The 57,671-nt window shown below is 45.4% G+C and carries 50 protein-coding genes (2 of these 50 cut by a window edge); 22 read left to right on the forward strand and 28 right to left on the reverse strand.

The genetic code is table 11. From position 1 onward, the window contains the following. Together ilvN and KDM90_RS01750 are read right to left on the reverse strand one after the other, a co-directional pair. Nucleotides 1-62: the 5' portion of an acetolactate synthase small subunit gene (gene ilvN, locus KDM90_RS01745; protein WP_212673878.1), read on the reverse strand. 430 nt of this gene lie to the left of the window's left edge; only the first 62 of its 492 coding nucleotides appear in the window; it begins with the start codon at nt 60-62; its stop codon lies beyond the left edge, outside the window. Continuing rightward, on the reverse strand, nt 62-1,837 hold the full coding sequence (locus KDM90_RS01750) for an acetolactate synthase 3 catalytic subunit (RefSeq protein WP_212673879.1): 1,776 nt from the start codon (nt 1,835-1,837) through the stop codon (nt 62-64). Before KDM90_RS01750 ends, ilvN begins: the two co-directional genes overlap by 1 nt. Nucleotides 1,838-2,467: 630 nt before the next feature. Between KDM90_RS01750 and KDM90_RS01755 the strand changes: the two genes are divergently transcribed. The 10 genes from KDM90_RS01755 to KDM90_RS01800 all read left to right on the forward strand — a co-directional run bounded on the left by KDM90_RS01755 (nt 2,468) and on the right by KDM90_RS01800 (nt 9,026). After that, nucleotides 2,468-3,037, forward strand: a complete 570-nt coding sequence (locus KDM90_RS01755) for an RNA polymerase sigma factor (RefSeq protein WP_212673880.1) — start codon at nt 2,468-2,470, stop codon at nt 3,035-3,037. After that, complete coding sequence (locus KDM90_RS01760; protein WP_212673881.1) at nt 3,034-3,465, forward strand: DUF3619 family protein; 432 nt, start codon at nt 3,034-3,036, stop codon at nt 3,463-3,465. The genes KDM90_RS01755 and KDM90_RS01760 overlap by 4 nt, the downstream gene beginning before the upstream one ends. 110 nt (nt 3,466-3,575) lie before the next feature. Then, nucleotides 3,576-4,088 (forward strand): DUF3106 domain-containing protein, encoded by a 513-nt coding sequence (locus KDM90_RS01765; protein WP_212673882.1) that lies wholly within the window; start codon nt 3,576-3,578, stop codon nt 4,086-4,088. A gap of 16 nt (nt 4,089-4,104) precedes the next feature. Continuing rightward, a complete protein-coding gene (locus KDM90_RS01770; RefSeq protein ID WP_329605281.1) occupies nt 4,105-4,626 on the forward strand; it encodes an RDD family protein in 522 nt (173 codons plus the stop codon). 129 nt (nt 4,627-4,755) lie between these two features. Beyond that, nucleotides 4,756-5,430, forward strand: a complete 675-nt coding sequence (locus KDM90_RS01775; RefSeq protein ID WP_212673884.1) for a TetR/AcrR family transcriptional regulator — start codon at nt 4,756-4,758, stop codon at nt 5,428-5,430. A 2-nt stretch (nt 5,431-5,432) separates the two neighbouring features. Beyond that, nucleotides 5,433-6,008, forward strand: coding sequence for an LOG family protein (locus KDM90_RS01780; protein WP_212673885.1), 576 nt, complete (start codon nt 5,433-5,435; stop codon nt 6,006-6,008). A 131-nt stretch (nt 6,009-6,139) separates the two neighbouring features. Then, nucleotides 6,140-6,349 (forward strand): DUF3460 family protein, encoded by a 210-nt coding sequence (locus tag KDM90_RS01785; RefSeq protein WP_212673886.1) that lies wholly within the window; start codon nt 6,140-6,142, stop codon nt 6,347-6,349. Between the two features lie 52 nt (nt 6,350-6,401). Further along, nucleotides 6,402-7,256, forward strand: a complete 855-nt coding sequence (locus KDM90_RS01790; protein ID WP_212673887.1) for a segregation and condensation protein A — start codon at nt 6,402-6,404, stop codon at nt 7,254-7,256. A 33-nt stretch (nt 7,257-7,289) separates the two neighbouring features. After that, nucleotides 7,290-8,129: a pantoate--beta-alanine ligase gene (panC, locus tag KDM90_RS01795; RefSeq protein WP_212673888.1), complete on the forward strand. Its 840-nt coding sequence runs from the start codon at nt 7,290-7,292 to the stop codon at nt 8,127-8,129. Between the two features lie 6 nt (nt 8,130-8,135). Beyond that, nucleotides 8,136-9,026, forward strand: coding sequence for a cobalamin-binding protein (locus tag KDM90_RS01800; protein WP_230409545.1), 891 nt, complete (start codon nt 8,136-8,138; stop codon nt 9,024-9,026). Between the two features lie 144 nt (nt 9,027-9,170). Here the strand turns inward: KDM90_RS01800 and KDM90_RS01805 are convergent, their stop codons facing one another. Continuing rightward, nucleotides 9,171-9,695 carry an FKBP-type peptidyl-prolyl cis-trans isomerase gene (locus KDM90_RS01805; RefSeq protein ID WP_212673889.1) on the reverse strand — a complete coding sequence of 175 codons (525 nt, stop codon included), beginning with the start codon at nt 9,693-9,695 and terminating at the stop codon, nt 9,171-9,173. Between the two features lie 122 nt (nt 9,696-9,817). Here KDM90_RS01805 and KDM90_RS01810 point away from each other — a divergent pair, with 122 nt between their 5' ends. Both KDM90_RS01810 and KDM90_RS01815 read left to right on the forward strand, forming a co-directional pair. After that, a complete protein-coding gene (locus KDM90_RS01810; protein ID WP_212673890.1) occupies nt 9,818-10,954 on the forward strand; it encodes a cupin domain-containing protein in 1,137 nt (378 codons plus the stop codon). Between the two features lie 308 nt (nt 10,955-11,262). After that, nucleotides 11,263-11,502: a hypothetical protein gene (locus tag KDM90_RS01815; RefSeq protein ID WP_212673891.1), complete on the forward strand. Its 240-nt coding sequence runs from the start codon at nt 11,263-11,265 to the stop codon at nt 11,500-11,502. Nucleotides 11,503-11,656: 154 nt separating this feature from the next. On the opposite strand, the gene bamC is transcribed toward KDM90_RS01815, so the two are convergent. The 8 genes from bamC to KDM90_RS01855 all read right to left on the reverse strand — a co-directional run bounded on the left by bamC (nt 11,657) and on the right by KDM90_RS01855 (nt 19,107). After that, complete coding sequence (bamC, locus tag KDM90_RS01820; protein ID WP_212673892.1) at nt 11,657-12,868, reverse strand: outer membrane protein assembly factor BamC; 1,212 nt, start codon at nt 12,866-12,868, stop codon at nt 11,657-11,659. Between the two features lie 107 nt (nt 12,869-12,975). Then, nucleotides 12,976-13,887 (reverse strand): 4-hydroxy-tetrahydrodipicolinate synthase, encoded by a 912-nt coding sequence (gene dapA, locus KDM90_RS01825; RefSeq protein ID WP_230409546.1) that lies wholly within the window; start codon nt 13,885-13,887, stop codon nt 12,976-12,978. 191 nt (nt 13,888-14,078) lie between these two features. Beyond that, complete coding sequence (locus tag KDM90_RS01830; protein ID WP_212673893.1) at nt 14,079-14,621, reverse strand: class I SAM-dependent methyltransferase; 543 nt, start codon at nt 14,619-14,621, stop codon at nt 14,079-14,081. Nucleotides 14,622-14,641: 20 nt separating this feature from the next. Then, nucleotides 14,642-15,304: a site-2 protease family protein gene (locus KDM90_RS01835; protein ID WP_212673894.1), complete on the reverse strand. Its 663-nt coding sequence runs from the start codon at nt 15,302-15,304 to the stop codon at nt 14,642-14,644. Nucleotides 15,305-15,362: 58 nt separating this feature from the next. After that, complete coding sequence (locus KDM90_RS01840; RefSeq protein ID WP_212673895.1) at nt 15,363-15,986, reverse strand: L-threonylcarbamoyladenylate synthase; 624 nt, start codon at nt 15,984-15,986, stop codon at nt 15,363-15,365. A 78-nt stretch (nt 15,987-16,064) separates the two neighbouring features. Then, nucleotides 16,065-16,940: a protease HtpX gene (htpX, locus tag KDM90_RS01845; protein ID WP_212673896.1), complete on the reverse strand. Its 876-nt coding sequence runs from the start codon at nt 16,938-16,940 to the stop codon at nt 16,065-16,067. A gap of 148 nt (nt 16,941-17,088) precedes the next feature. Continuing rightward, nucleotides 17,089-17,937 (reverse strand): 3',5'-nucleoside bisphosphate phosphatase, encoded by an 849-nt coding sequence (locus tag KDM90_RS01850; protein WP_212674463.1) that lies wholly within the window; start codon nt 17,935-17,937, stop codon nt 17,089-17,091. Nucleotides 17,938-18,168: 231 nt separating this feature from the next. Further along, a complete protein-coding gene (locus KDM90_RS01855; protein ID WP_212673897.1) occupies nt 18,169-19,107 on the reverse strand; it encodes a sugar nucleotide-binding protein in 939 nt (312 codons plus the stop codon). A gap of 43 nt (nt 19,108-19,150) precedes the next feature. On the opposite strand from KDM90_RS01855, the gene KDM90_RS01860 reads away from it, so the two are divergent. The 6 genes from KDM90_RS01860 (at nt 19,151) to KDM90_RS01885 (ending at nt 26,856) form a co-directional block, all read left to right on the forward strand. Continuing rightward, a complete protein-coding gene (locus KDM90_RS01860) occupies nt 19,151-20,179 on the forward strand; it encodes a CDP-6-deoxy-delta-3,4-glucoseen reductase (RefSeq protein ID WP_212673898.1) in 1,029 nt (342 codons plus the stop codon). A 391-nt stretch (nt 20,180-20,570) separates the two neighbouring features. Then, complete coding sequence (locus KDM90_RS01865) at nt 20,571-21,788, forward strand: acetylornithine transaminase (RefSeq protein WP_212673899.1); 1,218 nt, start codon at nt 20,571-20,573, stop codon at nt 21,786-21,788. Nucleotides 21,789-21,813: 25 nt separating this feature from the next. Beyond that, entirely contained in the window at nt 21,814-22,731 is a 918-nt protein-coding gene (gene argF / locus KDM90_RS01870) for an ornithine carbamoyltransferase (RefSeq protein WP_212673900.1), read from the forward strand. A 62-nt stretch (nt 22,732-22,793) separates the two neighbouring features. Continuing rightward, nucleotides 22,794-24,023 carry an argininosuccinate synthase gene (locus KDM90_RS01875; protein ID WP_212673901.1) on the forward strand — a complete coding sequence of 410 codons (1,230 nt, stop codon included), beginning with the start codon at nt 22,794-22,796 and terminating at the stop codon, nt 24,021-24,023. Nucleotides 24,024-24,306: 283 nt separating this feature from the next. Next, nucleotides 24,307-24,630: a pyrimidine/purine nucleoside phosphorylase gene (ppnP, locus tag KDM90_RS01880; protein WP_212673902.1), complete on the forward strand. Its 324-nt coding sequence runs from the start codon at nt 24,307-24,309 to the stop codon at nt 24,628-24,630. A 282-nt stretch (nt 24,631-24,912) separates the two neighbouring features. Then, nucleotides 24,913-26,856: a CocE/NonD family hydrolase gene (locus tag KDM90_RS01885; RefSeq protein ID WP_230409547.1), complete on the forward strand. Its 1,944-nt coding sequence runs from the start codon at nt 24,913-24,915 to the stop codon at nt 26,854-26,856. A 244-nt stretch (nt 26,857-27,100) separates the two neighbouring features. Here KDM90_RS01885 and KDM90_RS01890 read toward each other — a convergent pair whose 3' ends face one another. The 4 genes from KDM90_RS01890 to murB form a co-directional block, all read right to left on the reverse strand. Beyond that, nucleotides 27,101-27,385, reverse strand: coding sequence for a hypothetical protein (locus KDM90_RS01890; RefSeq protein ID WP_212673903.1), 285 nt, complete (start codon nt 27,383-27,385; stop codon nt 27,101-27,103). A gap of 254 nt (nt 27,386-27,639) precedes the next feature. Then, nucleotides 27,640-28,323: a 4'-phosphopantetheinyl transferase family protein gene (locus KDM90_RS01895; RefSeq protein ID WP_212673904.1), complete on the reverse strand. Its 684-nt coding sequence runs from the start codon at nt 28,321-28,323 to the stop codon at nt 27,640-27,642. Continuing rightward, nucleotides 28,268-32,269, reverse strand: coding sequence for a Pls/PosA family non-ribosomal peptide synthetase (locus KDM90_RS01900; RefSeq protein ID WP_212673905.1), 4,002 nt, complete (start codon nt 32,267-32,269; stop codon nt 28,268-28,270). The genes KDM90_RS01895 and KDM90_RS01900 overlap by 56 nt, the downstream gene beginning before the upstream one ends. 57 nt (nt 32,270-32,326) lie before the next feature. Continuing rightward, nucleotides 32,327-33,367, reverse strand: coding sequence for a UDP-N-acetylmuramate dehydrogenase (murB, locus tag KDM90_RS01905; RefSeq protein ID WP_212673906.1), 1,041 nt, complete (start codon nt 33,365-33,367; stop codon nt 32,327-32,329). A gap of 184 nt (nt 33,368-33,551) precedes the next feature. On the opposite strand from murB, the gene KDM90_RS01910 reads away from it, so the two are divergent. Both KDM90_RS01910 and KDM90_RS01915 read left to right on the forward strand, forming a co-directional pair. Then, nucleotides 33,552-34,043 (forward strand): YajQ family cyclic di-GMP-binding protein, encoded by a 492-nt coding sequence (locus tag KDM90_RS01910; RefSeq protein ID WP_212673907.1) that lies wholly within the window; start codon nt 33,552-33,554, stop codon nt 34,041-34,043. A 162-nt stretch (nt 34,044-34,205) separates the two neighbouring features. After that, nucleotides 34,206-34,853: a retropepsin-like aspartic protease family protein gene (locus KDM90_RS01915; RefSeq protein ID WP_230409548.1), complete on the forward strand. Its 648-nt coding sequence runs from the start codon at nt 34,206-34,208 to the stop codon at nt 34,851-34,853. Nucleotides 34,854-34,991: 138 nt separating this feature from the next. On the opposite strand, the gene aroG is transcribed toward KDM90_RS01915, so the two are convergent. The 5 genes from aroG to KDM90_RS01940 form a co-directional block, all read right to left on the reverse strand. Then, on the reverse strand, nt 34,992-36,059 hold the full coding sequence (gene aroG / locus KDM90_RS01920; protein WP_230409549.1) for a 3-deoxy-7-phosphoheptulonate synthase AroG: 1,068 nt from the start codon (nt 36,057-36,059) through the stop codon (nt 34,992-34,994). Between the two features lie 349 nt (nt 36,060-36,408). Continuing rightward, the gene (locus KDM90_RS01925; protein WP_212673908.1) at nt 36,409-37,098 is read right to left on the reverse strand and encodes a nitroreductase family protein; all 690 of its coding nucleotides are present in this window, start codon (nt 37,096-37,098) and stop codon (nt 36,409-36,411) included. Nucleotides 37,099-37,287: 189 nt separating this feature from the next. Beyond that, complete coding sequence (tldD, locus tag KDM90_RS01930; protein WP_212673909.1) at nt 37,288-38,748, reverse strand: metalloprotease TldD; 1,461 nt, start codon at nt 38,746-38,748, stop codon at nt 37,288-37,290. A gap of 151 nt (nt 38,749-38,899) precedes the next feature. Next, nucleotides 38,900-39,700 carry a carbon-nitrogen hydrolase family protein gene (locus KDM90_RS01935; RefSeq protein ID WP_212673910.1) on the reverse strand — a complete coding sequence of 267 codons (801 nt, stop codon included), beginning with the start codon at nt 39,698-39,700 and terminating at the stop codon, nt 38,900-38,902. A 22-nt stretch (nt 39,701-39,722) separates the two neighbouring features. Further along, nucleotides 39,723-43,973 carry a YhdP family protein gene (locus KDM90_RS01940; RefSeq protein WP_212673911.1) on the reverse strand — a complete coding sequence of 1,417 codons (4,251 nt, stop codon included), beginning with the start codon at nt 43,971-43,973 and terminating at the stop codon, nt 39,723-39,725. Between the two features lie 236 nt (nt 43,974-44,209). Here KDM90_RS01940 and glnE point away from each other — a divergent pair, with 236 nt between their 5' ends. Further along, the gene (gene glnE / locus KDM90_RS01945; protein WP_268977724.1) at nt 44,210-46,990 is read left to right on the forward strand and encodes a bifunctional [glutamate--ammonia ligase]-adenylyl-L-tyrosine phosphorylase/[glutamate--ammonia-ligase] adenylyltransferase; all 2,781 of its coding nucleotides are present in this window, start codon (nt 44,210-44,212) and stop codon (nt 46,988-46,990) included. Between the two features lie 76 nt (nt 46,991-47,066). Here glnE and pbpG read toward each other — a convergent pair whose 3' ends face one another. The 4 genes from pbpG to KDM90_RS01965 form a co-directional block, all read right to left on the reverse strand. Next, nucleotides 47,067-48,128, reverse strand: coding sequence for a D-alanyl-D-alanine endopeptidase (gene pbpG, locus KDM90_RS01950; RefSeq protein ID WP_230409550.1), 1,062 nt, complete (start codon nt 48,126-48,128; stop codon nt 47,067-47,069). Nucleotides 48,129-48,348: 220 nt separating this feature from the next. Next, entirely contained in the window at nt 48,349-49,044 is a 696-nt protein-coding gene (locus KDM90_RS01955) for a nitroreductase (protein WP_212673913.1), read from the reverse strand. 63 nt (nt 49,045-49,107) lie between these two features. Then, the gene (locus KDM90_RS01960; protein WP_212673914.1) at nt 49,108-51,126 is read right to left on the reverse strand and encodes an ATP-dependent DNA helicase; all 2,019 of its coding nucleotides are present in this window, start codon (nt 51,124-51,126) and stop codon (nt 49,108-49,110) included. An 82-nt stretch (nt 51,127-51,208) separates the two neighbouring features. After that, nucleotides 51,209-51,409, reverse strand: a complete 201-nt coding sequence (locus tag KDM90_RS01965; RefSeq protein ID WP_186889399.1) for a YdcH family protein — start codon at nt 51,407-51,409, stop codon at nt 51,209-51,211. 81 nt (nt 51,410-51,490) lie between these two features. Between KDM90_RS01965 and KDM90_RS01970 the strand changes: the two genes are divergently transcribed. Beyond that, nucleotides 51,491-52,288: a PP2C family protein-serine/threonine phosphatase gene (locus KDM90_RS01970; protein ID WP_212673915.1), complete on the forward strand. Its 798-nt coding sequence runs from the start codon at nt 51,491-51,493 to the stop codon at nt 52,286-52,288. An 86-nt stretch (nt 52,289-52,374) separates the two neighbouring features. Here the strand turns inward: KDM90_RS01970 and flgL are convergent, their stop codons facing one another. The 4 genes from flgL to KDM90_RS01990 form a co-directional block, all read right to left on the reverse strand. Beyond that, complete coding sequence (gene flgL, locus KDM90_RS01975) at nt 52,375-53,583, reverse strand: flagellar hook-associated protein FlgL (RefSeq protein ID WP_212673916.1); 1,209 nt, start codon at nt 53,581-53,583, stop codon at nt 52,375-52,377. Nucleotides 53,584-53,592: 9 nt separating this feature from the next. Further along, a complete protein-coding gene (gene flgK, locus KDM90_RS01980) occupies nt 53,593-55,914 on the reverse strand; it encodes a flagellar hook-associated protein FlgK (protein WP_212673917.1) in 2,322 nt (773 codons plus the stop codon). Nucleotides 55,915-56,074: 160 nt separating this feature from the next. Continuing rightward, nucleotides 56,075-56,989, reverse strand: a complete 915-nt coding sequence (gene flgJ, locus KDM90_RS01985) for a flagellar assembly peptidoglycan hydrolase FlgJ (RefSeq protein WP_212673918.1) — start codon at nt 56,987-56,989, stop codon at nt 56,075-56,077. Between the two features lie 9 nt (nt 56,990-56,998). Further along, on the reverse strand, nt 56,999-57,671 hold the 3' portion of the coding sequence (locus KDM90_RS01990) for a flagellar basal body P-ring protein FlgI (RefSeq protein WP_212673919.1). 458 nt of this gene lie beyond the right edge of the window; the window shows 673 of its 1,131 coding nt (coding positions 459-1,131); its start codon lies beyond the right edge, outside the window — the gene reads right to left on this strand; its stop codon occupies nt 56,999-57,001.

Below are 57,671 nucleotides of genomic sequence, written 5' to 3' on the forward strand. Positions count from 1 at the left end.
CCAACGACACGTGATAAGGCACCCGCTTCGTTTTCGAGCAATACGGAAATTATGTGTCGCATTACAAATCCTCCGAACCAAGCAACATTTCAGTCAGACCTTTACCGGCTTTCACCATAGGCCACACTTTTTCGTCTTGATCTGTAATGAAGTTCATAAACACCAGCTTATCCTTCATCGCGAAGGCTTCTTTCAGGGCACCATCGACATCGGCTGGATTTTCAATCTTCATACCAACATGGCCATAGGCTTCGACCAACTTAGTAAAGTCAGGCAAAGAATCCATGTAAGACTCAGCATAACGACCAGCATAATCAATTTGCTGCCATTGACGCACCATACCGAGCGCACGGTTATTCAACAAAATAATTTTTGGTGTCAAATGATATTGCTTACATGTTGCAAGCTCTTGGATACACATTTGTATGGACGCTTCGCCTGTAATACAAGCAACTGTCGCATCTGGATTTGCCATTTGGACGCCCATCGCATACGGTAAGCCAACCCCCATCGTGCCCAAGCCACCAGAATTAATCCAGCGTTTGGGTTGATTGAACTTGTAGTATTGCGCCGCCCACATTTGATGTTGACCAACGTCCGAAGTAACAAAGGCATCGCCACGCGTCAACTCACACACCTTTTGGATCACAGATTGTGGTTTGATGATTTCTGACGAATCAGAGAACGCCAAACAATCTTGAGCACGCCATTTATTGATTTGCTTCCACCAATCAGCTAGTGATTTCGCATTCGGTTTAGCATCAGAAGCCGCCAGTTGCGACAACATTTCAACCAATACGTCCTTCACATTACCAACAATAGGAATATCGACTTTGACACGTTTAGAAATCGATGAAGGGTCAATATCAACGTGAATAATCTTGCGTGGATGTGAAGCGAAATGTTTAGGATTCCCGATCACGCGATCATCAAAACGTGCACCGATCGCAATCAAAACATCGCAGTGCTGCATCGCCATATTGGCTTCATAGGTACCATGCATACCTGGCATACCGACAAATTTTTCATCAGTTGCACGATAGCCACCCAATCCCATTAAGGTATTGGTGACTGGAAAACCTAATTGATCGACTAATTTATTTAATTCTGGTGCGGCGTTCGCCAAAATCACACCACCACCGGTGTAAATCATTGGACGCTCAGCCTGCAATAGCAATTGAACAGCTTTGCGAATTTGTCCTGCGTGACCTTTATCGACTGGGCGATAAGAACGCATTTCAATTTCTTTTGGATAATGAAACGTGGTTTTGTGGTTGCTGATATCCTTGGGGATATCGATCAATACTGGCCCAGGGCGTCCGGTAGTCGCAATGAAGAAGGCTTTCTTCACTGTGTCAGCCAATTCACGCACATCTTTCACCAAGAAATTGTGCTTCACGCATGGCCGTGTAATGCCCACGGTATCGCACTCTTGGAAAGCATCTTCGCCAATCGCATGGCTTGGAACTTGCCCAGAAATAACCACCATAGGAATCGAATCCATGTAGGCAGTTGCCAAACCCGTCACAGCATTCGTCACGCCTGGGCCAGAAGTCACCAAAGCGACGCCGACTTTATTGGACGAACGAGAATAAGCATCAGCGGCATGGATAGCTGCCTGCTCGTGACGGACTAAAATATGTTGAAATTTACGCTGATTAAAAATCGCGTCATAAATGTAAAGAACAGCGCCACCCGGATAGCCGAATACGTGTTCTACACCTTCTTCTGCAAGACACTTAACGAGAATTTCTGCGCCAGTGTACTCAGTGTTGCGGTCTGAATTTTTTTCAGTACCGCGATCCGATTGACGATCGGACGGTCGTTCTGAACTCATTTTATTTCCTTTCAAGGTCCATTGGAGATTGATCGGATGTTCTTTCCTGACGAAATTTAAATTTCAATAACGGTCTGCTGACGTTCCTTTTTGTGCGGTCACTCTCCCCTTCTACTATCCGTTGGACAATATTCCAGGCAAAGCTTAATGGCGACTCGTGCGGTCAGGGTAAGGCTAAGAAATTACAAATTTCTCACGCTTGTGGCATGGGTTAGAACAAACTGCTACTAACAATTTACTGATAGTGACTTGTTGACAAAGGCATTGTGAGCCCGACCAAACAAGTGTTGGTGCCTCTAGATTTTGAGACGAGCCTCTACAGTACTGCGATGCAGCAAATTGGTCAAGACTATTTAATGAAGAATTGCAGTAAAAACAGAAAAAATCAAAAGAAATCTATTAATTCAATAGCTTAAGTTGCAAGCCGAATTGAAATTAGAGGACATTCGGTAACTTTTTTGTTAGCATGTGCGCACTTTTAACCGTGCATTGAAAACTTTGAGATGGAATGATCATTTTGCAGGCTAAAAGTAAACCAAAAGCAATCCATGAACGTTAAGTTCTCAAACTTGCATTTCTCTTTTTCTAACATTTTAGAAATTTTACGTTTTCCAAGGCACCATCTTCCGCATGGCAACCAATAAAGAATTATCTAATTTCCTCGAAGGCGTTGAGCGCCGAGCATTTAAACATGCGGTGTATATGGTTCGAAATGAAGAGTCGGCCTTAGATATTGTGCAAGACGCAATGATTAAATTATCTGAAAAATATGGTGACAAACCGGCCAACGAGCTGCCACTTCTATTTCAGAGAATTTTACAAAATACAATATTAGATTTTTTTAGAAGGGAGAAAGTTCGGAACAATTGGGTCAGTTTGTTTTCAAATATCACCACAAATTCCCCAGAAGATGATAACTTTGACTTATTAGAAGTACATTCATCAGAGGAAGGCAGTGAAGCAGCAGAATCGACCGAACAAAAGTTAGAGAGAGAGCAAGTTTTAAATATCATTGATGAGGAAATAAAAAAACTCCCAACGCGTCAACGAGAAGCATTCCTCATGCGTTACTGGGAAGACATGGACGTAGCTGAAACTGCAACAGCAATGGGATGCTCAGAAGGAAGTGTTAAAACACATTGCTCTCGAGCAACGCACGCATTGGCAGCATCACTCAAAGCAATAGGGATAAATTTATGACATACGCAAAAGACAAAGAGGAAGTCGACTTCGCCTACAAAGTGCGTCGCGCAATGACAGAATCGAGCGAAATGCTCCCATCTGCGACCTTAGAGCGCTTGGCTTCCGCACGTAAATTAGCCTTATCTCGTCAAAAACAGGAAGAACCATCCCGGGCGCTCGCCTTTGGCGGCATTTTAGCGGGTAGCAATGGCACAATGTTCTCTAATAAATCTTGGCTCAAGAAGTTGTGGATTAGCTTGCCTCTATTGGTATTGATGCTTGGCTTATACGGAATTTACGAGTACGAACAAGAGCAGCAAATCAATGATCTAGCGGAGATTGACGCTGCAGTGTTGGTGGATGAATTGCCTCCAGATGCGTATTTAGATAATGGTTTCAATGCATATTTAAATAAAGAAACGCCCCCGGCAAAGAGCGAGGAATAAGTGTGCGACTGAAGACATTACTCAACATTTTAAGTATTGGCTTACTAAATTGTTTAAGCGTGGAGGTTGTCATTGCACAGCCTCAGTCAGTGCCCAGTGCCTCAGCTCAAATGTCGTCAAACTCGGTAACGACGAGTGCACTTGCTGCACCAACGATAACGCAACCAAGTACGAAAACCACTTGGGCAAGTTTAACTTCCGACCAAAAAACTGCACTTTCACCATTGGCTAACGAATGGGACAAGATGGATGAGTTGCGTCGAAAAAAATGGCTGGGAATTGCGAACAAGTATTCATCAATGAAGCCTGAAGAACAACAACGTGTACAAGAACGGGTTCAAGCTTGGGTGAAACTTACGCCAGAACAGCGAATGGCAGTTAGAGAAAATTTTTCGAATACCGTCAAAAAAACGCCAGAACAGAAATCTGCCCAATGGCAGCAATATCAACAATTAAGCGACGAGGAAAAAACGAAGCTTGCCAACGAGGCAAAAATGAAGAAAAGCGTCACCATTGTCCAACCTGAATCAAAGCGTACTACCCCGGTTTTACCTCCGTTAAAAAAAGGTCCACCACCGGTGGTTAATGCAAGCGGCGCTTCACAGGCCAACAACAATAAGTAAATTAGGTAACTAGCAAGTGAATCAAGTAGAAGTCAAAGGACCCTTTCCCACGCCAACCTTAAGCCGCAGACTTGTATGCATGCTCATTTATGAAGCAGCATTAGTTTTCGGTGTCGTTTTTTTTGCTAGTTTCGTATTTGACGTCAGCACCCAAAGTAAAAGCGCCTTGAGTCTCCGTTTAATGCGAGAAGTTTTCCTTTTCTTCGTCATTGGCGGCTACTTTGTCTTCTTTTGGCGACGCAGCGGACAGACTCTTGCAATGCAAACCTGGCGAATAAAACTCGTCAACGATGATTTAGGAAAAGTACCGTTGGTGAAAGCAATAGTTCGTTATTGCCTAGCGTGGCTTTGGGTTCTACCTGGATTTATTTTGTCTTATCAATTCGGGCTTAAAAATGCACAACTATTAATCCCAGTTCTAGTTTGCTTTTGCATTTGGGCCTCTCTGACATTTTTCGCAAAAGATGGTCAATTTTTACATGACAAACTTGCAAAGACACGGCTAATCCAATTACCAAAACAAAATTCAAGCACTTAGTCGAAATCAAATTAGATTTTGTTTTATCGCTTTTTTCCAGCGCCAAATTTGGGGTCTTGCTTAATTCAATGATATTCTATTGCAACATGATCGCCACTTGCGACATGACAAGATCAATAGGCATGCGTTATGCAAAATAAGACCCCAAGACGAACAAGAGACCGTATTCTAGACTTATCGCTAAAATTGTTTAATGATTTTGGCGAACCCAACATCACGACAACGATCATCGCCGATGAGATGAGCATCTCGCCGGGAAATCTTTATTATCATTTCAGAAATAAAGAGGACATAGTCAATTCTCTATTTCTTCAATTCGAAGAAGAAATCAATAAGAAACTCGCCTTCCCACAAGGCCGTAAAGCGAATATCCAAGATATTTGGACTTATTTGCATTTGACGTTTGAATTGATATGGCGCTACCGTTTCTTTTATCGAGATCTAAACGATCTTTTGACAAGAAATCGCAAACTCGAGTTAACATTTAAACAAATTCTTAACCATAAAATCAAAGTTGCCACAGAATTATGCTTGGGGCTGCGCGCAGATGGCGAATTTGAAGCCGATGATATTACCGTCGATGCATTGGCGACGAATATGGTCGTCGTTGCGACTTATTGGCTGTCCTACGAATATGTTCGGAATCCCCGAAAATACACTGAATTGCAAACCATGTCAGAATCTTTAGCGCGCGGATGCTACCAAGTCATTGTACAAATTAGCCCATATCTGCGTGGACAAACGAAAGAAGTATTCGAGAAATTATCACAAGATTATTTACTAAAAATCAAACGTCAAAGTTAATCATGAGGTCCATCTGCGTTTATTGTGGTTCTGCGAAAGGGAATTCGCCAGCCTTCCACCTAGCTGCTTTAGGCATGGCACAACAACTTGTATCCAACAAAATCGAACTCGTTTATGGCGGAGGTGACGTAGGAATAATGAAAATTATTGCGGACGAGGTTCTGCGCCTTGGTGGACATGTCACTGGAGTTATTCCAAAAGCTTTACTTGATCGCGAGGTTGGACACAATAATTTGAATCAATTACATGTTGTCGCGAACATGCACGAACGAAAAGCAATGATGGCAGAATTATCTGACGGATTTATTGCTTTACCAGGTGGAATCGGTACCTTAGAGGAGCTTTTTGAAATGTTCACTTGGCTACAATTAGGTTTCCATCACAAGCCTCTCGGTTTACTCAACGTGGATGGCTTTTATGATCAACTACTTCAATTTCTTGATCATGCTGTGCAATCCGGCTTTCTCAAACCGGAACATAATGCCTTGTTAATTAAAGAAACAGATTCATCTTTACTGATAAGGAGAATGCAACACTTTGAAGAAGCCGTGAATAGCAAATACGGATTAAATAGTTAATTGCACCTAATTTTTCAAAGATAAATTTTGGAAAACAAAGCAAAATCGCGGTGCGCGATTAATTCCAAGGTAAAATGCACACCGAATACCACTTATGCAAATTACCGTTTTTTACTTTTGATTGAACAATAATGAAATTTTCCAAACAATTTTCTCTCTATCAATCCGAAGCCTCACAATTCTTAAATGGCTTAAAGCAGTCCAATCCTCAATTAGAGCAAAATCAACGCGAGGGACGATCCCTACTCTGGGATAAAGCACCAATTGATTTGGATACGGAACGTCGAATTTCAGAAAGTCGCGTAAAGCAGCAAGCCTACGTTTATCAAAGTAAGAATTAAAACCGTCGATCAATTACCCTGAAAATATTTTCAGCGAATTGTATCCCCGCATATGTCGACCCCCAACATTTCCGCAGCAGACTTGCCCCTCATAGGGACCGTCGACAGCACACCCGATGTTGTCGATGGCCTAGCATTTGCTAAGCTCTATGGAGAGCCATTATTCAAGCTTCCGAATGACCTTTACATTCCCCCGGACGCCTTGGAGATTTTTCTTGAAGCATTTGAAGGGCCGCTCGATCTTTTGCTTTATTTGATACGCAAGCAGAATTTCAATATTCTCGATATCCCCATGGCGCAAGTGACCCAACAGTACTTGCAATATGTTGATCAAATTCGTCTGCACAATTTGGAGTTGGCAGCGGAATACTTACTGATGGCTGCGATGTTAATCGAAATCAAGTCACGCATGCTAGTTCCGAGCAGTAAGTCACAGGATAGCGACGAAGCCGATGATCCGCGAGCAGCTTTAGTAAGGCGTCTACTTGAATATGAACAAATGAAACTCGCCGCGTATGATCTCAATACGATTCCACAATTAGGGCGGGATTTCTTACATGCGCAAGTCTTCATCGAACAAAATACGATCTTGCATTGGCCCGAAGTAAGGGTCGCAGATCTACAACAAGCATGGGCCGATGTTTTAGGTCGCGCTAAACTGGTCGCCCACCATAAAATTAGTCGCGAAGAACTATCCGTTCGAGAACATATGAGTAGCATTTTACGTCGATTACAATCGAGTAAATTTGTCGAATTTGCTGACCTATTCGACCCAACTCGAGGCGCGCCCGTTCTCGTTGTCAATTTCGTTGCCCTGCTTGAGTTAGCCAAAGAAACCCTGATTGAAATTACGCAGGCTGAGGCCTATGCACCGATTTATGTGCGCCTAGCATACGCCCCAGTCTAAATTACACTCCACCCAAGCACTCAATTTTTCTACATGAAAATCATTTCCTCGATTGAAGAACTTCGCGATCAACTACGCGGACAATTAAGAACCGCGTTTGTACCAACGATGGGTAATTTGCATGAAGGACATCTGTCCCTTATGCGCCTAGCGAGACGTCATGGCGACCCAGTCGTTGCTTCAATATTTGTGAATCGACTCCAGTTCGGCCCCAATGAAGATTTCGACAAATATCCTAGAACTTTTCAAGCGGATGTCGAGAAGCTCGAAAAAGAAGGCGTTTATGTCTTGTTCGCACCGACAGAAAAAGATCTTTATCCGGAACCACAGGAATATCGCGTACAACCGCCAAATGATTTAGGCGATATTCTTGAAGGTGAATTTCGACCTGGTTTCTTCAATGGTGTCAGCACAGTTGTACTCAAGCTGTTTTCCTGTGTACAGCCACGTGTTGCTGTATTTGGTAAAAAAGACTATCAACAATTAATGATTATTCGGAACATGGCAAAACAGTTTGCACTGCCAACTGAAATCATCGCTGCAGAAACTTGGCGCGCAGAAGATGGCCTAGCTCTCTCGTCGAGAAATGGCTATCTCAACGCAGTCGAACGCGCTGAAGCACCGATCCTTTACCAAACGTTGAATCGAGTGGCAGAACAAGTTCGAAATGGTGCGACTGATTTACAGGCGATTGAGCAAGAAGCGATGCATCACTTGCGTTCAAGAAGCTGGAACCCAGATTATGTCGCGATTCGGAAACGATCCAACTTGCAGATTCCTTCCAACGAAAGTCTAGCGAACAAAGAAGAACTTGTCGTGCTTAGCGCGGCAAAGTTAGGCAATACTCGGCTGATCGATAATCTAGAAATTTAGTTGATCATGGGATTCATACATAAAATTTTGCTGCTACTCAGCGCCATTATGGTCGCAAGCTTTTGCAACGCTGCGGACATACGAGTGATTGACGATGGACAACGTTCCGTAGTTTTGCCACAACCGGCAAAACGCATCATCAGTCTCGCCCCGCATGTGACGGAAATGGTATTTGCAGCGGGTGCAGGAGACTATCTGGTTGGTGTTAGTGAATACAGTGATTTTCCTGAGCAAGCGAAGAAAATCACATCAGTTGGAAATATTTTTGCGCTTGACCTCGAGCGCTTGCTCTCATTAAAGCCAGACTTAGTCATCATCTGGGGCACAGGGAACGCCAAACATTTAGCAAAGAAATTACGTGAGAACAAAATCACCGTTTTTGAAAGTGAGCCACACAATTTTGAAGATATCGCGACCTCATTTGAACGTATTGCAACATTGAGCGGAACGACTCAGACAGGGAATGCAGCAGCGCAACAATTCCGGCAAAGGCTAGAAAAACTGCGTACCACTTATCAACTCGCTTCCGGTGAGAAACCTGTTTCCGTCTTTCATCAAATGGTGAAAAGTCCTTTAATGACCATCAACAAGGAACATTTCATCTCGAAAATGATACAACTTTGTGGTGGCGAAAATGTATTCAAAGACCTAAAAGAAATCAGTTCGACGATCACAATGGAAGCCTTATTGGCAAGCAATCCTGAACTAATTTTTAGTAGTGGCAAAGATCAAACCAAGATACTAAAAGATTGGGAAAACTACCCAACGCTGCAGGCAGTCAAAAAACAAAATCTATACGCAATCCCGGGCGATTGGTTACATCGCGCGGGCCCTAGAATTCTCGATGCGACCGAGATGCTTTGCAAAGACATCCAACAAGCCCGCAAGACTCGTTAATACGAATACGGACTTTCATCGCACTTCAACAAGAGCAATCAAGCGCTGGAATGACTTTTACTATTGGCAAAAAAAATCCTAAATTTTGGATATACAGCGCTCAAGCAATGACTTGAGATCGGACCGCGATCTCAAGTCATTGGATCAATGCAAAGGATAAGAACGATATTCGCCATCGTCATCATCGTCTTGATGAATATCACTGCCATGTACGTGTCCATGCGCAATTTCTTCTTCTGATGCGACCCGAACTTCTGTCACGTGCAAATTGAAGCGCAAGGCGATCCCCGCCAACGGATGATTGCCATCCAAAACTACCTTACCTTCTGCGATTTCGGTGACGGTAAAGATAATACTTTCACCATCCTCATCGTCGTCTGGCGTACCTTCAAACTGCATTCCTACTTCAATTGGGGAAGGTAAACGATCACGATCTTCAATTTTCACAAGCTCCGCATCATACTCACCAAACGCGTCTTCAGGCTCAATTTGAATTGTTTCGTTAAAACCAATCTCTTTACCTTCGAGAGCCTCTTCGATCTTGGGCAAAGTATTCTCGTAGCCACCATGGAGATAAACCATCGGTTCCTGACCTTGCTCAATCAGATTACCCATTGTGTCAGATAAGCTATATTCAACCGTCACAACCGTATTTTTGGCAATTTTCATACTATTTCCTTAAAATTTTCAATTCTTTTCGACTACATTTTGCATTATACCGTTCTCAAAGCTCGGGCTATGATTTATCCTGCCTGAACTTTTTTTTACTTTCCCCCGCTTTGCTCGACTTTATGAAAAAATCATCTCCAACAACCAACTTGCTCGGCGGGATTTCTGTCGACGAGTTCTTTCAAACATACTGGCAGAAAAAACCGCTCCTCATTCGCCAAGCGATTCCTCAATTTAAGCCCCTATTTCAACCTGAGGAATTGTTTGAGATGGCTGCACGTGATGATGTTGAATCACGATTGATCTGCTTCTTTAAACAGCACTGGGAAATGAAAAATGGCCCAATTACAACCATTCCAGTAAAAGAAAAAAAGGATTGGACTTTGCTAGTACAAGGGGTCAACTTGCACCAGGAAAAGGCCAACGATCTGTTACGCCAATTTCGATTTGTCCCGGATGCCAGACTTGACGACCTGATGATCAGCTATGCCGTTGATGGCGGAGGCGTTGGACCGCACTTTGACTCTTATGATGTCTTTTTGTTGCAAGCACATGGCCAACGCCGTTGGCGAATCAGTGCGCAGAAAGATCTAAGCTTAATTGAGGGTATGCCACTGAAAATACTGCGTAATTTTCAAAGTGAGCAAGAATTCATTCTTGAGCCTGGTGATATGCTTTATTTACCACCACAGTATGCGCATGATGGTATTGCAATTGGCGAATGTATGACCTACTCGATCGGATTTCGATCCCCATCATACCAAGAGCTAGGCGAAGGTTTTCTACAATTCATGGCGGACACCATCGATCTCCCTGGACGTTACGCAGATCCCGAGCTAAAAACGTGCAAGCACCCAGCCGAAATTCACGAACAGATGATGGATAAAGTTTGCGCTGAATTATTGAAAATCCAACTAAATAAAGACGATATGTCGATTTTTTTAGGCGAATACTTAACAGAGCCAAAATCAAGCGTATTTTTTGAGTCACCAGAGAAACCCTTCACACCGAAAAAATTCACGCAACAAGCACTGAAATTAGGCGTCAAGCTGGCACTTAAAACGCAGATGTTGTACTACTCACGACATATCTTTATCAATGGGGAATCTTTTAGTGTCGGACGTGCTGACAAACAAATATTGAGTCTACTAGCGAATCAACGAAAATTAAATGCAGAAGATTTGACTAAGGCCTCTGACGATGTGCTCGAAGCTTTCTGCATTTGGTACGAGGATGGTTGGTTAGAACTCGCAAATTAAACTTAGGCTCGCTCGTCCAGAGAGTCAATCGCAGAGCCATTTTTAACGGTTTTTGATGCGCATACAACATCGAAAACAATGAATAGCAATCAAAACACATGATTAGTTCATTTTTTTCGAAAAAATTGCTTTGAAGTGTATTCGATTGACAGAAAAATCATTATAATTCGCGGTTAGGAAAGTTTCGAAGGGATTGCAAGATCTTTTTGATTTTTGCACCGACGGCTTAACCTATTGAGCGATAATTACCGGTAATTATTCATCGCAAGTTTGTTGTTTTTTTAGATCTATTTTTTGAAAGTAAAAACATGAAAAAATCACTTTTGCTCGTTTCCTTGTTGGCAGTAGCTTTGGTAGCATGCAACAAACCAGCTGAAACTCCAGCTTCTACTCCAGCAGTTGAAGCAGCTCCAGCATCTGCACCAGCATCCGCTCCAGCAGCTGAAGCAGCACCAGCATCTGCACCAGCAGCTGAAGCAGCTCCAGCAGCAGCTTCTCCAGCAGCTGAAGCAGCTCCAGCAGCAGCTTCTGCAGCAGCTTCTAAGTAATTTTTATTACTTTTAAAAAAAAGCCAGTCTTAGACTGGCTTTTTTTGTTTCTACTCTCCTTGTCGAAAGTCTTGATAGAAACGAACGATCTTTGTAACAATAAAAAAACGGATCCTCGGATCCGTTTTTTTTGCCTAATTACAATTCAAAACAATTACTTCAGTTGCTCATTCAACACCGTCAAGATCTTATTGGCAACTGGTGTTGCTGAAACCTTACCATCATCGCCATGAACCGTCACATGACTAGTTTCGCCCGCATCGCGCACTAAAATACGGTACTTCTGACCATCTTTCGCAGCATCTCCAGAACCCCAAGAGAATAAACGAGCAAAAAATCCTTCGCTTGCACCTTTTGTCTTGGCATCGATATCTTGATCAATATACCTTACAAAATAAATGCCTTTGGAGCGATCCCGATCTTCAATCGTAAATCCGATCCTATCCAGAGCCAAGCCAACACGACGCCAAGAACGATCAAAGCCCTCATCTGTCTCCAGATAACTCAAGCCACTCAAACTCAACAACTTCGAACGTGGCGCGCCGCTTGGCTCATTGGCTTTACTCGACTGCGCAACCGCAGCAGCAGAAACAGGTTTTGCTTTAGCTTCGTCGCCGCCCAAACGCAACATCAAGCGTGCTAGAAATTCTGCCTCAAGTCCTGCATCGTTCGCGCGGGAAGTCCAAGCTGTTCCAGTTTTATCCATTCCCGTTACGACTTCCTGTGCGCCACGATGGCTGACATAAATTTCAACATCACCGTTTGCACCCCGTTCTACACGCGTCCGAAACTTGTCACGTTCACCAGTCGAATACAAGCCATCAAAGACTTTACCGAGTGTGGAACGAATAAAATCTTGCGGAATCTTACCCCGATTTTCCGCCCAATCAGTTTCCATCACGCCAGTGGATTCATTCTCAATATTCAATAAGAAACCCTGCTCCTGCCAAAAATCTTTAAGTTGCGGCCACAATACTTCTGGCGCGAGCTTCACAACCAAGTACCGCTGAGTACCATTGCGCTCTATGCGCATATCTTTCAATTGATTCGGCGCAACCACCCCGTTTGCAGTCGCTTGAGCGCCGCCAACACCGCCTGCACGCTTCGCTGCATACGCGCTCGCAGTCGCACTTCCTTGTTCTGCATCAGGAATTGAGAAACGATTATCACGACGAATTTGGGTCAAATCAGGAGGAACTTCCAAAGAGGTCGTCTTCGCTTTACTCGCGCTTCGGTAGTCGATGCGATTTGAGTCTGCAATGTTTCCAACGAAGCTACAACCACTACCCAATGCAGCGACACCAACGACCCCAGCCAAGCCTAATATGCGCACCATCTTTTTGTTAGCAACAACACTTTTTGCCATGTGAAAATCCCTACGAATTAAGATCACGAAATAACTTCAACTAAATATGCATGAAACACATGGCGCTTGTCTCCGTCCAATCACTGAACATGCACACTTCCCTACTTTTATTGCAATACACCCGCTTCGCGCAAGGCGGAACGAACAATATCATGATATTGACTAGAAAGGCTAACCAAGGGCAAACGAATTCCCGCCGGAATCAATCCCATTTCTGATAATGCCCATTTCACAGGAACCGGATTCGGTTCAACAAAAAGCTTCGCGTGGAGCGGAATGAGTCGCGTATTAATTTCAACCGCTGTTGCAATATCTCCTGCCATTGCCGCAGCACAAAGTTCATGCATTGCGCGCGGTGCGACGTTTGCCGTTACTGAAATATTTCCTTTCCCACCACAAAACATTAAAGCCATTGCAGTTGGATCATCCCCAGAATAAACAGCAAAAGATTTTGGCACCAAACGTAAAAGTTCAAGGTCTCTCCCAAGGTTTCCGCTCGCTTCCTTGATGCCAATAATTCCAGGAATTTGTGCTAATCGCACAATAGTTTCATTCGACATATCAGCAACCGTACGCCCCGGTACGTTGTATAAAATAATTGGGATGTCGACTGATTCAGCAATCTTTTTGAAATGTTGATACATTCCTTCTTGCGTAGGACGATTATAGTAAGGGACGACTTGCAGCGAAGCATCTGCACCGGCTTCCTTCGCAAACTTAGTCAATGCGATCGCTTCAACGGTCGAGTTACCGCCCGAGCCAGCGATGATAGGAACACGCTTATTTGTGTGCTCCACCGCGATCCGAATTAATTCACAATGCTCTTCAACACTCACCGTTGGAGACTCTCCAGTCGTACCAACAATCACAATACCGTCTGTTCCTTCGGCAATATGCCAATCAATCAACTTACGCAATGTAGGAATATCGAGACTACCATCGGCATGCATTGGGGTCACAATCGCGACCAAACTTCCTTGTATCGTTGTCATCTTAGCGCGTGGAAAAAGTAAAGCCATTATTGTAGCGGATCGTTACCTGCTATGGGAGAGAATCGAGGCTTGATTCGAGAAGAATCGACAGCAAATCTCATCGTGACAGACTCCAAACAAACGACAAACTTGGCGGATAGAAATTTAAATTGAAATATCGAACAAAACATTGCACAAAACTTCGAGCCAATACGAGAATTTAGATCTTAAGGAATCACTTATTCACGCAAACGCCGAATGCAAATTCTCTGAACGACAGCTTCTGTGATTTGGTTGACATAAGTATGCTCGAATACAAGACATTGTTGGCGCCAGCCCGAGATAGCTGGGTAGACAAAGTGCTGAAGCAATTCATTCTCTTGCAGTAGAAAATCAGGATTGCGCGGTCTGCCATATTGCTCATTCCCCGCTGCAAACGTTTCATAAATCAACACACCACGATCTGCGAGAGACTGCAAAATCGAAGCCATCAATGGGCGATGCAAGTAATTTGTGACAACAATGCCGGCAAACTGTTCATTAGCAAACGGCCACTTAAAACCCTCTCTCTCAAGATCAAGATGAAAACATTTCGCGCCTAATTGTTCTAACTCGGCCAAGGAATCGCTATCTCGATCGACCGCCCACACCTCATAGCCCGCAGCCAACAATACGCGAGTGTGGCGGCCAGAGCCGCAGGCTATATCTAGCACCGGACCTTTTGCTTTAGGGATTTCGTCTAAGTAACTTCGTACAAATTGAGAAGGCTGAGCATTATTCATAAAGACTGAGAACTTATCGATTAGCTTAGTAACATCGTAAGTGGTGTCAATACGATTTGCAAAATCGACTGAGCGATATTCATTAGTGGGTACATCCAAAACTGTAAAATCCTAAAATAAACCAAAGCCATGACAATGAAGAAACCATAGGGTTCAATTTTTGCAAATTGATAGGCCTGGCGATGTGGTAACAGGCTCGTCAAGATACGACCACCATCAAGCGGCGGAATTGGAAACAGGTTAAACGCAAACATCACCAAATTAGTCAACAATCCAGCCTGCGCCATACGATAAAAAAATTCGTGTTCCACTTTTAATACGACGAGAAACACGGCCAAAATCATCCACAAAAACGCCATAATAAAATTAGCACCTGGACCAGCCAAGGATACCCAAGCCATGTCACGCTTAGGTTTGCGCAATGCGCCGAAATTAACTGGGACTGGCTTTGCGTAACCAAACAAAAACTGCCCATCGGTTGCCATATATAAGACAACAGGAATAATAATCGTACCAAATATGTCGATGTGCACCACGGGATTTAAACTCATGCGGCCTTGGCTGTACGCGGTCAGATCACCAAAGTATTTTGCTGCGTAGGCATGTGCCGCTTCGTGCAAAGTAATCGCCAAAATAACAGGAATCGCATATACCGCGATGGTTTGTATTATCAATGCATCCATGAATTTAATTCATCCTCAATCTTATTTTTTGACCGCAAAAATACAGCGTTGCAACAACTTACAAACCAAACAAAGCTGCATCTCCACGCCCTTGACGTATCAACTCTGGCATTTCCTGCGTCATATCAATCACCGTCGTAGGAATCAGGCTACAGGCACCGCCATCAATAACTAGATCGATCTGCTTTTCGAGTCGCTCGCGAACCAACTCTGGATCAGTCAAAGGTTCTTCTTCATCAGGCAAAATCAAGGTAGTTCCCAGCAATGGCTGCTTCAATTCCGCCAATAAAGCGTGGGTAATTGAATTTTCTGGGACACGCAATCCTATGGTTTTACGAGAAGGATGACTTAAACGGCGCGGTACTTCTTTGGTTGCTTCCAAAATAAACGTGTAGGCGCCGGGTGTCGCCGCTTTCAACATGCGAAATTGACGATTATCGACTTTGGCATATTGCGCAATTTCAGATAAATCACGACACAATAAGGTCAAATGATGTTTTTCATCGACCCCACGAATGCGGCGCAAACGCGCTACCGCATCTTTATCGTCAAGATGACATACCAAGGCGTAACATGAATCCGTCGGCAAGGCGACGATGCCACCCTGATCAATAATCTGCGCCGCCTGTTTGATCAAACGTAGTTGAGGATTATCAGGATGAATCTGAAAAAATTGGCTCATAAATAAAGTCTACCAATGAAACAACGGAGGCAGAGCCTCCGTTGAATATCTTATTAAAACTGTGTTTATCTTAACTACTTATTTTAATTGCTGTAACGCCGCGATACGTTGCGCCATCGGTGGGTGCGTAGAAAATAATTCGGCCCAGCCAGGTTTATCACTAATCCCAACCGCCGCCATCGATTGAGGCAACTCGCCTGGCGCCATACCACCGAGACGCGCCAAGGCGTTAATCATGGGCTGACGATCTCCCAATAATTTTGCAGCGCCCGCATCGGCGCGGAATTCACGTTGACGCGAGAACCAAGCAACGATTAAGGACGCACCGATCCCGAACAAAATTTGAAACACAAACGAGGCAATATGAAAGCCCAGTCCCGGCGTGTGATTCTCATCATTCTTCGACAAAAAACTATCGACGGCATAAGCCGCAATGCGCGACAAGAACACCACGAAAGTATTCACTACGCCTTGAATCAAAGTCATGGTCACCATGTCGCCATTCGCGATGTGCGCGACCTCATGTCCCAAGACCGCTTCAACTTCTTCTTTTGTCATACTTTCCAACAAACCTGTGGAAACCGCTACGAGCGCAGAATTTTTAAACGCACCAGTCGCAAACGCATTCGGCTCACCGTTGTACACGGCGACCTCTGGCATCGCGATCCCAGCCCGTTGAGACAAGGTCTTCACGGTGTTCACTAGCCAAAATTCTGTAGAAGAAGCTGGATTATCGATGACACGCGCTCCGGTTGACCATTTCGCCATGGGTTTGCTGATCAACAAAGAAAAAATAGAGCCAGTAAATCCTACCACTAAGGAAAATACTGCTAACGCGCCTAAAGTCAAACCTTTGGCAGTCAAATAATGATTGACACCCAACATAGACAAAATAACAGTCATCACCAACATGACCGCAATATTGGTCGCTAAAAATAAGACGATACGTTTCATATTCAATTCTCCAAAACCTAAGCAAAAAACACGAACTACAACGGTACTAACATGGGGCAATATGCGTGTCTTTCGGCAAAATTCAAGTGCTTTGCGCCTTAATTGCACTTTAATCACACATTAGTCACATTTTTGACTCAATAAGCAGTCATTTGATCCAACTATGCCAAACTGGCGCCAACTCTTTAGCTAATGCGGGTAATTGTCCCAAGTCGGGTAAATTTTCATCGGGCGCATGAAAATCCGAGCCACGTGACGCCATAAATCCATACTGATTCGCGATTTTAGCGTATTCATCATATTGATCCACAGTATGACTGCCGGTTACCACTTCAATTGCCGTACCGCCCAGATTTTTAAATTCATTAAAAAAGGCATCAAATGCTATTGGCGTTAAATCATAACGCCCTGGGTGTGCCACTACAGCGATCCCACCAGCTCCTCGTATCCACCCAACAGCTTCAGACAAAGTCGCCCAACGATGCGGCACAAAACCTGGCTTACCATCGGCAAGATATTTCTTAAAGACCGCAGACACGTCCTCACACACGCCGACTTCCACCAAATAGCGCGCAAAATGGGCACGTGATATCAAGTCAGGATTACCTACATATTTCAGTGCACCCTCATAGCAATTAGGAATACCGACTTTCGCCAAGTCAGCTGCCATATCTTCGGCGCGGCGCTGACGTCCCGAGCGCGTCTTCGCTAAACCCGACAGTAAGTTGGGATTCGTTTCGTCAATATTTAGACCAACGATATGGATGGTTTTATTCGCCCAGGTAACAGAAATTTCTAATCCCGTCACATAATCCATACCTAAATCGGTTGCGGCCTCGCGTGCCGCGGCGATACCACCGACCTCGTCGTGATCCGTCAAAGCCCAAACATCAACGCCCTGCGCATGCGCACGCTGCGCAACTGCTGCTGGCGCTAAAACGCCATCCGACACAGTGGAATGGCAATGCAAATCGACGTTTAAAGGTGGGGCAGACATAATGGAAGCAGACAAAATAACGGCAGAACCGATATTGTACTCCTGCCGCACGGGCATTGCCTCATTGCGACAATCTTAAACAATCTCAAGACTCAAAACGAAAATTTCTCAGTAGGGAAACACAGCGGCGCAGAGAAAAAACAAAGAAAGACCAATTCTTTTTGGGTTTTGTCCGGACTTTCGCGATAACTCTACCCCTCTGTATGTTTCTACATTAAGAGGTCTTGAATCTTAGCTTTCTTCAACAAGGCGAACATTTTGCAGAGCATGCATCACGGTAGGAAATTGCAAACGCCCTCCCAATTCAGTTTTTATACGCCCATTCATTAAGCGACGTGATTCCGACATGAATGACAAAAGCATAGGCGATACCAGTTTTTCCAATTCAACTCTTGGGAGACGAGGCGCGCGCGGCGATTGAAAATGATCGGCCACTAGATCAAAGTAATCTCCCATCTTTAAATCACTCTCATCGACAGCATGATAAACACGATTCGGACTTGCTCTAAAAAGCGCCAATTTAATCAAGTACGCTAAGTCCTCCGCATGGATATGGTTGGTGTACACATCTTCTTGCGCAATTAAGGCTGGCGTGCCTTTGCGCAAACGTTCTATGGGAAGTCGATCTGAAGCGTAAATGCCGGGCACCCTTAATATGGACAGTGCACCGTTACGGCGTCTAGCCCAAGCACGTAAAGTATTTTCAGCATCAACACGACGCTTAGCTCGCGCATTCTGTGGCGCTACCGCCCTCGTCTCATCAAATTGAGCGCCATCACAATTTCCATAGACGCCGGTGGTGCTGATATAAACAAGTTTTGCCTTCTCAGGTAAAATAGCGGCTAATCGCCGGGTTCGTCGGTCAAATTCGCCATCAGTCTGCGGCGGCGCCAGATGAACAATGTATTTCGCCATTCCTGCTAAACGCCGTAAGGTGTGAGCATGATCCAGATTCGCATAAATCGGCATCGCTCCAGCAAGCCGCAATTGCGCAAATCGCTCCGAATCAGGTGACTGACTGGTCAATGCAAACACCCTAAAACGGTCAAGCAAATACGGTATTAAGCGCATACCGACATCGCCACAGCCGATAATCAAACAACGCGGTTTAGCGAACGAAGTAGGATTCCCCGCTGCATGAGGGTTGAGAAATACGCCAGATTGATTCATTTTTTAACTTTGTTTTTAGATTGCCAACTGATTCAGGACAAGTATGACGTTTCAAGTAACTATTTCACCAAGCGGTCGTCAATTTCAATGCGACGACGATGAAACCGTATTAACTGCCGCCTTACGGGCGGGGCTCATTTTGCCATACGGCTGCAAAAACGGGGCATGTGGATCATGCAAAGGTAAAGTCAGCGCTGGTCAAGTTGTGCATGGCAACCATCAACAAAAAGCCTTGAGTGATGAAGAAGAAGCGCAAGGTGGCGCCCTATTCTGCTGTGCCAAACCGCAATCTGATCTCACTATCGAAGCACGTGAGATGTTAGCGGATGACGACTATCCAATCAAAAAACTCCCGAGCCGCATCGCTAAATTGGAAAAATTATCGGATGATGTGATGCTGATTGAATTGCAATTGCCCGCTGCGGAGAAATTCAATTATCGTGCGGGGCAATATATTGAATTTCTCTTAAAAGATGGCAAGCGCCGTAGTTATAGTCTCGCCAATGCGCCACATGTTGAAGGCCCACTGAGCCTGCACCTACGTCACATGCCAGGCGGCTACTTCACCGATCAAGTTTTTTCTACCCTCAAAGAACGCGACATCATGCGCTTTGAAGGTCCGCAAGGTAGTTTCTATCTGCGAGAGGATTCCGATAAGCCGATGATTTTGCTGGCATCCGGTACTGGATTTGCACCGATCAAAGCCATCGTTGAGCATTTAATTCATATCGACTCGAAGCGCCCTGTTCATTTGTACTGGGGAGGTCGTCGACCACAAGATCTGTATATGCACGCGCTGTGTGAAGAATGGGCGAACACATTGGCAGGCTTCCAATACACGCCTGTCGTGTCTGATGCGAATGCCGAAGATGATTGGCAAGGTCGCACAGGATTCGTGCATCAAGCGGTGTTAGATGACTATGCCAATTTATCGGGCTATCAAGTCTATGCCTGCGGCGCTCCTATCGTGATCGAGTCAGCAAAACGGGATTTTGTTGCGAAATCACATTTGCCTGCGGACGAGTTTTATGCGGACTCATTCACATCGGAAGCAGATTTAGCAAAAAACTAATTTATTTAAAACGATGAAATTATTTTTCATTTTTTTTGATTTATTTCAGATTTGCATCGCACAAAACCGCAAAAAAACCGTTACACTACGCAAATGAAAAATTTTACCGACATGTCTTCTCCAAATATTGCTCGACGTCGCTGTTCGCACACCGAGCCTGGGAAGTCTTGCGCGTAAGAAAAGCAAGGTCACGATAAAACCACAGGCTCAAACCCTGTGGTTTTTTTTTGCGCGCTGGTGAATTTGCTTGTGGATGTGATGGCGGACCTGCTGACGTATGCTGAGAGTGGTCGTTCTGCGGTAACATCTTTCGCTTATTCTGTTTTTGTATTTAATTTTATATTTAAATTTGGATTTTTAGTCTTTGTTTTCTTCTTTGAGGAGTTTTGAAATGGAATTTAGTCAGTACAACGTCAATGCCCTGATGTACATCACACCACGTCCTGAGTTGGTGTTTACGGAAGGCCGAGGCATGTGGCTGACTGACCATCATGGCAAACGCTACCTTGATTACTTGCAAGGCTGGGCGGTTAATTGCTTAGGGCACTCTCCTCAATGCATCACCGATGCAGTGGTCGCTCAAGCAGGGAAATTGCTCAATCCTTCACCTGCTTTCTATAACGAAAACATGATTCTGCTGGCGGATCAACTAACCAAGCATTCTTGTTTTGATCGCGTCTTCTTTGCCAATAGCGGTGCCGAAGCGAATGAAGGTGCAATTAAACTAGCGCGTAAATGGGGACAAAAAAATAAAAACGGCGCTTTTGAAATTATCACATTCGATCACGGCTTCCATGGCCGTACTTTGGCTACCATGTCTGCCTCAGGCAAACCGGGTTGGGATACGATCTTTGCACCGCAAGTAACGGGTTTTCCCAAAGCCGATTTAAACGATATCGCCTCAGTTGAAAAACTCATCAACGACAAAACCGTAGCAGTCATGTTAGAGCCTGTGCAAGGCGAAGGCGGCGTGATTCCCGCAAGTCGCGAATTCATGCAAGCACTGCGCGCATTGACCAAGCAACATAATATTTTATTAATCGTCGATGAAGTGCAAACAGGTATGGGACGCACAGGCGAATTATTTGGCTACCAACTCTCAGGCATAGAGCCTGACATCATGACCTTGGGTAAAGGCATAGGCGGTGGCGTGCCACTCGCAGCCTTGTTAGCAAAAGAAGAAGTCTCATGCTTCGTACCTGGCGATCAAGGTGGCACTTATAACGGCGCACCCTTGATGACCGCGGTTGGCTTGGCCGTCATCAAGGCATTGACTGCACAAGGTTTCTTAGATGAAGTGAGAGCAAAATCCGCGTATTTGAGCAAAGCACTTAACACGCTATCTGACCAATTCGGCATGGAAGGTGAACGCGGTGAAGGCTTATTACGCGCACTTAAACTCGGCAGCGATATCGGCCCGCGTTTGGTCGAGGTCGCACGCGATCTGGAGCCGATTGGTTTACTCATTAATTCTCCACGTCCTAACTTACTCCGCTTCATGCCAGCGCTGAATGTCAGCTACGAAGAAATCGACACCATGATTTCTATGTTGAGCAAAGTCATCCAACAGGTGATAGACGAAAAAGCCGCAGCATCGACAGCATCTTAAATCGAACATATCCGAACAAATTAACATGGCTATCAAACACTATTTACAGGTCTCTGACCTGACGCTTGATGAATACGACTATCTGATGCAAAGAGCACGGATCATCAAAGATCGCTTTAAAAAATACGAACCCTATCACCCGCTTTTAGATAGAACACTGGTGATGGTATTTGAAAAAAATTCCACTCGGACGCGCTTGAGTTTTGAAGCCGGCATGCACCAGTTAGGTGGCGCGGCCATTTACTTAAATACGCGCGATAGCCAACTTGGTCGTGGCGAGCCAGTAGAAGATGCAGGTCAAGTCATGTCACGCATGTGCGACATCATCATGATCCGCACCTTTGAACAAGAGATGATAGAGAAATTTGCCGCCAATTCACGCGTGCCTGTTATCAATGGTTTGACCAATCAACACCATCCTTGCCAAGTATTTGCGGATGTCTTCACTTTCATCGAACATCGCGGTTCCATCGCAGGTAAGAAAGTTGCGTGGATAGGTGACGCGAATAATATGCTGTACTCATGGATGCAAGCGGCGAAAGTATTTGGATTCCATCTGCATATTTCTACGCCAAAAGGCTATGACATCGATCCGGCTTGCGTCACAGTCGAAGCAGAACACTACACCGTTTTTGACAATCCATCGGATGCCTGCGTCGGTGTCGATGCCGTCAATACCGACGTCTGGACCAGCATGGGCTACGAGGCGGAAAATCAAGCTCGTCTGAAAGCTTTTGACGGTTGGATTGTGGACGAAGAGAAGATGGCGCGTGCCAATCCTGATGCGATTTTTATGCACTGCTTGCCAGCGCATCGCGGTGAGGAAGTTTCCGCAGGTGTGATCGATGGCCCGCAATCCGTAGTTTGGGACGAAGCTGAAAATCGCTTGCACGTACAAAAGGCCTTACTCGAATATTTAGTCATCGGCAAAGTCGATAACTAAGCAGAATTCCAATTTCATCTCAACATTATTTCAGCAATATCTTCAACATTAGAAAGCACATCATGAGCGACGTCAAAAAAGTAGTGTTAGCGTATTCCGGTGGTTTGGATACTTCCGTGATTTTGAAATGGTTGCAAGACAACTACCAATGCGAAATCGTCACGTTCACAGCCGACTTAGGTCAAGGCGAAGAACTCGAACCGGCACGCGCCAAGGCCTTGAAATTTGGCATTAAACCAGAGAATATTTTCATCGACGACGTACGTGAAGAATTCGTGCGTGACTTCGTCTTCCCTATGTTCCGTGCCAACACCGTGTACGAAGGCGAATACTTATTGGGTACTTCGATTGCACGTCCACTCATCGCCAAACGCCTAATCGAAATCGCCAAACAAACTGGCGCTGACACAATCTCACACGGCGCAACCGGCAAAGGTAACGATCAAGTGCGTTTTGAACTTGGCGCCTATGCACTAATGCCAAACGTCAAAGTCATCGCCCCATGGCGTGAATGGGATTTATTGTCGCGCGAAAAATTGATGAAATATGCCGAAGATGCAGGCATAGAAATCGACCAAAAACACAAGAACGGCGGCGCACCCTACTCCATGGACGCCAATTTGCTGCACATCAGCTTTGAAGGTCGCCATTTAGAAAATCCAAGCGCCGAAGCCGAAGAATCGATGTGGCGTTGGACGGTCAGCCCAGAAGCAGCACCAGATCAAGCTGAATACCTCGACATCGAATACGAAAAAGGCGATATCGTCGCATTGAATGGCGTACGTATGTCACCAGCAACGGTACTGACTGAACTCAATCGCCTCGGCGGCAAACACGGCATCGGTCGTTTAGATTTGGTAGAAAATCGTTTCGTCGGCATGAAGTCACGTGGTTGCTATGAAACCCCTGGCGGCACCATCATGTTACGTGCGCACCGCGCTATCGAATCCATCACTTTAGATCGCGAAGTCGCGCATCTGAAAGACGATTTAATGCCACGTTACGCCAGCTTGATTTATAACGGCTACTGGTGGTCTCCTGAGCGTATAGCATTGCAAACACTAATCGATCACACGCAACAAAATGTGAACGGCTGGGTACGCGTCAAACTGTACAAAGGCAATGTGATTACCGTGTCACGTGATTCCAAAACAGACTCCTTATTCGACATGAACATCGCGACCTTCGACGAAGACGGCGGCGCATACAATCAAGCCGATGCAGGTGGCTTCATTAAGTTGAACGCATTGCGTATGCGGATTGCGGCAAACGCGAAACTGAAGCGCGGTTAATGCAAAGACATAGTCGCGATGAAAGCTCCCTTCTCCCGCAAGCGGGAGAAGGGTTGGGGATGAGGCCAGTTGAGAAACGGTACAACAAAACGTAGGGCGGGTGAAACCCGCGCCGCCCAAGCGTCGAAATATACTGACCAAGATTTGAGCTGGACGATTTTCATCCATTAGACAAAACTGGATATTCCTCACCCCTACTAAAAACTTCGCGACTACCGAACCCCCTCACCCTAGCCCTCTCCCGCTTGCGGGAGAGGGAACTAACATCAAAATTCCAAACACCATGACCACACAATTCGACCAAGTCAGCGTCATCAAAAAGGCCAATCTCTATTTCGACGGCAAATGCGTTTCGCACACGGTACTTTTCCCTGACGGCAGCAAAAAAACCATAGGCGTAATTTTTCCTTCCAGCCTCACCTTCAACACTGGCGCGGCAGAAATCATGGAAATCAACGCTGGCGTTTGCCGCATTACATTAGCTGGTGAAAACACGAGCAATGAATATGGCGCAGGGCAATCTTTTTCGGTGCCAGCTAATTCCAGTTTCAAAATCGAAACGCTGGAAACCTTGGACTATGTCTGCCACTTTATCGACGCTGCATAACTTATAGTTATCGCTAGCTGCACACCAAGTACAAGCCCTAATTTATTTAGGGCGATCATCACCATTCATTTTTAATGAAACTGGCTGCTTAAGTTTTTTCTCTGCACCCCCTCTTTTTTCTCTGAGCCTCTAAGTTGAGAGGTTTAGATTTTTCTCCGCACATACACCAACACAACGCTTGAAACCCAGTTGACAGCTCAAGCGAAACAGCGCAATCTCGCTCTCTTTTGGAACGCCAAATCATCTTGCATTTGGATAGCCCTACTTGAGGAGTGACCTATCTTGACTCATCCACGCAAACCTATTCTTCGCTCGATCATCAGTGCTGCTCTATTAAGTTTCGCAGCGAGCGCTGCAGTAGCCCAAACCCAAGCGCCCCTATCCGCGATGACACCTGATGGGGTAAAAAGCTACGACAGCATTCGACCGCAAGCGGATTTCATCAAGCGCGTTGTGATGATTCCGATGCGCGATGGCGTCAAACTGTACACCGTCGTCGTCATGAAAAAAGGAACAAAAAATGCACCTATCCTTTTAAGCCGCACGCCTTATGATGCAAAAGGCTCGACCTCCCGCACGCAAAGTCAAAAAGCCACTGAAATTTTAAGTGTCTTAGATGAAGTTTTTATCGAAGATAATTACATCCGTGTCTATCAAGATGTACGCGGCTTGCATGGTTCTGAAGACGATTTCATCATGAATCGTCCTTTGCGTGGGCCACTCAATTCGACCACAACCGACGAATCCACAGATGCCTACGACACGATCGATTGGCTCACCAAAAATACGCCCGAATCTAGCGGCAAGGTCGGCGTGATCGGCTCGTCTTATTTAGGATTCACCGCACTCATGGCTGAGATCAATCCGCACCCGGCGCTCAAAGCTGCCGTGCCGCAAAGCCCGATGGTCGATGGCTGGATGGGGGACGACTGGTTTCACTATGGTGCCTTCCGAAATACCAATATCGCCTACACAGTCGGCGTCACTACGGGCAAAGGTAGCGGTGGGTCTGACCCGACAGGTGTTGGTGATGATTACACCCGTTATTTAGAAGCAGGATCAACCGGCGACTACATCCGCCATTGGGGTTTTGATCAATATCCATTCTTACAAAAGATTATGCAAAACGCGGCCTACACGCCATTCTGGTCGCAACAAGCGGTTGATAAATGGTTTGCCAATCACGACTTAAGTGTACCGACTCTGCTCATGGTCAGCCAATGGGATCAAGAAGATAGTTATGGCGCACCTGCCGTTTACAAGGCCATCAAGTCGCGCAATAAAGATGTCAAAGTCAGCCTCTTGATCGGCCCATGGCCACATTCAGGCGGCAATCATTACGGCTTCAAACTCGGTGATATCGCATTCAAAGGCGACACTGCTTTAGAAGCACGCGTCAACTATATCAAACCATTTTTAGATCATCATTTAAAAGGCAGCGCAGATCCACAACTCCCTGCCGCCATGACCTATGCAACGGGTGCAGACAAGTGGCAACATTCAACGCAATGGCCTGCAGGTAAACCGACCAAGCTATATTTACGAGAAGGCTTTGGGCTCTCTTTTGAAGCACCTGATGTCAAACTATCGGCTAATCAAGTGCAAGGCCACGACGACTACGTCTCCGATCCTTCTAAACCTGTGCCTTTCATCCCGCGCCCTATCAATATGAACGACAGCAGCCAATGGAAACCTTGGCTAGTGCGCGATCAACGCTTTGTGTCAGATCGCCCTGACGTGCTGGTGTATACCGGCCCTGTGTTGGACAAACCTTTACACATCATGGGACAACCTCTAGTTGAGTTATTCGCCGCCACCTCTGGCAGCGATGCCGACTGGGTCGTCAAGTTGATTGATGTCTACCCCAACGTCTCGCCTGAAGGCGGACAAGGCGTGATGACGATGGCAGGATTTGAGCTACCGATAGGCATAGAAATCTATCGCGGCCGCTATGTACGCGGCTTCGACAAACCACAAGCCTTGACGCCCAACAAGATCGAAGCCTATCAATTTGGCCTACCACACGTGAACCACGTCTTCTTGCCTGGCCATCGTTTAATGGTACAAATCCAATCATCGCTATTCCCTTTGTATGACCGTAATCCACAAACCTATGTTGAAAATATTTTCAACGCCAAGGCTAGCGACTATAAAAAAGCGACGCAAAGTATTTACCGCACAAAAGCCGCGGCTAGTAATATTGTGTTGCCTGTGGTGGAGAATTAATTCGCGGATTTGCTTGGAATTAATTTAATGTGAAGACAGCCTGTTGATTTATTTTGATGGGCTGTTTTGATTTTGATGAGCTTTTTTATTAAAGCTGTGTTGTTCCTTGCGAGAAGGCATAGCGGGTGGGTTGGGCTGCTAAGCCCAAAATTCATCAACATAATTGCGGCGCGGTGAGCGGATGGCCGTCCACATATCTATAAAATTTTGAGCCGCATCGCGGCCAGTCCGGTCGACCATCTTGTTATGCACAAGGAATTTCCTTACGTAACTGCTCATTTTTTCGAATTCGAGAATATTCATAGTTCAATGATATTAATTGATCTGCTAGATGCCCATCATACGAATCTATTACTGCTCGCGCAAAAGTCGGCGAAAAATCATTGGGATCAAGCGCCTTCGACATTTGGTGAATTTCATTTAAAAGCTTGGTGGTCATTGCATCGGAGAATGTCTCGTTGCTTGAACTTTTCAACGCAGCGATGGCCGATTCACAAAGTCCCCAAACGTATTCTTGCAGTTCATTCATATCGTGAGCAATTAGTTTTAATGTGAATGAAATGGAAGTTAACACATCCTTAAAAATTTATCAACATAACATAGAACATTTGGAAACCCGCATGGAACCTAGCACTTACGTATTTTGCTTAGTCCACAAAAGGTATAAAAAAAACGAAAAGAAGCATTTGGTGATACAGTTTTTTGAGCACATCAAATACTCAGAAAATTAACGACAAGATTCGCCCGCAATTTCAAATACGCATCAGAAAAATACGCAAAGAATTATTTACAAAAACCAAACGTCAATGCCATCACAAGATTTTTAGGAAGCGCAAAATTCTCGTGAGTATGCAACACATGCACTTCGCACTGATTCAACTGAACATCTAATTCTGCGCTCCACTCCTGCAAGGCCAAGCCACAGCATTTCAATCTAGCCTCGTGTATCGCCCAACAAGCCGCGAATTCCTTAGCCTGCAGCTCTTCTGGCGCATTGGCGATACCTTGATTATCCACAGGCGACAAATACAGTCGAGCCACTTCACGCCAATCAAAATCAATCGCTGTGGCGAGTAGGTCTATTCCTATATTTTGATAACGATGAATCGCAGCCACTGCATAATTTTGATCATGCGAGAACGAGAGAAAAATACGCTCTCCGTCAACTTGCGCATACGGTGCTTGCCCAGCTTCTGCGTGCAATTGAATTTTATCTTTATCGACGGCGCAGGCTAGTCCTAGAAACTGTTTGACCGCTGCGCGTAGTGATGTGCGCGAGATGGTGCGGTCGTGATTTCCTTCCGCTTGATTGAACAGCACCACGAAATCATGTTGGCGATAAAAAGCACAGGCTGCGTCGATTTGATTTGGGAATTCAAATACGCAGTATCCGTGCTTCATATTGAGATGACTAAGCAATCGCTGCTGGACAACCGCGCCAGCTTGATTTGGCAGGAATAAATTCACCTTTCATGACCAAGGTCAGCGCGCCTAATTTGGCATCATCACCAACTACTGCGCTGTACAGAACAAAGCTGCGTGGACCGAGGTAAACGCGTTCGCCGATGATCACATGATCCACCTTCATCACGCGGTCTTCAAACAGATGTGTTTGTGGGCAAGCGGCGGCGTTGATTTCGCTGTGAGCGCCTATGGTCACGCAATCAAATTCAGTGATGTCGGTGGTGTCCAAATACACGCCCTTGCCGATTTTTGCACCTAATAAATTGAATGCCAATGGCAGCCACGGTGTGCCTTTTAAGTAGCGCATAAAATTGGGGACGGCGATGCCTTCATAGAGATTGGTAATCGCTTCAGATGACCAGACAAACCACGTCCACATAGGATGACTGCTTTTTTTGTAGCGACCGATCAAGATCCATTTGGCGAGCAAAATAAACACATAGCAGCCAGCACCATATAGCAAACCGGAGATGACCAAGTAATACAAGACTTCTAACCAACGTTCTTCGGCGGCCAAGGGCATTAAGTCGAGTACGATGGTGTAGCCGATGGCGATCACTAAGGCGTGTGGCGCGATGATGCGGAAGGCTTCGATTAGACCGCGGGCGACACGACGCCATAAACTCGGCTTAAAGGTGAGGTTTTCTGCGAAACCTTTGACTTCTTCACGTGCAGGCAGATTCATGGCGGGTGAGCCTATCCATGTGTCGCCGTTACGCATTGCGCTATTCGCTGGAGCGCTGGTGTGCACGCCAATCAAGACATTCTCAGGAATCACGGTGCCATCAGGAATATACGCGCCATTACCGACAAAACTACGACGTGAGACTTCGGTGGCTTGCACCGACATCCAACCTTGATCGATTTCCTCATCGCCTAACATCACGGCATCGGCAATAAAACATTCATCGCCCAAGGTCAACATGTCAGGCACAACGCCCAATGCGGTCGATACTTCTGCGCCCTTACCGACTTTAGCACCCAACATGCGGTACCAGAAAGGTGAATAAATCGTTGCATACACGCCGTGCAGAACATTCAAACTCGATTCTTGAATTTGATTGACCAACCATTTACCGCAGTACACATTACTATGCACGGCATAACGTCCTGGTGTCATTTTGGGTAATAAGCCCCAGCGTATACCGGCCGAGAGAACCGCTGTGCACACAATCAGAACAGCGGTAGCGGGAAAAGCGAAGACGAAATACTCGCTCAACTGTACTGCCACCTCGGCGTTCTGCGTGCTAGGTAACAACTCCAAGGTATCAAGCCAGTCGATCAAAATAAATGTTGGAAAAACCGGCAAGAAAAACAGCGCCGAAATACTCAAACTACCTAGGATAAAAAATAGATTCTCACCGAATTTTCGTCCTATCCCGACCACCGGTCTTGGTGGTAAAGCGTGCGCATCAAAGGCTCCCACATCGCGCGCGGGCGAGCCTTCCCAAATGCGATGGGCGGGAATACTTTGCCCATCAACGAGACAGGATTGACCCGCCAAGTGGGCATGTGTTGCGAGCTGCGTACCACCTTCGATCACCGCATATGAACCGACATAGGCGTTATCGGCGATATCAATTTGCCCCAAATGCAAATAGCCTTTTTCGACCCGAGCATTTTCAAAATTACAGGCGTTACCGATACTCGCACCATCACCAATTTGCAATAAATCTGCGGCACGTAAAGTGATAGAACCGATCAAGACCTCGTCGCCTATCTTGGCACCTAATGCGCGCAACCACCATGTGTAAATGGAGGAGCCACTCAGCATATAAGCAGGTGCCGCTTCAATGATGCGGTCAACTAGCCACCAGCGAAAATAAGTCCATCCCCACAGTGGATATTTGCCCGGCCTTAGTCGTCCGACGATCACCCATTTTGCCGCGATGGCGAGGAAAAATTCAGCAACGGTCACCAATAGGAAACAAGCCAGTGACAAAGCCACCGCGCGTGGAATCGAGTCTTCGCTGTCACCAGTAAAAAAGTGATATGCAAAAAATGGCGTCAACCATTGCAGCATGCGGAATGCGACCAAGCAAGGGATCATGGCGGCCTGCGCCAACCCACAGGTCCAGCGTTTGATTGCTGATGGCGGCGTCCATGCTTCGCCTGCTTGCACCTCGTCTGTCACCCCGATCATGCCAGCTTGCATCACAGCTGCGATTTCTCCTACCCGACGCTGTTGATAGATATCGCTGATTTTAAAATACGTGAAACGCGCATCCAAGCGTAAGGACGATACCAAACGCGCTGCCATCAAAGAATGACCACCGAGATCGTTAAAAAAATCTGCGTCTCGACGTATCGCTTGACCGGGAAAGAGACGCGTTAAGGCTTCAAACAAACATGATTCAGCCTCGGTTTCGGCGACATCACTTTCCGAGGATAAGACTTGTACAGCTAGCTCCTGCGCTTTGAGGGTTTTACGATCAATTTTTCCTGAGCTTAAACGCGGCATCTCATCCAAAAATTCGTAGCGCGTTGGCACCATGTAGGCTGGCAAACTTTGCGTCAATGCTTGGCGTAAATTGCTACTATTCACCAATGCAGGATCAGCACCGGTTTCGCGCACGATAAAGGCAATCAGTTGATCAACACCCTGCTCCGCACGCAAAATAACTGCAACGGTTCCTACACCGTTTTGCTTCGCCAAGACCGCTTCGATCTCACCCAATTCAACGCGAAAACCACGAATCTTTACTTGATCATCCGCTCGACCTAAACATTGGACACTACCGTCTTCTCCAATTTTTGCAAGGTCGCCAGTACGATAAATTCTGATATTAATAGGATCATTGGCCCAAGGATTACTCAGAAATTTTTCCGCTGTTAAATCTGGGCGTCCAAGATAACCTGCCGAGACGCCTGGACCAAAAATACAGAGTTCACCAATCTCACCGCGTTCCAACAGGCGCAGGCCTTTATCGACATCAGGATCAATCACCAATAGACCATAATTGGGCAGAGGAATGCCGATGGTCACGGGTGTACCAGCTTGCAAAGGGGCGAGGCTGGCAGACACCGTTGCCTCGGTTGGTCCATAGGTATTGAACATCTGGCGGCCATTTATCGCCCAGCGTTCAACCAAACTAGCAGGACACATTTCCCCGCCCAGATTGATTAATCGCAAACACGGTACATCGATACTAAACAAGGCGAGCAAAGTCGGTACCGCATGCAATACAGTGATCTCATGTTCAATCAAGGCACGTGGCAGCGCATCGGGGTCGAGCGCTACTTCTTTTGGTGCTATCCACAAGCTAGCGCCGACCAAATAGCTAATCCAGATTTCCTCAAATGACATATCAAATGCCACAGAAAAACCCTGATAGACGCGGTCATGAGAATTGATTCCAAGGACGCTATTTTCACTGCGCAAAAAATGGCAAATGCTCCCCTGATCAATCAGAATACCTTTCGGTTTTCCCGTTGATCCCGAGGTATAGATGACATAAGCAGGATCATGTGAACTTACTGGAGCGCGTGTTCGCAATTCGGTATCGACGTCAGCTAATACATCTGTCGCAGTAAAAATGGGCTTGGTCAACTTACCCAATTGCGGTAAAAACTCATCGGCTGCCAAAAGGCCAACAGCTTGCGCGTCGTCCAAGCAAACTCCGATTCGTTCTACCGGCACGTCTGCATCGAATGGCAGCCAAGCTGCACCACTCTTTGCGATTCCTGCTTGCATGACCAATAGAGCTATGCCTCGCGGCAACCACAATCCAAGAATATCTCCTGGCTTGACACCCGCTTGAATGAGATGATGCGCAACTAAATCTGCGCGTCTGCCTAACTCGCCATAGCTGAGCACTTCCTGCTCACTCGAGAGCGCAATTTTCTCAGGCATAACGCTGATGGTTGCTTCAAGCAAGTCTGCCAAACATTCTGCTTTGATTAAATCTGGCAGCGCACTACCGTACAAAATAGGACTATCTGATTTCATTTTTATTTCTTAGAGGGGGAAACGCGGGACAGCAATGTGACTTTCGTTTTATAGGAATCACACGAACACAGGCTCAACCTCAAGCTTGACACCAAATCTGTTGAGTACATCAACCTGAATTTCCTCAGCCAACACCCTGACGTCTGCACCCGTGGCACCACCCAAATTCACCAGAACCAAAGCCTGCCTCTCGTAGACTCCGACCGTTTCATAGCGGCGACCTTTCCATCCGCATTGCTCAATCAACCATCCTGCAGCGAGCTTATAGTCACCATTGGATTGCAGGTAACTGACACAAGCAGGATAAAGCGCCATTAGCCGATCACGCTGCTCCCTTGAAACGATGGGATTCTTAAAAAAACTCCCCACATTGCCGATCTCAGCTGGATCGGGCAATTTACTCTGACGGATTGCAATGACCGCTTGACTTATATCCATCGCAGTTGGCACGGCAATGTTGGATTCGCGTAATTGACTCGCAATATCACCGTAAGTTAAACGAGCTTGCCATTTCTTTGGCAAAGCGAAATTCACATCGAGTATAACGAAACGCCCCGGCTCAGTTCGCTTAAAAACGCTGTCTCGGTAGGCAAATTCGCACGCTTGCTTGTCAAAGATGCGTATGACGCCAGACTCCAAATCAAATGCACGTAAAGAATGAAAATACTCTTGCATTTCCATTCCATATGCACCGATATTTTGGATCGGGGCAGCACCTACCGTTCCAGGGATTAAAGAGAGGTTTTCTAAGCCTGGATAATTCTGTGCGAGAGTCCACAATACGAACCCATGCCAACTTTCCCCACTCCCTGCTCGGACGATGAAATGGTCCTCTGTTTCGGCTTGGAGCTCGCGCCCTCCGATTTCCATGTGCAATACAAGATGTGGTAATGAATCTGATAAAACAAGGTTACTACCACCGCCAAGGATCAATCGAGGAAGCTTGCGTAACGCTACATCGTTGTTGAGTAATTGATGCAGTGCGAGCAATTGTGAGACGGATTCTATCCGAGCATAAGTATGTGCATGAGAATGGATGCCAAAGGTATTGAGGCTGTGTAAGTCGACATTCTGTTGCAGTAAAAGTTCTGATTTCATAAGGACAGAATTATAGTCGTGAATCGCACTTTCACCTGTGATTCAAACATCAATTTGACTGCAAAAACGTGCTTAATTTTTGTTAAAATAGCGCTACCGCAAAGAAATCACCAAATTTCATCGCATTTCATTGGCGCCCTTACTTTCTAAACGCCAGTCTGTCACTTATTTACAAGGAAATTCTATGCCCTCATTCGACACGGTCTCTGAAGCCAACATGGAAGAAGTAAAAAATGCTATCAATCAAATCAACAAAGTTGTAACAAATCGATTTGATTTAAAGGGAACGAGTGCAAAAGTCGAACTCAAAGACAAAGAGCGCGAAATTACGATTTTTGGCGACTCTGAATTTCACCTCGATCAAGTCATGGTCGAGATGAACCAAACAATGGGAAAACGCAATGTTGACATCCGCTTTCTCGACGTAGGTAAAGTTGAAAAAATTGGCGGCGACAAAGTCAAACAAGTAATCAAAGTCAAAAATGGAATTCAAACAGAAGATGCAAAAAAAATTGTCAAGGTTATCAAAGACAGTAAAATGAAAGTCCAAGCAAGTATTCAAGGCGATGCGGTTCGTGTTACTGGCGCAAAACGTGACGACCTTCAAGCAACGATGGCAATGTTGCGCAAAGAGATCAAAGACTTGCCTTTAGAATTCAACAATTTCCGCGATTAATAGCGCAGTTTTCTATCTCAAAAGTCTCGGGCAGAGTCTCCAAAAGCGTGGATTTGTAATGACTAGACCAACGCAAATCCTACTGCGATCAGCGCCAATCACATCTGTTTAGGAGTGAAGAAAATGAAGCAAAAAATGCGCAGGGTATATTGGAGATCGCGATTGAAGCGCACTGCCTTTTTTGGTGCAAGTTTGACTCTATTCTTAAGTAGCATTAGTTCTTCATCCGCAATCGACCTCAATTTAGTTGCATTAAGCAACGGCAAAGCGATGCTGATTGTGGATGATAAACCACCAAAAATGTTTGCAGTTGGAAGCCAAATCACACCCGAAATCAAACTAATTGGAGTGAATCAAAACAGCGCCCATGTCGAAATCAATGGCAAGCGACAAACGCTCTTTTTGGGACATGCTGTTTTGCAAAACAATGCATCAAAAAATGCAAGCGTGACCTTGCAAGCAAGTGAAAATGGCCACTTTTTTGCTGAAGCCAAAATTAATGGCGGCAGTAACCTCAAAGTACTCGTCGACACAGGCGCAAGCTACTTATCCATGTCAGCAGCGGATGCCAAACGGCTCGGCATTGATTACAAAAAAGGTGTCCCTTCTCGCAGTAGCACGGCCAATGGTATTGTTCCAACTTACTTAGTAAGACTTGACTCAGTCAAAATCGGCGACATCGAACTCTTTCAAGTGGATGCGTCTATTCATGAAAATGAAATGGGTATATGCCTGTTAGGCATGTCGTTTCTCAAACGCCTTAGTATGACTCGCGAAGGTCAACAAATGGTATTAACGAAAAAGCTCTGAACCAAAGCTATTAAGGACAACCTAGCATTCTCTTTAATCCTGTCCGCAAGCGCAAAGAAATTTCGGATGCTGACCAATGCGTAAGCACAAAAATTCAAGTGCTTCCATTGATGGCACTGGTCAACATCACGAGGTAGACTAAACTGTCGCAGACTTCACGAGCCTACGTTGTTTCACCGCATCAGCCAAACCTTGCAAGACCTTCTCACTCGCATCCCAGTCAATACACCCATCGGTGATCGATTGGCCATAAACTAAATCTTTGCCTGCAACCACATCTTGACGCCCAGCGACCAAATTTGATTCGATCATCACGCCCACGATTCGACCATCACCGCCCGCAATTTGCTGCGCAATATCCGCACATACAGGAATTTGATTAAGAGGATTTTTTGAACTATTCGCATGCGATGCATCGATCATCAAGCGGGCTTGCAATCCATTTGCAACGATATCTTTGGCTGCAGCATCGACACTTGCAGCATCATAGTTGGGCGTCTTTCCACCGCGTAAAATCAAATGACAGTCTTCGTTTCCATTCGTCGAAACAATGGCAGAGTGTCCGCCCTTGGTCACCGATAGAAAATGGTGCGGTTGTGACGATGCCTTTATCGCATCGACTGCAATTTTCACATTACCATCCGTCCCATTCTTAAACCCAACAGGACACGATAGCCCCGAAGCTAATTCACGATGCACTTGTGATTCAGTTGTTCTCGCTCCAATCGCACCCCAGCTAATTAAATCGGCAATGTATTGCGGACTAATCATATCTAAATATTCGGTTCCAGCTGGCAAGCCCAGCTCATTGATATTCAATAGCAATTCACGGGCGATACGCAAACCATCATTAATTCGGAAGCTGTTGTCCATATAAGGATCATTAATCAAGCCCTTCCATCCGACCGTGGTTCGCGGTTTCTCAAAATAAACTCGCATCACAATCTCTAAATCGCCTGCAAATTTGACTCTCGCCTCGGCTAATTTTTGTGCATATTCCAAGGCGGCCTTGGTATCGTGTATTGAGCACGGCCCAATTACCACCATCACGCGGTCATCCTTTGCTTCTAGAATGTTGTGGAGGGCCGCGCGTGCATTCGCAGTGACTTCTGATGCTTTGTCTGAACAAGCGAATTCGCGAATCAAATGCGACGGTGGCAGCAATTCTTTCATTTCCCGGATACGTAAATCGTCTGTGCGTTGCATGATAATTTTCCTGAAGTTTCTGTTAAATAAAATTGGGTATAAATCGTTGAGATCTAGGTTACCGACGTATCTGCGCACCGAGATGGCAAAAAAAAACCGCCAAGCTTGGCGGTTTTTTTGGATCGGCTAGGTTCTATGTATGTTGATCTTTCTTTTACGTGAACTTACCGCTACTCCACCGCCTCAGGCTGGGAATTGCTAAAGTAAAAGTAAAAGTAAAATCGTGCAAATTTCATGAGCGCCTCAAGATCGAATGGAACGACTATAACAACATCTGCCAAAGCTTGGCAAGTAATTTATCAAGATTTTGCACAATCCTTGCGCAAGAACATCGACCTGTTCGGTCTATCTAGAGAAAGCTGGCAATATCACTGAGTGGCTTCTTCCTTATATTGGGAACCATACACGCATCAGCTGGGTGACCGACTACCAATAAGATATAAGGCTTTTCATTATCGGGACGGTCTAACAGTTCATTTAAGAACCCCATAGGACTCGGCGTATGGGTCAAAGTGGCAAGTCCAGCATAATGCAATGCCGCGATTAAAAATCCTGTTGCTATTGAAACTGATTCTGGCACGTAGTAATTTTTCACTGCCGTACCATCATCCATCAAAGTACTTTTTTGCCCGAAAATTGCGATCAAATACGGGGCATCTTCCAGAAATGGTTTATTCGAATCCGTCCCCAATGGAGCGAGGGCGTCTTTCCATTCTTGTGGCGCGCGTCGCTCATAGAATTCCCGCTCTTCAATTTCCGCCTCGACACGTATGCGATGTTTTAATTCAGGATCGGAAACGACCGCGAAATGCCATGGCTGATGATTGGCACCAGAAGGAGCTGTTCCTGCTGCAAGCAAACAGTGCTCGATGACTTTGCGTGAAACCAGTTTCGAAGAAAATTCCCGAATTGTCTTACGCCGCGCAAGGTCAAGATAAAAGGCTTGCGCTCTTTCCTCCATCTCTTGCTCGGAATAGGAACGATAAGTGCTCAAGGGAATGAATTGTGGATCACCTTGGTTAAATGAGAGTTTCGACATAAAAACCTTTCGAAGAAAAGGATAATGTAAACACAATGTCGAAACTACTCAATACGCCTAAGCAGATTCAAAATAAGAAACAAAAAACAAGGCTTTTTTACAATGATTCCACGGTAAAAATATGTCTATACAATACGAACTTCTGGTGCGTCACAGCGAAAAACGACTTATCTTTTCAGACACCAACAATTAGGCTGTACCACCAACAACCAAACCATCAATCCGCAATGTAGGCTGACCGACCCCAACAGGCACACTTTGCCCCTCTTTGCCGCAGACGCCCACTCCAGAATCAAGGCGCATATCATTCCCTATCATGGAGACCCGATTCAACACTTCTGGACCATTACCAATCAACGTTGCCCCTTTTACTGGGTAGCTTACCTTACCATTCTCAATCATATAAGCTTCGCTCGCGGAAAATACAAACTTCCCGTTCGTTATATCGACTTGGCCACCACCGAAATTCACAGCGTACAAACCATTTTTCACAGACGCCAAAATTTCAGCTGGATCTTTGTCACCGGCCAACATATACGTGTTCGTCATTCTTGGCATCGGCAGGTGGGCGAATGATTCCCGACGAGCATTCCCTGTAACCGGCATTTTCATCAGACGTGCATTCATTGTGTCTTGAATATACCCTTTCAAAATGCCGTCTTCGATCAACGTTGTACATTGCGTCGGATTTCCTTCGTCATCAATATTGAGTGAGCCGCGTCGATTTGATAGCGTCCCGTCATCAACAACTGTCACACCCTTCGCTGCAACTCTATCTCCTATCCGCCCTGCGAAGGTGCTTGACCCTTTGCGATTAAAATCACCTTCAAGACCATGCCCGATTGCTTCATGCAATAAAACTCCTGGCCACCCCGATCCCAGCACCACTGTCATTGGTCCTGCAGGCGCAGGCCGAGCATCTAAATTAACCAAAGCGGACTGTACCGCATCATGCGCATATTGTTCCAAAACAGCGTCTGAAAAATAAGAAAAACTATAGCGACCACCGCCACCCGCAGACCCCGTTTCACGTCGACCGTTTTGCTCAGCGATCACAGTCAGTGACATTCGAACTAGTGGCCGAACGTCCGCCGCGATGACGCCATCACTTCGAGCGACCAATATCACGTCATATTCGCCAGCAAGACTTGCCATCACTTGCACAACTCGTGGATCTTTTGCGCGAGCGATTTTTTCAATTTTCTCAAGCAATGCTACCTTTTGATTCGCGTCGAGTGAGGCTAAAGGATCATCCGCTAGGAACAGTTCATGTCCTTGAATTCCCCGCATGGAAGCAGCGACTTTAATTTTCCCTGCGCCTACTTTAGCAATTGTGCGTGTTGCAGCTGACGCTTCTAACAACGCATGTTCAGAAATTTCGTCGGAATACGAAAAAGCAGTCTTATCACCAGATACGGCACGTACTCCCACTCCTTGATCGATGGAAAAGCTTCCCGTTTTCACGATGCCTTCTTCGAGGCTCCAACCTTCATTTTTAGTGAATTGAAAATACAAATCTGCGTAGTCTATTTTGTGCGTGAACATGCTTTTCAAAGCCCGATTTAACTTCACCTCATCTAAACCGAAAGGGGTTAATAAAATATCGCGGGCGATCGCAAGATGTTTTAAATTCGAGTCAAAAGGTGTCATGATCAATTTTCTTAAAAGCAGTTCAAGCCGAAGTCATCTGCGAATGACCAAATGGCGAAAGTTCGGTATTGTAGAGCATTTGTTAAATTCCGATCTTGCGAAAAAAATGCAATCACAAGTCCGAAGTCAAGGGAGACAGTTGGCTTACTCCTTAGCAAGCGATTCGCCGATGTTTAAGTGCTGGTAAGTTTGTTCGAATTTGCGCCAACTGAGCCACATCCAGCTCACCCACAATCACACCTTCGCCTTGTTCCAGCTGCGATACTATTTTCCCCCATGGGTCGATTAGCATACTATGCCCCCAAGTCTGACGCCCACTTTCATGGGTTCCCCCCTGAGCTGACGCCAACACAAAGCACTGATTTTCAATCGCTCGAGCCCGAAGAAGAATTTCCCAATGTGCTTGTCCGGTGGTATAGGTGAATGCAGCCGGCAACACCAATAAATCGCAAGCGCCCATGCTCCGAAATAGCTCAGGAAAGCGCAAGTCGTAACAGATTCCTAATCCAATTTTACCGAACGGACTATCGAAACACTGGACTGCATCGCCTTCTTGTATGGTGTTTGACTCCTGGTAGCTCTCCGCGCCATTAGTAAAACCAAAAAGGTGAATTTTGTCGTAGCGAATTATCTGTTCACCATTAGAATTAAATACGAGGCAAGCGTTAAATATTTTTCGTGGATCTGAGCTTGACAAAGGAATTGTACCGCCGATGATCCAGAGACCGAGTTCTTTCGCCTTTTCGGCCAAAAACACTTGAAGTGGCCCAGCACCTTGAATTTCGGCGCAAGCAATTTTATCCGTGTCACGCAAGCCCATAGTTGACCAATACTCGGGTAACACAACCAGCTCCGCACCTTGTGCCTTCGCTTCCTTCATTAGGCGATAGGCTACCGCGATATTTTCCTGAGGCTGTGGACTCGATATCATCTGTATCGCTGCAACACGCATACTGTTTTCTCTCCAATGTTCGTTATTTGACTTCGGCCTTTGTTTTAGCCTGCTCCGCTTTTTGTTTCTCTAAAATCTGCTGTCTTTCTTTATTCTCGATTTTGGTAACGACTGGGTTAAGCCACGGGCCCGTGATTTGGTATTCATACGTAAAGGCCCGTTTCAAAGGATCGCGAAAAAATAATTGCGCCAAAAACGTGCCCAAACCTATCACAGGATTAACGGCTAAACCATACACTACTGAGGCTGCGCCTGCATTCAAGTCTGGTATTACTGCCACGTGTAGATTTTGCGTCTCTTTCGCGATGTCGGCCGATCCTTCCATCAGAACAGCGGCATTGACGCTATTCATTTTTAAATTATCAGTCTTTGCGATTCCGTTTTGAATCTGCGCTGTCCCTGTGATCCCATCAAAAGCAAAACCTTCTGAAAACACATCACGGAAATCCAATGTAAATCGTCTGGGCAAGGATTGCATACTTAATACGCCCAACAACTTCGCTGCGCCGGAATCAACTTTTAAAAATTGTCCCGTCGCCAATTTGAGTTGGAGTTGCCCATTCATGCTAGGGATATCCATATCAAATGGCAATCCTCGCCACTGCACATCCCCCTCCAACTTACCTTTTCCGCCATGCACGACGTCTGGAAAGTCGAGTCTCTCCAATAATTTTCCCGAATTAATAATATCTAGGTTAAAACGCAAATTGGTTTGACTGTCGTTGCTACGAGCAATCCAATTTCCAGTCGCACTCAATTCGGCATCATCATTTTTCAAATTCAATTGATCGATATTCCACTCACGCCCCCGTGAAGCCACCGTATTACTCGCGTTCAGGTTCAATAAACCCAACTTTTTATTGAACAATTCAAAATTTTCGACACGAATATCTAAACTAGGAATTTGACGCGTTGTATTCTTCGCTTCCAACAATTCGCCCACATCATTTGCAGCCGACTTTGGAATCATCAAACGGCTTAATCTCGCGGTTATTTGTCCAGATGAATCCGGTCGATCAAAACCATTCCAACTTATAAATCCTGATGCCTGCTTCGAGTCAAGATTGGCTTGCCACACACCGCCAAAGTGCGACGCACCGAGTGTCACTTCATTGATTTTTTTTCCGAACAAATTAAGTTCATTGGTTATGACCGAAAAGCTTGTAGGAGCAAGATACTGGGAAAATTCAGTCTGGGATCGATTCTCCATTTTCAAATTTTTTGAATTCGGTCCACTCTGCTTATTCACACCGACTGATTCCAAAAGGTGGCGCCATTCATCAACATTGAGTGTGTGCGCCTGCACGTGCAAATTAAGTCCATAGTCTGGCAATATCGCTGGCGCATTTAATGCGACGGCAGCGCGCGTCACGGACCATTTAGCCGACTTATCCAGTTCCTTCCGACGGAGATAATGAGCATTCAAGCGATTTCCTACGCTCAACTTTATTTGTTCCTTTTGTTCCGATGTATCAGAACTAAAATCAGGCACAATTTCAAATCGTAGTGGTGTGATTTCACCAATGGCCTTGTTCAATGGTGCTGGCAGCTTCCATTCAAACCCTTGCATATCAGATTCAACAATGACTTCCGTTTGTTTCCGCTTACTGTTAATTTGTGCTGTGTATTTTGCATCGCCATTTAAGCTATCCAATATGCTAACGAATTCTAAATTAGCAAAGTGCTTGCGAATTCCATCTGCATTGGCATTCCCATCCAAGCGGACACGGATCGATCCGTCTTTTTGCGATCCACCACTTGCAGTCACTGGACCACCCAAAAGATTTGCTCTCAATGTATTGAGATTCACGCCTTTCTCATTAAATTCGATTTTTCCGACCAAGCCGCTTATCGCAGGAAGATCAGGTTGCAACACAGTTTCATTGTTGTTCAAACTAAGTACACCATTAACTTTTGAATCAACAATGGAATTCAGTGGAAGTTGCAATTTCAAATTTAATTGCGAATTCCCAGAGGCAATCGTGTCATGTAAAAAGTTAGAAAGCCAATCGTCAACCGGACTTGCCTTCACATAGTTGAGCATCGTTTGCAGTGCGCCATTCGCTAGCCCGTCTATCTGCAACAGAACATCATGCTCAAGCAAATCTGGAATCGTGGCTTTCACTTTGCTTAGTGCGACACCATTGGTAGTTGCCGTGTCAGCACGAATCTCCATCTTTGCCCGATCAAAGGAAAAGCTGCCTTTGATATTATCAATCACTGGCCAAAACGGGTTCACCCCATCTTTTGCAAACACGCCAGGTAAGAAATTCAATTTTGCATTGCGCAGATCTCCCCTAACGTAAAATTCTGCTCTTCTATTTTGTTCGAGTTCTTTCTGATTAAAGGGAAAATTCGCGAGAGGTCCATTCAATCGGAACTCAACATCATTCGCTTCACCGTCCAGTAACGCATTACTTAGCCAGTGCTTCAAATGCTCTGGTGTATGAGAAGGAATGTAACGTGTGATCGTCTTAAGATCGAAACCATCTAGTCTTCCTTCAAGGTCAACTTCACCTAAATCAGCATGACGCATCGATAGACGATGATGACCCCTCAATTGAGCGTGGGCACCATCTTGCACAAAATCCAGTTGCCGAATTTGGAACTCCAATCGATCATCTTGCTGGAATTGCCAACGCGCTTGCATCTTGAAGCTCTTAAATGGCATCAAGGGATCAACAAAATACGTGGGCAACTGCAAAATCAAATCGCTAGAATCCAAGGTAATACTTCCGCCTTTATCACTGGCATCAATCGACCCACTCAAATTATCAAAACCCGGAATCGCGGGCACGGCCGCTTTTGCTGGTGTCTTGCTTGTCTTTGGACGGGCAAGTTGTGCTTTTTGCGCTTGCATTTCCAAATTACTGAATTGCCCTTTGATACTGTAGCTTGAAATTTCGGGAAAGCTTCCCTGCCAGCGCGCTGTAAAGTTTTTTAAGACTCCTTTCGGCGCAACGTCAATTAACAGACGTCGTTGGTCACTCGGCAACGGCAAATGTTCCGCGAAGTTTGCCAACGAATGTAGATCTAGGCTTTCCGCAAAAAATTCGACTTTTTCACCTTGACCATTTTCGCCTGGTGTAAATGTTTCCTTTAAAGTCGTCGCTGGCAAGACCAAGCCATCCCGAGTTTGCATAGAAAAATTAACCAACGCCAAACTATGCCCAGTCTCACCGGGAATCCATGATAAATAGCGCCGGTTGGCTAAAATTCGCTCACTCGCGATGATTCTGCCACTGACTTGTGCAACATCTAAAACAGGGAGATCTTGCCGAAATTTCCCGAGCACATCCTGCAACTGTACATCCGCCGTGATGTCAATTAGTCGCCCTTTGTCCATTTTTAACCAAGTGCGAACGCTTCCTAATCCTTTTTGAAGTTGAAAAGGAAAAGGGAAATATTGATGGATTGCCGGTAGGTCCGCCTTTTTTAGATCAACATACAATTCGCCCGACCATGAATCGACTTTTGACTTTTTGCGTGCAAAAACGGATTGCTGAAATTCCCCACGAATGTCGACTGGCGACGCCAAATGAGTGGGTGGTTGCGCGGTCAATGAAAATTGGTGCTTACGCCATTGATTGGCCAGTAAAAAATCAAATTTCTCAATCGACAAGACTGGATTCTTTAAATGCAAATCATCCCACTTAAGCGTACCTGAACGAACAAATATCGCGTGCTGGGCAAGCAGCCAATCCAAGGCGCGATCATCGTTTTGATTAGAAGTTTGCGAGAGTGTAAAACCCGCAATTTCTATGCTGCCATCTGTTAACCTACGCACCTCTAAATTTGGTCGAAGGAACTCGATCTCATCAAACCGCAGGTCGAGTAGTGCTAGCGACCACCAAGACAATGAGGTGTTCACCTGTGGCAAAGTCAACACCGCTTTTGCATGTTGATCGTAAACAACCAAATTTTGCAGCTCTAAACGAGGATTAATACCTTGCCATGAAGCGGACACTTTGAGAATTTTGACTTGGCGACCGATTTTCGCGCTGACAAATTGCTCGATATCAGGCTGATAGTTTTCAACTTGAGGAAGAACTAGGTAGCGTAATAGCAGAAAAATAAAAGAGAAAAGCAAATAAGCGATAAATACCAGCTTGAGGCTAAGACGTAGGCATTTGCGCATTCCGCGGCCACCATGGAAGGCAGCCAACACGCAGGAAGCCCTGACGAAATGCAAAAAACTTAGCCCAGCGGGAAGCTTTGCCAGCTTGTCATTCGCGCCACTATTGGCTTGACCAAAAGCTTTTCTCTCGCTCACAGCGGATAATTAATGGTTGGCAAATCGCCAAATTGGGGACGGACAGCCTCGGCAGTCTTCATTTGCGCTACTTCAAACAACAACATAATCCCCCAAATAACAACATGGTTTCAATTTAGCCAATCCACTTCGCACGCACTCTAAAATAAATCTAAGCGATGCAAGCAAAGTGAAGTTACGTATGACTTACTTACGCTTACAATGTTTACTCCAGATTCAGACTAGATGCTGTTGTGTTGTCTAATACAAGAAGCGCAAACCACAAATTCAACAAAGAGAAGCACCATTCATATCTTATGAGTAAGAGCATTCAGACCAACACAGCCTATAGCCTATCGCGATTTGTTCAACGGTGGCTTCAAGCAAACCCACAGCGCGAACAAGAGCTTGAGAATATATCTCAATTCGCACTCAGCAAGGCAAAATTTACTGAAATTTTACAAAAACAATTAGCAGAAGGCATTAGCTTACCGGCGGCCATGCGACGTTTGCGCAATCTCTTGATGGCTAGTCTGATCAAACGCGATTTGGAAGGTTCCGCTGATCTTCACGAAGTCATCTCAACAATCAGTGCGTTTGCTGACTTTGCAATTGAAAGCCATTTGCAATCGTTAACGCAAGAAATGACGGCACTCTATGGTCCGCCCATCGGTGAGGAAACTGGTGAGATCCAAGCGCTAATCGTTTTGGGAATGGGGAAACTCGGTGGGCTTGAGCTCAATGTCTCGTCGGATATTGACTTGATTTTTTGTTACAACGAGGATGGCGACACCGCTGCCGATACCAATCAGAAAAGTTTGTCAAATCACGAGTTTTTTAGTCGCTTGGGAAAGAAACTCATCGCCGCGATATCTGAAATAACTGAAGATGGTTTTTCCTTTCGAGTTGATATGGCCTTGCGTCCTAACGGCAATTCTGGTCCACTCGTAGCCAGCTTTGGCATGGTTGAAGACTATTTCTTGGTTCAAGGACGAGAATGGGAGCGATATGCCTGGGTTAAGGCTCGCGCGATCACAGGGAAACCATCCGATATTGCGATACTGGAGAAAATTATCTTCCCCTTCGTCTATCGCCGCTATCTCGATTACGGCGTGATTGATTCGCTTCGAAACATGCACCACCAAATCCGAGCAGAAGTCATTCGACAAGAGACTCGCCATCCTGACCGTGGAATCAATGTGAAATTAGGTCGTGGTGGTATTCGAGAAGTCGAATTTCTTGCGCAAGTCTTTCAACTCATACGCGGTGGGCGAGAGTCTGTTTTACGCGACCGATCCACACGTTTGACATTAAAGACGCTGGGAGAGAAAGGAATATTAGATTTGCAAATTGTCGATCGTCTCATGCAGTCCTATGTTTTCTTACGCAATACCGAGCACTGCTTGCAGTATCTCGACGACGCACAAACCCATATTTTTCCGGCGAACATGCAAGATCAACATTGCGTCGCACAGATGATGGGATTCGATGGGGTTGAAAGCTTAAATAAGGTATTGATTCCACACATGCAATTCGTTGCCGAGCAATTCGATGCGATCTTTAAGGACAAAAGTAGCGAAGAAGAGTCGGAAACGCTCAATACCACTAACTTGTCCGCGATTGATGCAAATGAAAATATCATCGGCTATTTAAATACACTTGCTTTTCAAGATTCAAAAGAAGTTGCTCAACGTCTATCTGCGACATGGCAATCAGGAAAAATTCAAGCACTCCCTGAAGCAAGTCAAATCAAGCTCGCAGCACTGATACAAAATGGACTCAAAGCAATATCAAAACAAACGGATGGACAGGCAAGCACAACCCATCGGTTTCTCGATTTTCTCGAACAAATTGCTCGTCGCACTGCCTACTTGTCTCTTCTAAGCGAATTTCCACATGCATTGGAACGAGTCATTCGTATGATGAGCGCAAGTGATTGGGCTGCAAAATTTCTAAGCCGACATCCGATTTTACTTGACGAGCTACTGGATGAATCTGTCTTACACCAGACTCCTGACTGGCCCAATTTCAGTGCTGAATTAGACCGATTGATGCAGGAGCAATCTGGCGATGTCGAGTCACAACTTGATACCTTGCGTGAGCTTCATCATGCACAATTATTTAGACTGCTCGCTCAAGATCTTGAGGGTAAGATGAGCGTGGAACATTTGGCAGACTCACTTTCACAACTGGCTGATATTGTTGTCGAAGCCGTGATCCATGCGGTTTGGAAAACGATTCCTTCTCGACATCGGGAAACGCCGCAATTTGCCGTGATTGCGTATGGAAAATTGGGCGGCAAGGAACTTAGCTACGCGTCAGACTTAGACATTATTTTCCTTTACGACGACGATGACCAAGAAGCACCAGCGCTCTATGCACGATTAGCTCAGAGATTTATTACATGGATGACGACACATACATCCTCTGGGATATTATTTGATATCGATATCGCCTTGCGTCCTGATGGAGCAAGTGGCTTGATGGTTTCCTCAATCCAATCATTTGCCCGTTATCAGGAAAAATCTGCTTGGCTATGGGAGCATCAAGCTTTGACTCGTGCCCGCTTTTGCGCAGGGGACCGTAGCATCGGGCAACAATTTGACCAAATTCGAACTAATGTATTGCGACTTGAACGTGCGCCCGACAAACTTATGCAAGACGTCCTTGCGATGCGAAGCAAAATGCGTGATGCCAATACCCACAGAACTGGCATGTTTGATCTAAAACACGATCATGGTGGCATGATCGATATCGAATTTATTGTCCAATATTTGGTCTTACGCCACGCGCACCGTTATTCCGAATTATGCGAAAACATCGGAAATATCGCTCTACTCAAATTAAGTGGCAAGCTCGGCTTGATCGATGCAAACCAGGCAAATGAGGTTGCAAACAGCTATCGACTATTGCGGAAGCTCCAACACAATTTGCGTCTTCAAGGCGAAGAAAAAGCACGGGTCAACTTCGATAAAGTACAACACGCCATCCAAGCCAGTGAAACACTTTGGAGCGACGTTTTTAGGGAGAGTGCATAAGAAAAAAGCCTTGCAATGCAAGGCTTTTTTTTGATCAGATGTAGCGAAAGAAGATGTAATGGTCAACAACCGACTATTAGGCCTGTGGGCGCATCGTTTGTATCCACTTCTTGATTCGCCCCGCATCGGCCAATCTCGAATATTTTCCCTTGGAGTCAAGAAACACCATGACAACCGCACGCCCTTCAATAATCGCTTGCATGACGAGACAACGACCAGCTTCAGCAATATAACCGGTTTTCTGCAAACCGATATTCCAATCTGACTGCTCCACCAGCTTATTAGTCGTACCATATTCAAGCAAACGTTTTCCCTTTGGATTGACAACATAGTGAGAATCAGTGGAATACTCACGAATCAAAGGATGTTGATACGCAGCGTTAATTAATTTTACTAAATCCCGTGCACTTGCGACGTTCTTGCTCGACAAACCACTTGAATCGACATAATACGTGTCATTCATTCCCAATTGTTTCGCCTTCGCATTCATGGCAGCGACAAAAGCTGATAAGCCACCAGGATAATTGCGTCCTAAGGCCGACGCTGCTCGATTCTCTGAACTCATTAATGCAATATGCAGCAAATCAGCACGTGATAATTTCGCACCAATCGCCAGACGGGAACCTGTTCCCTTTTCTTTGTCGAGATCGTCGGTAGTGATTTCAATCATTTCATCCAAGTCTTGTTTTGACTCTACAACTACCAAGCTCGTCATTAACTTCGTGATGGATGCGATAGGCAGAGATACCTCTGCATTTTTTTCGAACAACACCTTTGAGCTGTCTTGCTCAACGACAAACGCGACATTTGACGCGAGTGCCAATGGATCTTGTGAATGTTTTAAGCCAACAGCATCGCCAGTACTTGGGCGATCGACGATGTCATGCTTGAGTTGTGACTTACGTGATTTGTGCGACTTTGTCGATTTCGATACAACAATTGACTTATTGCGCTTACCTTGTTTCACGCTCACTTTTTTGACAATAACAGATTTCTTGCTACGATGTGAACTCGTGCTGGCAAAACTCAGTTGGGACACTGCAAAGATAGAGGCTATCGCCAAAGTGCAAATGAGCCTTTTATTCGACGAAAATGTGAACATAGATTTCACTGTTGACTTCAAACTTAGTGCAACCATGTAGGACTCCTTGATGCAAAATAATTTCCTGATGGCACGTAGTGTAGCAAATTCAAAATAATTCGCAAGAGAATTAAAGACTTAGCTGCATATCTTCAATAAAGTTCTTCAGATTCAACGCCAGAACAACTATATGATTTATATTTTTTACCAACTTGGATAAAACCAAGGGGCAAAGGACTGCGTTTGCAACCAAATTTGTTCTCTTCAACAAGCCTTACTATTCTAAAAATTGTACAAATTCTGCTACCGACGCACGTTCAGTCACCAAAGAATTTTCAATCTTGTTCATATCGGCAAATCCTAGTGACATCCCGCACACCAACATTTCATTGTCTGGAAGCTTCAATTCCTCTGCAACGATACGATGAAACTGTGTGAATGCGGCTTGAGGACAAGTATCAAGCCCCCTAGCTCTCGCAGCCAGCATAATGTTTTGAAGAAACATCCCATAGTCTAACCACGATCCTTGTTCCATTACACGATCTATTGTAAAAATCAGACCGACAGGCGCGTCAAAAAACTGAAAATTGCGGGCATGCTGTTGATGCATTCCCCGTTTATTTTCACGCCCCAGACCAAGTAATGCATACAAATCCCAACCAACCATACGTCGACGGTCGATATACGGACTGCGCCATTCAGTAGGGTAATATCGATATTCCTCAGCATGTTGTTCTGCGAGCTCAGGTTGATTGTAGGTCGCGAGAATTTTTTCTGAAAAAGAATGCAGACGGTCCCCTTTCAACACGTAGACTTTCCAAGGTTGCGTATTTGTTCCTGATGGCGCTCTCGCTGCGACGTCAAGGATCGCCTCGATATCCTCATTTGCTACGGGCGTATTCAAAAATGCTCTTAGCGATCTTCTAGAACGGATATTTTCATCAACCGTTTCCTGAACTCTATTTGAAATCATTGCCACTCCTTTTTAGATTGCCCATTTTATGCAATTCAAGACCCGAAAATGTTTTGCTAAATCTTATGTCTGCGAAGCCGAGCGGATCTGATCGAGTTTTTCGAAAAATGCCAGAACGACACCCAATTCTCTCGTTCGTGCAAATGCCGGGAGGCTCTGCCATATTCTTTTTCCGTAGGGTTTTGAAATCAACCTAGGATCACATATCATCAACACACCGCGATCCGTTTCATCACGTATCAATCTTCCAGCTCCTTGCTTCAGATTGATAATTGCTTCAGGCAATTGATGATGAACAAACCCATTCAATCCTTTTTTCTCCATTGCCTCGATACGCGCCGCGAGAACTGGGTCGTCAGGTGGGGCAAATGGAAGCTTATCGATCACCACAAGTGAAAGTGCCTCACCGCGAACATCGACGCCTTCCCAGAAACTCTGACTTCCGATTAAAACTCCGTTTCCTGAGGCACGAAATCGATCTAACAGTTCAGTACGACCAGCATCGCCTTGAACAAACAACGGGAAATCTATTGCTCTCTGGGAGAACTCCTCCTTTAAACGCTCTGCGCAATGCCGAACCGCTTTATTGGTCGTACAAAGCAAAAAAGTACGTCCGCCTGCAGCTTCTATCACAGGCAAAGCCGCGTCAACAACGGCATCCATATATTCACGTGAATTGGGTTGAGGCATTCCCTCAGGCACATATAAGATACCCTGTTCTTGATAATTAAACGGACTCGGCCAAGTACGCGCAGGTTCGTCCCAAAGTCCCATCTGCGACACATAATGGGTAAAGTCGTTTTTTACCGCCATCGTTGCTGAAGCAAAAATCCACGTACGAGGAACACCTTCACGTTGTTTATTAAAAATTGGCGCAATCGATAGAGGAGTTTTGTGCAATTGGAGAGAATTCGAATAAGCCTCCACCCACAATACACATTCAGGCTTTGATTTTGCCTCCTTTGAATCAGGATCCAACTCACGCCAATCCTCGAGCAATGATTGTAAATCGATCGCTCTCACCCTACATTGTTCAATTGTTTCGGCACGTTCAGCTTGCTTTTCGAGTACTTGGATGAGCGCACTGAGGCAATCCTTGAGCGTCTCTAAGTGTGGAAAAAATTCACTCGACGGTGCAATTTGTTGCAAGGACAACCTAACTGAATCTTGTGGGAAGGATAAGCGCAGATCACGTGCTGCACGTTCAACGGGTGCGACAACTTTTACCCAATCTGCACCGTCGCGGGCGTGCGAGAGACCTTCTGCCAAAGCGTCTCGACATAACTCTAGAATCTGCGAAGTAGAAACCGAATCTCCAAAAAATAAGCTTGCCGTTTCGGGTAACTGATGCGCCTCATCAAAAATTACGGTGTTGGCGGATGGCAACAATTCCGCAATACCTGTATCTTTCAACGCGAGATCTGCGAAAAACAGATGATGATTGACTACGACAACATCGGCCTGTTGTGCTTCTTTCCGTGCTTTCATTACAAAGCAGTCTTGGTAGTACTGGCATTCAGACCCCATACAATTATCTTTTGTTGAGGTCACCAGACTCCACACTCCCGCTGTTTCTGGAACACGCGCCAACTCGGCTTTGTCACCACTCATTGTGGTCTTAATGAAACGCGAAATATCGCGTAGGTACCCAACATCCTCTCGCGATGTCAATCTGCCATTTTGGAGTGTCCGTTCCAAGTGAAAATGACATAGATAATTTGCACGCCCCTTCAACAAGGCTACTGAAACTGGTGCCTTCAACACTTTTTTTATCGTTGGCACGTCGCGCAAGTACAACTGGTCTTGTAAGTTCTTTGTTCCTGTCGAGACGATCACCTTCCCTCCCCAAAGCAAGGCTGGAATCAAATAGGCAAATGTCTTACCGGTACCTGTGCCTGCTTCGGCAAGTAAAGTCTTTTGACCTGCAATCGCTTGGGCAATGGCCTTAGCCATCTCTATTTGCGCCTCGCGCGATCGATATCCTTGGATCGACGTACTTAACAAGCCGTCATCGCCAAATATTTTTTCTATTTCAGAATCATGAATGCCAAAGTCATTCGTAATATTATTTTTTTCAGTCAAAATGAAACACAATCTTTAACAACATAGTGAAACAACAAAGCTCAAAAGTAAATCCATCTATCCGGTATGATGTGATCGAATTTTATGCTGGAATATCAGGCGACAATTGCATTTTTAGCAATGCAATATAATCTTTCAACTGTAACTTGCGTTTTTTGAGCCGCCGAAGTTGAAGTTCGTCATGATTTGGATCTTTGATTATCGCTTCAATCACAGAGTCTAAGTCACGATGTTCAACTTCAAGTTCACAAATACGCATTCGAATTTGATTTGTATGGTCCATAAGCTGTAAGAGCGAGTAAAATGCAATGAGTTTATTAATGAATAAATCGGAATTTCCGACTAGTGTAATCTACCAAGACGTATGAGCCAATATAAGATCGAAGCAGGCACCGCTCAACACATCGGTGATCGTAAAGAACAACAGGATCGCGTAGCACTTTTTGCAGCACCACATGCACCTGGCCACATGATGGCTGTTGTTGCTGATGGAATGGGAGGAAAAAGTGGTGGCGCTATCGCGGCTGAACAAGTAATTCGCTCCGCAAAGATGTTATTTGACGAATTTTTCCCCGGCAATGACATCAACAAGATGCTAGAGTCTATCGTACATGAGGCTCATACCGTCATTAAATTATCCGCAGTCTCATCCGAGAAAGAACCTCATAGTACTTTCGCAGCAGTTGTCATTTCTCCGCAAAAAGCTGTATGGGCACACGTAGGAGATTCGCGCTTATATCGCTTTGATGGCCCCAACTTTGCTGAAAGGACAAAAGACCATTCCTATGTCGAGCGACTGGTTGACGAAGGTATGATTACTGCCGAGGAAGCGAAGAATCATAAAATGTCGAATGTGCTAGTTAATGTTCTAGGCTCGAAAAATGCGATCCCCTATGTTACGTTCGGGGAAAAAGATAATCTCACCGCTGGCGACTCATTCTTACTATGCTCTGACGGATTATGGCATTATTTTGCGGATATAGAATTGTCCGTGGCGGTTGGTGCGAGCACCCCAAGACAGGCATCCGAACTGTTAATCAAGAAAGCCCGAGAACGCGCTAATTCAATGGGGGATAATGTGTCGTTTGCGATCGTCAAATTAGTGTCGCCACCAGTGGAGCAAAAAAATTATGTTGCCGAAAAAATGACACGGGTGATTTAGCTTGCAACGCTGAGTAAAAAAAGCCTCGCAATTTGCGAGGCTTTTCTATTTGTATCAATACTGTGTGGAAAGGTGAACTTCCAATATCAGTTAATGTAATTAAATAACGACAAAGATGACACTTTGACAAAAGATTGCTGTGCAGCTTGCAACACCATCTGACTTTGATTTAAGTCTGTAATTGCCTTCGCATAATCAAGATCTTGAATATTCGATAGCTCTTGCTTGTACAAAAGTCCTGCACTCGCCCCCGAACTATCTAAATCTTCAATTTCGCGCAATCCCATCCCAAAACTCGTCCGTGCCACCAAAATATTAGACAGCGATTTCTCCAAATTCGCATTCGCCTGACTTAAATCTGCCTTAAGATCCAATTTACCTGCATCTGTGGATGCTGGAGTATTCAGCGCATTAATCAGGTCAGTGATGGTTTGAAAAATGTCCTGATTACCAGATTGAATTGAAAACTTATCATTCGCGCCAGGCGCTCCCGGTGAGTCGGTGAGCGTGATATCCATGCCATCGATGGTCACGGTATGTGGGCTTGCATACACCGTACTAGGAATCACAATCGCCCCGGTGGTTTTATTTGTGACAGTAAAATTCAAGCCAGTATTATCAAATGCAACTTCATAGTTGTTCCCAGTTAAATTTGCGGCATTACTGATTGCCACACTAGCCGTTGCTTGACCCACGTTCGAAGAATTCGGCCGCACATTAAACTGTCCGTTCGAGGTGCGAATGTTACCGAAAATTGCAGACCCAACCTCACTCACTGGTAATTGTCGAGAAGTATCAACCTGTAAGTAGCGTGTACCCTGATCCCCCACGTACTGCGCGCCGCCTTGCGTCTTCACGAAGGGAGCGGTGGTTGAAGAATACCCACCAAACAGATAGGAATCTGTTCCATCTGTCGAGTTTGCCAGACCAATTATTTCGTCCAAGTGCCCTTGCAATTCTTTAGCAATATAGCCCCGTTGCTGGTCTGTCAGAATACCGTTGCCGCCACTAACAATCAAAGTCTTGACACTCTGTAGCGCTGTTGTGACGCTACCAAGAACATCTTCAGCCATACTCAATGTATTCGTCGCATTACGACGATTCACGGCCAATTGATCATTCACCGCTGCGCTTTGGGAAATCACTAATGCCCTCGCAGAGCCAATTGGATCATCAGAAGGAGTCAGAATTCGTCGCTGAGATGCAATTTGCTGCATGGTTCGATTCAAATTCGATTGGAGTTCACTGATCCGCGACCCACCGTTCTCATAAATGGTACTTGTACTGATTCTCATGAGATGCCCCTATCGACCTAGTGAAATTATCGTATCAAACAACTGACTTGCAATCTGCATCACTTTTCCAGCTGCTTGATATGCTTGTTGGTATCGCAGCAAATTGGCAGCTTCTTCATCCAGATTAACACCCGATTCTGACTGTTCCGCGGCAATCGCTTGCTTAAGTAAATTAGTTTCTGCCGTACTTGTTATCTCAACTTCACGCGCTTTATTTCCAACCAAACTAACAAATTGACTGTACGCACCTTGAAACGTTGTCGATCCCGACGCCATTGTATTTTTTGTCTGCAACCCTGCTAAAAGGCTTGCATTTCGATTGTCGCCCGTTCCATTTGGATTCTGGGTCACATTGATAACGTCGCCGTTAGAGAAATTTCCAGAGACAACAAAGCTCATCCCGCTAAAACTAATCGTTGAGCCCTCAAGATAGGGAACCGCAGTGCCAGCAACATAGGTTGTACTGGTATTTCCACTCGTCACAGTCACATTGGCATCCACCGGAAAACCGGAGAACGTCTTTCCAGCTGCATTATAAGTTAGTTGCGTCGGCGTAATCGGCAGTGATTTCGACAGTGTAAAAGTTTCTCCAGCGATTGGTGTCGTTGGATTATCCTTAATCGAGAAACTAAGTCCAGCGTATTCAATCTTTGCGCCACTAGAGTAAGGAATATTGACAACTTGCGGTGGTGACGCTGTTGGGAGATCTGCAGCAGCCACTTGATAATTAGACGTGACACCTGCAACTGTAACCGAAACCAAAGCACCAATCGGAAAACCAGAGAGTGAATCCGGTGCGTTTGCGAAAGTCAAACTTAGTGGAGTCGATAAACTAGTCGATTGAAAAGAATCACCCACGGTCACTGCACTTATCGTACCGTTCAAAGAATTACTACTCGACGCAACCGCGGAATTGACACTACCATTTGTTATTCGCCCTGTGCCCAAATTTGTACTCGGAACATTGGTAGTCAAGGGAGCTGCAGCGGCAATCTTGGAAATATCGTTAAGCTGAACTTGAATTGAAGTTGCACCAAGCGCAGTCGGTTTGACGAGAAATTCATCGTTCACAGCGGGCTGAATCGCGCTAGGTGGAATGCCCGAATCGAGCGCAAGATTAAAATCAACACCATCCATTGTGGCGGGCAAGGTATCTGAAGTTTGAACCTTACCATCGGAAACCCGAGTGATCTTAAAATAATTCGGCGCTGGTGAGGTGCCAGCTAAGTATTGAACCCGATAATCACTAGTGGTTAAGGCGCCTACATCCGAAAATGACGCTGCGATATTCGCCACTGAATTGTTCGCACTACTTGGCGTAGAAACGGGTCCTGCAACTTTAAAAAAATCCCCTCCTAGCTGTCCATTCAAGTCTTGGCCCAAACGATGTTGCGCATTAAACTCCGTTGCCACCGCAATCGCCATGCGCCCAAGAGAATTACGAGTCACGTCTAACGTATTGGTTCGAAACGCGAGTAGCCCACCTAATTCACCACCACTGAGGCTATTTTCACTTAGCTGCACATATTGCCCGTTACTTTCGTAGGCGATCTGCGTACGACTTGGGTCGGTTAAGGAATTGACTTGGCTCAGCACACTGACCTTGGCACCGATGACGAGTGGCTGCCCAGTACCCATGAAAATATTATATTTACTATCTTGCTTAACAACAGAAACATTGACGAATTTACTCAATTCACGCACAGCGGAATCGCGTTGATCCAACAAGTCGTTCGGTGCTCCGCCTCCTGCGACGCTCTGCGAACGCTCGATGGCATCATTCAGTTCTGAAATCTGTTGTGCATAAAGGTTAATACTCGTCACGGATTGCGAGATTCTATCGTTCACGTCTTGCGAAATTTGTTCAACACGACTACCTAGATTCTGAATTCGAGAACTAAGTGACGCACCCGCAGAGAGTACAGATTGACGAGCAGCAGCACCCGCAGTCCCGTTTGGTGTCGCTGATAAATTTTGAATCGAACTAAAAAAATCTTGTAATGCAGGCGAAACACCTGCAGTCTGATCAGCAACTAGATTATTGATCTGTTGAATTTGCGCTGAATACGATTCCGCATAACTTTTACTAGATTGTGTTTGGTTCACTTGCTGTGAAAGCAATTCATTATAAACGCGTCGAATTTCACCGATACGGGTACCTTGACCAATAAAATTACCACCATCATTACGTGCTGCAGCAGCACTTTGCAAAAGCACTTGCCGACTATAGCCAGGAGAATTTGCATTGGCGATATTGTGACCTGTGGTCGCAATCCCTAGTTGGGCGGCAGCTAATCCACTTTGCCCAATGCCTAATATGTTGGTACCCATAAACAACCCATTCACAAAAACACAACAAAATACCCAACCTGCGATTTCGAAGCTTTGCTTGAGACGCACGTAGTGCTACCGTCAACTATCTTATCGGGTATTCAGCAGAAAACTTTAATTTGAGAAACACGGCCTTCCTAATTCAAATTTCGTAATTGGACTAGCCTGAAAAGGATTGATGTATCAGTTTATTCAATTTTTGGGCATACATTGGATCCGTTGCATAACCGGCTTTCTGCAATGCTTGTGCAAATTTCGACGGATCATCCGTGCTTTGCATGACTTGCTGATAACGTGGATTATCAGAGATCAGCTTCGCGTAGTCGCGAAATGCGTCGCCGTAGTTGTCGTACGCTCGGAATTTTTCCACTTTTTGATAAGCGACACCATTAACATATTCCGTGGTCAATGCATCAACAGTTTTACCTTTCCAACCAGCATTTGCCTTAATGCCAAATACATTGTGACTCGTGCTGCCATCCATTGCTTTTATCTCTTTTTTACCCCACCCGCTCTCTAGTGCCGCTTGTCCCAACATAAATTTTGCTGGTATTCCACTCGATTGACTGGCGAGTTCCGCGTGCGGTCCCAGCTTTTGCGTGAACTCTTGGACGTGCTTAGCGCTTGAGTTGGACTCAATCGTTCCAGTTGTCGCCAATAGCTGACTAGCTTGAATACCTAGTTTTTGCTGTTGAACATACTGATCGACAGAACCAATTCCCCCCATTGGCATCGCTGGCGCTTCCTCCGATTGTAACGCTTGTGTCATGGCATTATTGCTTAACTGCCTAACCATCGCATCAGCTAAACCAATTCCGCGACTTGCCATTTTTTGTGAAAGCTGTTGATCCATCATTGAGGTGAACATCTTGCTTTGTTCATTGTCGAACATCCCGCCCTCACTGGCACTTGCTTGACGCATTGACTTCATCATCATATTGATAAACAGTGCTTCAAACTGCGTGGCGGCAGCTTTGATTGACTCTGGTGAATTTTCTCGAGTCGAGTGCCGAAGCGAGTCAAGCCCTTTACTATCAAACGCAAGCTTATCGGATATGTCAGCACGACCTATCATTATCAATCCTTAAATAATTTCCAAATCAGCACGCAGAGCACCAGATGCCTTCATCGCCTGCAAAATTGCGAGTAGATCTTGTGGCGTTGCGCCGATTGAATTTAACGCCTTCACCACTTCCGACAGCGATGCGCCTGCCTTCAGCATTAACAATTGGCCGCCTTCTTTCGTAATCGAAATATTCGAATTCCCAACTGATGCTGTTTGTCCTTCCGATAAAGCATTCGGTTGACTCACTGCATTATCAGTACTGACAACGACACTCAAATTACCATGAGCGACCGCACAAGTTTCGAGACTAACTGATTGGTTCATCACAATCGATCCGGTTCTCGCATTTAAAATCACCTTGGCCGCGGATTGCGCAGGTATGACATCTAAGCTTTCTAGCAAACCCAAAAAGGTGACGCGTTGATCATTCGCCTGTGGTGCTTTTACTTGAATAACCCGTCCATCTACTGCGGCGGCGGTGTTCGCGCCGAAGCGCGCATTGATCGCCTCCACGACACGGCTAGCAGTCGAGAAATCTGCTGAATTGAGCTCTAATTGAATACTATTGCCGTTGCCTAATGGCGAAGGAACTGCTTTTTCAACAGTGGCGCCGGCGGAAATCCGCCCTACGCTCAAATGATTCACTTGCGCTTTACTGCCGTTTGCGGTTGCGCCGACGCCGCCAACGAGA

It is taken from the genome of Affinundibacterium fentianense (assembly GCF_018139545.1).
Taxonomy (GTDB): domain Bacteria; phylum Pseudomonadota; class Gammaproteobacteria; order Burkholderiales; family Burkholderiaceae_D; genus Undibacterium; species Undibacterium fentianense.

Excerpts from the sequence above, each read along its gene's own strand:
- panC (WP_212673888.1), top strand. The coding sequence starts at position 7,290 with ATGAAAATCATTTCCTCGATTGAAGAACTTCGCGATCAACTACGCGGA.
- KDM90_RS01875 (WP_212673901.1), top strand. The coding sequence starts at position 22,794 with ATGAGCGACGTCAAAAAAGTAGTGTTAGCGTATTCCGGTGGTTTGGAT.
- flgJ (WP_212673918.1), bottom strand. The coding sequence starts at position 56,989 with ATGATAGGTCGTGCTGACATATCCGATAAGCTTGCGTTTGATAGTAAA.
- KDM90_RS01785 (WP_212673886.1), top strand. The coding sequence starts at position 6,140 with ATGAAATTTTCCAAACAATTTTCTCTCTATCAATCCGAAGCCTCACAA.
- aroG (WP_230409549.1), bottom strand. The coding sequence starts at position 36,059 with ATGCAACGCACAGACGATTTACGTATCCGGGAAATGAAAGAATTGCTG.
- KDM90_RS01830 (WP_212673893.1), bottom strand. The coding sequence starts at position 14,621 with ATGAATAATGCTCAGCCTTCTCAATTTGTACGAAGTTACTTAGACGAA.
- KDM90_RS01840 (WP_212673895.1), bottom strand. The coding sequence starts at position 15,986 with ATGAGCCAATTTTTTCAGATTCATCCTGATAATCCTCAACTACGTTTG.
- flgK (WP_212673917.1), bottom strand. The coding sequence starts at position 55,914 with ATGGGTACCAACATATTAGGCATTGGGCAAAGTGGATTAGCTGCCGCC.
- KDM90_RS01760 (WP_212673881.1), top strand. The coding sequence starts at position 3,034 with ATGACATACGCAAAAGACAAAGAGGAAGTCGACTTCGCCTACAAAGTG.
- KDM90_RS01810 (WP_212673890.1), top strand. The coding sequence starts at position 9,818 with ATGAAAAAATCATCTCCAACAACCAACTTGCTCGGCGGGATTTCTGTC.
- KDM90_RS01890 (WP_212673903.1), bottom strand. The coding sequence starts at position 27,385 with ATGAATGAACTGCAAGAATACGTTTGGGGACTTTGTGAATCGGCCATC.
- ppnP (WP_212673902.1), top strand. The coding sequence starts at position 24,307 with ATGACCACACAATTCGACCAAGTCAGCGTCATCAAAAAGGCCAATCTC.
- KDM90_RS01965 (WP_186889399.1), bottom strand. The coding sequence starts at position 51,409 with ATGGACCATACAAATCAAATTCGAATGCGTATTTGTGAACTTGAAGTT.
- KDM90_RS01815 (WP_212673891.1), top strand. The coding sequence starts at position 11,263 with ATGAAAAAATCACTTTTGCTCGTTTCCTTGTTGGCAGTAGCTTTGGTA.
- KDM90_RS01900 (WP_212673905.1), bottom strand. The coding sequence starts at position 32,269 with ATGAAATCAGATAGTCCTATTTTGTACGGTAGTGCGCTGCCAGATTTA.
- htpX (WP_212673896.1), bottom strand. The coding sequence starts at position 16,940 with ATGAAACGTATCGTCTTATTTTTAGCGACCAATATTGCGGTCATGTTG.
- KDM90_RS01860 (WP_212673898.1), top strand. The coding sequence starts at position 19,151 with ATGACGTTTCAAGTAACTATTTCACCAAGCGGTCGTCAATTTCAATGC.
- KDM90_RS01790 (WP_212673887.1), top strand. The coding sequence starts at position 6,402 with ATGTCGACCCCCAACATTTCCGCAGCAGACTTGCCCCTCATAGGGACC.
- murB (WP_212673906.1), bottom strand. The coding sequence starts at position 33,367 with ATGAAATCAGAACTTTTACTGCAACAGAATGTCGACTTACACAGCCTC.
- KDM90_RS01800 (WP_230409545.1), top strand. The coding sequence starts at position 8,136 with ATGGGATTCATACATAAAATTTTGCTGCTACTCAGCGCCATTATGGTC.
- KDM90_RS01775 (WP_212673884.1), top strand. The coding sequence starts at position 4,756 with ATGCAAAATAAGACCCCAAGACGAACAAGAGACCGTATTCTAGACTTA.
- flgL (WP_212673916.1), bottom strand. The coding sequence starts at position 53,583 with ATGAGAATCAGTACAAGTACCATTTATGAGAACGGTGGGTCGCGGATC.
- KDM90_RS01765 (WP_212673882.1), top strand. The coding sequence starts at position 3,576 with ATGTCGTCAAACTCGGTAACGACGAGTGCACTTGCTGCACCAACGATA.
- KDM90_RS01850 (WP_212674463.1), bottom strand. The coding sequence starts at position 17,937 with ATGTCTGCCCCACCTTTAAACGTCGATTTGCATTGCCATTCCACTGTG.
- KDM90_RS01805 (WP_212673889.1), bottom strand. The coding sequence starts at position 9,695 with ATGAAAATTGCCAAAAATACGGTTGTGACGGTTGAATATAGCTTATCT.
- dapA (WP_230409546.1), bottom strand. The coding sequence starts at position 13,887 with ATGGCTTTACTTTTTCCACGCGCTAAGATGACAACGATACAAGGAAGT.
- KDM90_RS01910 (WP_212673907.1), top strand. The coding sequence starts at position 33,552 with ATGCCCTCATTCGACACGGTCTCTGAAGCCAACATGGAAGAAGTAAAA.
- KDM90_RS01935 (WP_212673910.1), bottom strand. The coding sequence starts at position 39,700 with ATGCGTGTTGCAGCGATACAGATGATATCGAGTCCACAGCCTCAGGAA.
- tldD (WP_212673909.1), bottom strand. The coding sequence starts at position 38,748 with ATGACACCTTTTGACTCGAATTTAAAACATCTTGCGATCGCCCGCGAT.
- KDM90_RS01780 (WP_212673885.1), top strand. The coding sequence starts at position 5,433 with ATGAGGTCCATCTGCGTTTATTGTGGTTCTGCGAAAGGGAATTCGCCA.
- argF (WP_212673900.1), top strand. The coding sequence starts at position 21,814 with ATGGCTATCAAACACTATTTACAGGTCTCTGACCTGACGCTTGATGAA.
- KDM90_RS01835 (WP_212673894.1), bottom strand. The coding sequence starts at position 15,304 with ATGGATGCATTGATAATACAAACCATCGCGGTATATGCGATTCCTGTT.
- KDM90_RS01925 (WP_212673908.1), bottom strand. The coding sequence starts at position 37,098 with ATGTCGAAACTCTCATTTAACCAAGGTGATCCACAATTCATTCCCTTG.
- pbpG (WP_230409550.1), bottom strand. The coding sequence starts at position 48,128 with ATGGTTGCACTAAGTTTGAAGTCAACAGTGAAATCTATGTTCACATTT.
- KDM90_RS01970 (WP_212673915.1), top strand. The coding sequence starts at position 51,491 with ATGAGCCAATATAAGATCGAAGCAGGCACCGCTCAACACATCGGTGAT.
- bamC (WP_212673892.1), bottom strand. The coding sequence starts at position 12,868 with ATGGCAAAAAGTGTTGTTGCTAACAAAAAGATGGTGCGCATATTAGGC.
- KDM90_RS01755 (WP_212673880.1), top strand. The coding sequence starts at position 2,468 with ATGGCAACCAATAAAGAATTATCTAATTTCCTCGAAGGCGTTGAGCGC.
- KDM90_RS01865 (WP_212673899.1), top strand. The coding sequence starts at position 20,571 with ATGGAATTTAGTCAGTACAACGTCAATGCCCTGATGTACATCACACCA.
- KDM90_RS01855 (WP_212673897.1), bottom strand. The coding sequence starts at position 19,107 with ATGAATCAATCTGGCGTATTTCTCAACCCTCATGCAGCGGGGAATCCT.
- KDM90_RS01750 (WP_212673879.1), bottom strand. The coding sequence starts at position 1,837 with ATGAGTTCAGAACGACCGTCCGATCGTCAATCGGATCGCGGTACTGAA.
- KDM90_RS01955 (WP_212673913.1), bottom strand. The coding sequence starts at position 49,044 with ATGATTTCAAATAGAGTTCAGGAAACGGTTGATGAAAATATCCGTTCT.